The sequence below is a fragment of the Janthinobacterium sp. GW460-12-1-14-LB5 genome (assembly GCF_059423585.1).
Genome location: NZ_JBWKYD010000005.1, coordinates 1 through 57,085, shown reverse-complemented (window position 1 = coordinate 57,085; position 57,085 = coordinate 1). Strand labels below are relative to the sequence as shown.

Here is a 57,085-nt window from a genome sequence, read left to right as displayed (position 1 = left end):
GGGGCAGGCCATTACCTTGCGCGCGCTGCCCAAACCCTGCCAATAACGATAGCCGATAAGGAACCCTTGCCCATGTCCATCCGTCCTCACCAACCGACTCCCCTCGCGCTGGCCATCATGCTGGCCTTTGCCGCTCCCGCCAGCGCCCTGGCGCAACAGGCAGCCACCTTGCCCGCCGTCACCGTCTCGGCCAGCGCGCTGGCCCTGGGCAGCGACGACATGAGCACGCCCGTGACCGTGCTGGAAGGCGAGGCACTGGTGCTGGCAAGGTCAGCGACCCTGGGCGAAACCCTGGCCGGCCAGCCCGGCATCACGTCCAGCCATTTCGGCGCCGGCGCCAGCCGTCCCATCATCCGCGGCATGGATGGTCCGCGCGTGAAAGTGCTGTCCGATGGCGCCGAAGTGCAGGACGCCTCGACCATCAGCCCAGACCATGCCGTCGCGGCCGAACCGATGCTGTCGGAACAGATTGAAGTCTTGCGCGGCCCGTCCGCGCTGGCCTACGGCGGCGGCGCCGTCGGCGGCGTGGTCAACGTGATCGACAAGAAAATCCCCACGCGCGTGCCGGCCAAGGGCTTCGAAGGCAGCGCGGAAGTACGCGCCAATTCGGCTGCGCGCGAAAAGGCGGGCGCCTTTGAAGTGACTGGCGGCTCCGGCAACATCGCCTTCCACGCGGAAGGCGTCAAGCGCGATGCGAAGGAATACAAGGTCGGCAGCGGCTGGGAAGGCGGCTCCAGGGTGGCAGGCAGCTACAACAAGACGGACACGGGCAGCGTGGGCGTGTCGTGGGTGGGTCAGCGCGGCTTCCTGGGCCTGGCTTTCACCAGCCAGCATGCGGAATACGGCTTGCCTGGCCACAACCACGAATTCGAGAGCTGCCACCCGCACGGCACGCATCTGCATTGCGGCGGCCACGAGGGCCACGGCCATGGCGACGAAGAAGAACATGAGCACGAGCATGAACACGAAAGCGTGCCGTACGTGAAACTGAAGAGCGAACGCTGGGACGTGCGCGGCGAATTGCGCGATCCCGTGCCCGGCTTCACCAAGCTGCGCCTGCGCGCTTCATTCACTGATTACAAGCACGATGAAATCGAAGGCACGGAAATCGCCACCACGTTCAAGAACAAGGGTCACGATGCGCGCCTGGAGATGGAACACCATCCCGTCTTCGGCTGGCGCGGCGTGGTCGGCCTGCAAACGTCGAAGCGCGATTTCTCCGCCCTGGGCGAGGAAGCCTACGTGGCGCCGACGGTCACGAAGAAGCACGCGGCCTTCCTGGTGGAAGAATACAAGCTCGACCAATGGCGCTTCGAAGCGGGCTTGCGCCACGAATGGCAAGACATCGCGGTCGACAGCGCCACCTTGCAAGACCGCAGCGCCAAGGGTACGTCGGTCTCGCTGGGCGCCGTGTGGAAATTCGCTCCCCAGTACTCGCTCGGTTCGACCATTTCCCGCACCCACCGCCTGCCCAGCGCCGAGGAACTGTATGCGCACGGCGTGCACATGGCCACGGCCACATATGAACTGGGCAATCAAAACCTGGGCAAGGAAACGTCGAACAATATCGACTTGACCTTGCGCAAATATGCGGGCGCCACGACCTTCTCGGCCAGTGCCTACCGCAACAAGGTCGACAACTACATCTTCGGCTCCACACTGGACAACCACGAAGGCTTCCAGCTGATCCAGTACGCCCAGCGCGACGCCACGTTTACGGGCGTGGAAGGGCAAGTGCGCCAGCAATTGAACCCCATGTTCGGCGCCAGCGTGTTCGGCGACTATGTGCGGGCCAAGCTGGCCGACGGTGGCGCAGCTAACAATAGCAACCTGCCGCGCATCCCGGCCCAGCGTTTTGGCGTGAAGGTCGACGCCAACTGGCAGGCGTGGAGCGGCGTGGCCGAGTTCTACCGCGTGGGCAAGCAAGACAAGGTGGCCGCGTTTGAGACGGCAACCCCGGGCTACAACATGCTGAACCTGTCCGCCAACTACGACACGCGCATCGGCACGACGCCGGCCCAGTTCTACATCAAGGCGAACAACCTGACGAATGAACTGGCGTACAGCCACACCTCGTTCATCAAGAACGCGGCGCCTTTGATGGGGCGCAATGTCACCGTCGGCATGCGCGTGACTTTCTAAACGCTGAACCCAACGGCAAAGACTGGGGTCGTACCCTGCAGGGTACGACCCCGGCTTTTTTCAGGGTTCAGTTTAGCCAGCCTTGATCAAATCTATCCGGTCCGTACAAAACCCATCCACGCCCCAGGCCAGCAGTTCGCTGGCCCGCTCGGGCGTGTTGACGGTGTAGCAGAACAGTCCCAATCCCTCCTTCTTGACTTCCAGCGCCAGCGCACGCGTCAGTTGCTGGTGATCGCAATGGAGCGCCACCACCTCCAGCTGCTTCGCCGTGTTCGCCCAGTCATCCGGTATCTGTTCGACCAGCCAGCCGCGCGCCAGTTCCGGCGCCGCCTGGCGCGCCGCTTGCAGCGCGTCGACGCTGAACGACGAGAGCAAGGGCAATAATTCTCCAGCAGCAATTTCTTTTGCGAAATAATCGCGCGTGGCCCGCGCCACCGCCTCGCCCGTGGCTACGTCGAAGCCGGGTGCCGGCTTGATTTCGATGTTCATCCAGATGCGCTGCGCCTTGCAGTACGCCACCACGGCCTCGAACGCGGGCACGCCCTCGCCCGCGAATTGCGGGCCGAACCAGGCGCCCGCCTCCATGGCGCCCAGCTGCGCGGCTGTGTAATCGCTGATATGCCCGCTGCCGGCCACGGTGCGGCCCAGTTCGGGGTCGTGCACGACGACGGGCACGCCGTCGGACGCCAGCATGACGTCGAATTCCACGGCACGGTAGCCATAGGCGAGGCCGCAGCGCAGGGCGGCCAGGGTGTTTTCAGGCGCCAGGGTGCCGCCGCCGCGGTGCGCCAGGGTGCGTGGATAGGGCCACATGGTGTTCCTTTATCATGATGAGGTTTTCAATGAGGACGTCTTGCCATCATCGCGTGCAAGCGCCACCATGTAAAGGACGCGATCAGGCGATTGGCGCCGTCTCCGCCCGCTTTCGTCGCAACGGCGTTGCGCCCGCATGCAGAGCCGCCCATAATTGCCGCATTGCCAACCCGAACGCCCACCCGAAAGCGGTCCCGCATGCACACTACCGACACCGCCCCCCGCAAGACGGGCTTTCCCTACCGGCGCCTGCTGGGCGATGCCCGTTATGCGCTGCTGCTCAATGTCCTGTGCGCCCTCTTCATCACCTTCGTGCTGAGCGGCGGACAAAGCTTCTGGCTCAACCTGCTTGCATCCATGTGCATAGGCGGCATCGCCTTCCTGCTCATCGACGGCATCCGCCTGGCCTGGTGGGGCGAGGGACGCCGCCCCCCAAGGCTGCCCTTCACTGCCCTCATCATCGTCAGCGCCACCGTGGCACAGGTAGGCGGCACCATGCTGTTCGGCTGGCTGGCCAATATCGACGTTCCCGCGCCCGTCTCCATGTCGTCACGCAATGTCGGCATGACGGTGTTCACCTTGGCGGTAGCGGGAGCGGCCATCCTGTTCTTTGGCAGCCGCGAAAAAATCGCCCGCCTGCAAATGGAGGCGGCCCAGGAAAAAGCCCGCGCCGAATCCGTGGCGCGCCAGGCCATGCAGGCGCAGTTGCAGCTGCTGCAGGCGCAGATCGAACCGCACATGCTGTTCAATACCCTCGCCAACCTGCAGGGCCTGATCAGCTTTGATCCGGACCGCGCCCAACTGCTGCTCGATCAATTGATCCAGTATCTGCGCGCCACCCTGTCTTCCTCGCGCGCCGAGTCCACCACCCTGGAGCAGGAGTTTTCCCTGATGCAAGCCTATCTGGGCCTGATGTCGATACGCATGGGTGCGCGCCTGGGCTACGCGCTGGACTTGCCCGAGGCCTTGCGCCAGATCAAGGTGCCGCCCATGCTGCTGCAGCCGCTGGTGGAAAACGCCATCCAGCACGGCCTGGAACCGAAGATCGAAGGCGGCCACATCCACGTGCGGGCGTCCACCGACGGCGGCATGCTGATCCTGACGGTTGCCGACGATGGCCTGGGCCTCGACCATCCGGGCCAGAGCAAGGGCACGCACCTGGGCGTGGCGAACATCCGCGAACGCCTGCGCGGCATGCATGGCGATGCCGCCAGCCTGGCGCTGGCCGCCAACACGCCGGCAGGCGTCGTCGCCCGCCTGCAATTTCCCATTCACCCCACCACCGCGAGTCCCATGCCATGAGCAACCCCACCCCGCGCGCCCTGATCGCCGAAGACGAACCGATACTCGCCGCCGCCCTCGCGCACGCCTTGCGCCGGCTCTGGCCGGAACTCGACATCGTCGCCACCTGCGCCAACGGCGTGGAAGCCCTGCAGCAAGGCCTGGCGCTGCAGCCCGACATCCTCTTTCTCGACATCAAAATGCCGGGCAAGACGGGCCTGGAAGCGGCCGAGGAGCTGGCGGAACAGTGGCCCGACGGCGTGCCGTTCCCCCATATCGTGTTCGTCACCGCCTACGATGAGTATGCACTGGCCGCCTTCGAGCATGCGGCTGCCGATTACGTCTTAAAACCCGTCAACGATGCGCGCCTGGGCAAGACGGTGGAACGCCTGCAGCAGCGCCTGCGCGACAGCGCTGGCGCCAGCGGGACAGCAACGCCAGCGGCGGCGGCCACGGCGGCGCCGGTGACGGCGAACGGAACAGCGTCCGCCAGCGACGGCAACCTGGCCCGCCTGCTGGCCCAGTTGCAAGCCATGCTGCCACCCGCCCCGCGCCTGCAGATGATACGGGCGGCCGTCGGCAACAGCGTGCGCATGATCGCGCTGGCCGACGTCGTGTATTTCGAGGCGCTGGACAAATACATCAACGTCGTGTGCCAGGATAGCGAAGCGCTGATACGCACGAGCCTGAAGGAATTGCTGCCCCAGCTGGACCCGCAACAGTTCTGGCAAATCCACCGGGGCACCATCGTCAACGCCAGCGCCATCGCCACGGCCGTGCGCGACGAGGCGGGCAAGCTGTCGCTGACCCTGCGCCAGCATCCGGCACAGCTGCGCGTCAGCCCTTTATATGCCCATCTGTTCCGGCAGATGTAGCTAATGCAACTGGTGTTTTAAGTCGGACAGTTCATCGTGCACCTTGAGCACGGCGCTCTTCATTTCCGGCGTTACGCTGGACGCCGTGCCGCACGCCCGCTTGGCGCGGTCGCCCAGCGATTCCATCTGGTCGACGGCTTGCCGGATGCGCGCATCGTCGTGCGTGTCGATGGCTTGCCGCACGGCGCTCTTTTGCTGGTCCAGCTGGTTGATGCAATCCTTCAAGTCCATCGGCATGCCCTGCTGCTTGCCGCACAACTGGGCCGCCTGGCCGATTGCGTGTTCGATGGCGCCAAAGCGCCGTGCCACTTCCTTTGCCTGCATCATGATGTGTCCTCCCATGGTATTGGGAGTTGGATCGCCAGGCTGGCGCAGGGTTCCCCGCCAGCGGCCGCGGCGTTGAAATTTCCGTGTGGCACTTTTTTGTAAGCGCTTGTGACATTCTAGATAATTATCAAATCCTTCAGATACATTGGCGTACCTGAACCACCCTGCCCTCCATGACCTCGCTGCCACCCCTGCCCCGCCGCGCTCCCGGCCTGCTGCTGATCGTCCTGCTGCACGCGGGGCTGGCCTACGTCGTGCTGCAGTCGCGCCCCCGACTTGCCGCTGACGAGCACCTGCCGCAGGGTCCGGCCATTGCCTGGCTGCGCTACACGGCCCCCGCGCCGCCCAAGCCGATAGCCTTGCGCAGCGCAAAACCGGCCGCTGAAAACGTGCCGCGCCGAACCATGCCGGCGTCCGTCAGCCGCCCCTTGCCGCCACCTGCCGCCGAGCCGGCGCCGGCGCCAGCAACGCCGGAAGCGATCACGGCGCCGCCAGCGCCCAGCGCGGCCGACATCCTGGCGCAAGCCAAGCGCGACGTGGGCAAGATCGACAAGGATTTGCGCAAGGAATTCCCGCAGCGGGGAGAACAAAAACTGGAGGACACGGGCTTCAAGCGCATGCAGCAAGGCTTTGCCGAAGCCTACGCAGCCGTGCCGCCGAAATGGTATGAGGCGTCAAAAATCGAGGAAGTGGGCGCGAATGAGGCCAGGGGCAGCCGCACGTATAAAATCACCAGCGCGCTGGGCACCTTGTGCGTGACCACGCGCGCGGGCAAGCAGGGAGAAACGATGATCGGCAACTGCCCCAAATAGCCGGGCTCAGCCCACCGCTTCGCGCGCGCCCAGCGGCTGCAGATGGCGCAGGCGCAAGGCGATCAGCACGCCGCAGCCCAGGCACAGGCCCAGCATGATGATGACGCCCGTCCAGCCGTCGAAACCCCACATCATGCCTGAGGCGGAGCCGATCAGGCTTGATCCCAAATAATAGAACAGCAGATAAAAGGCCGAGGCCAGCGCCTGCGGCGCGCGGGCACGGCGGCTGACCCAGCTGCTGGCGATCGAATGCGAGGCAAAGAAGCCGAAGGTGGCCAGCGCCATGCCGATGACGATCAGCGGCAGCGAGTCGAACAGGGTCAATACAATGCCACTGAGCATCACCGACAGCATGATCCACAGCACGCCCCGGCGTCCCAGCCGGTCCACCAGGCGGCCCGCCCAGACGGAGCTGAAAATGCCGATCAGATACAGAAAGGCCAGCAAGCCGACCGTACTCTGGCGCAAGCCGAACGGCGCGGCCAGCAAACGGTAGCCGATGTAGTTATACAGGCTGACGAAACAGCCCATCAGCACGAACGCCAGGCAGAACAGCCACGGCAAGCCCCGGTCGGAAAAGTGCTGCTTGATCGCATGCGGCAAGGCATTCCAACCCTTGGTACTGGGCACGAAGTTTTTCGACGCGGGCAGGCTGCGCCAGAATTCCGCCGCCGCCAGCACGCCGGCCACGCCCAGCACGCCCAGGGCCCAGCGCCACGACAGGAAATCGCTGAGCATGGACGCCACCAGCCGTCCCGACATGCCGCCAAACGCGCTGCCGGCAATATACAAGCCCATCGACAGCCCCAGCGACGGCCCCTCGATTTCCTCGCCCAGGTAAGCCATGGCCACGGCCGGCATGCCGCCCAGGGCGATGCCCAGCGCGGCGCGAATCGCCAGCAATTGCGCATAATCCTGCGCGAAGGCGGACAAGATCGTCAATATCGCGGCGGAAAACATCGACGCCACCATCAGCGGCTTGCGCCCCACCCGGTCCGACACGGCACTGAGCAGCACCAAGGAGATGGCCAGCAAGCCGCTCGACACGGACAAGGACCAGCTGCTTTGCGCGGGCGTCAGATGAAACTGGTGCGACAGCAGCGGGAACAGGGGCTGTATGCAATACAGCAAGCTGAAGGTGGAAAAGCCGCCGAAGAACAGCGCGCGGTTGCTGCGCTTGAATTCGATGGAACCCTTGGCGATGGCCGTGCGGGCAGCGGGCACGGAACCGGGAGCAGAACCGGGAGCAGAAACCGGAATGGCGGAAGGGGCGGCGGGGGCAAAGGCAAGCGATGAATCAGACATGGCCGTGTTTCGGAAAGGAAGCGAGTCTTCATCTTAGGATTGCCAACTCATATCGTCCAATATATATTCAAGGCCCAACTCATACTTTTAAAATATTACTTATATGGAACTGCGCCACCTGCGTTACTTTGTCGCCGTCGCCGAAGAGCTGCACTTCACGCGCGCGGCCGAGCGCCTGCACATCGGCCAGCCGCCGCTGAGCCAGCAGATCCAGGCGCTGGAAGCGGAACTCGGTGCGCAGTTGTTCGAGCGCAACAAGCGCTCCGTGCGCCTGACGCAGGCAGGCGCACTGTTCCTCGACGATGCGCGGCGCATCCTGGCGCTGTCGGAACAGGCGGCCGTCACGGCGCGCCGGGCCCAGCGGGGCGAAGCGGGCGAATTGCGCATCGGCTTTACGTTTTCCACGCCGTTCACGCCGTATTTCGCCACCGTCATCAACCGCTACCGCCAGCAATTTCCGCACGTCACCCTGACCTTGCACGAGATGGCGACATTGCATCAGCTGGAAGCGATCTCGGGCCGGACGATGGACCTGGGCTTCGTGCGCCCGCCGGAAACGACGTATCCCTCCGATATCAAGCTGACGCAACTGCGCCAGGACCCGCTGTTCCTCGTGCTGCCCGTCGCCCATGCGCTGGCGGCCAAGGACAGCATCGCGATTGCCGACATGGCGGGCGAAGGCTTTGTCATGTATCCCAGGGATGCGGGCACGGGGATTTATCCGCAGATCTTTCGCCTGTGCAAGGCCGCCGGCTTCGTGCCCCAGGTGGCGCAGGAAGCGGGCGAGGCGTCGACCATCATCGGCCTGGTGGCGGCCGGCTGCGGCATTTCCGTGCTGCCCGCCTCGTTCGACCGCATCCGCATGGATGGCGTGTGCTACCGCCCCATCGCCGACCCGCAGGCGACCACCAGCCTGTTACTGGCACAAAGGGAAGAAGAAACGTCGCCGCTGGTGGCGGCATTCGTGAAACTGGCCGAGGAAGCGGCGCTGGAAGGGGGAGCGTAGGCCGGCAGGCGCCGGCCCACGTACTGCATTACGAGTAGTCGGCGTCCAGCTCGGAACCGGCGTAATTCTCCAGGTCCTCGAACAGGCTCTTCATGCTGGCCCGCGTGAGGATTTTATGCACGACGGTGCAGCTGCGCCGGTAGGAAGCGATGCGGTCGAGCAGCACCGGGTGATGCTGCACGGGCACCTTGGCCACCAGGGCGGCCCAGCCTTCCTCGAAGTCGGGCTTGTTCTTGCGCACGGAACGCACGAAGCGCTCGAACTCCTTCTGCCCCGTGCGCGCCACGATGCGCCCGCCGCCTTCGATGGCGAAGATGATGGCCAGAGCGATGACGCCCTCGGCATTCAAGTCGCTGTCGCTGACGGGGCCGTTGTCGTGGTGGCGGCGCAGCCAGCCGGCCAGGCGCACGACGGCTTGCACTTCCTTGCGCTGTTGCAACTGCAGCGCATACTTTTCATAGCCGGCCCAGTTCTGGTTCGGGTCGGCCTGGCAAATATCGATGAACAGCTCGCGCAGCCGGCGCGCAAGGTAGACGGGGTCCTGGTCGTATTCGCCGACGAGGGCGTCTTCCGGCAGCTGCGACAGCTCCTTGATCAGGCGGAAACCCACCTGGAATGCGTGCTCGGCGCCGTGCTCGACGAGGAAATCGAGCGCGGCCTGGTCGCCTTCGTGCGTGACGGCCTGTTCCAGGCCCAGCGACACGCCGCCCACCGTCAGGTACAGCGCCTTCTGGATGCCGTCGGCCGTGCGTTCATTCGTGAACTTCTCGGCCACCATGGCCGTGATGCCCGTCAATTCGTCGGCCAGGTTCAGCGCCGCATCCTCGCGCGGGTCGCCCGGCAACAGCTTGATGGCGCGCACGAGGCGCGGAAGATTCTCTACAACAATTGCTGGCAGCATTAGTAGTTCCCTGCTTTCATTACGAGAAAATGCCCGTGCCCAGGCTGCGGCGCGTGCTGGAACGCGGTGCGCTGCGCGTGCTCGGCACTTGCTTGCGCAGGCGGTACAGCAATTCCTTGGTACTGCGCTGCAACATGGTCGGCTCTTCGTCCGGGTCGTCCGAGTATTCCGCGTCGGCCAGGTCGGCGCTGTGGCGGAAGTCGGGGAACAGTTCGAACAGCGAGCGGTCCCAGCCGTCTTCATTGGCCTGCGCCAGCTCGATGGCCAGCGGCACGATGTCGTTGTCGGACGACGTCACGCCCGTCACGTACGGCCCCTTGATGACGATCTCGCCCGCCACTTCGAGGATTTCCTTCGGCGCCATCGAGAACAAAATGGCGAACGCCGTGGCGCCCCAGTCGGTGGCGGACGCTTCGAGCAGCAGCTCGCGGCGGCGCTCGGCGTCGTCGGTGGAAAACACCACGCCGTGGATGTGCGCGAACAGCGCTTCGGCGATGCGTTCCGGATCGTCCTCGATCTGGTCGTCGCTCCAGGTGGCGGCGATGAAGGCCAGACTGTCGGCCCAGGCCTTCGGCGGCACCAGCAGGGTGGCCAGCGACATCTTGCCGCCGTCGAAGCCGGCCAGGTGCAGGGCCGTCACCTGCGGCGGGATGGCATTGAGCACTTCCACCACGGCAAGATCGCCGTACTGGTCGGCCGCGTCCGCAAACGCCTGCTCGGCGTGCCCCAGCGAACCGGACAACACCAATTCCGTGACTTGCTTCGTCAGCGCGGGAAGGTTGCTTTTTTGTTCATCCTTGTTATCGGCCATGGTCATCTCCATCCTGGTCAAACATCTGGGCGAAATCGTCGGTGGCTTCATCTTCGTCGTGATCGTCGTCGCCGTCGTCATTGGCGGCCAGCTGGTCGAGCGACTGGTCGTCGTCGTCCCACAGGCGCGGATTCTTGTGCAGGAAGGCCGTGATGATGGCCTGGCGCGCCAGGTCGGGGAAGCTCTCCTCGATGGCGGCGTACATCTTCGCCGCTTCCGGCGCGGCGCAGGCAGCCATCGAGAATACGCGGGCCGGGTCGCCGAACTCGTAGTCTTCGCTTTCGGCCAGCAAGCCTTTCGGGTCGCTGAAGGTGATGTGGTCGACCAGCGCGAAGGCCAGCATGTTCACGTCTTCGATGCCGCCGCCGCTGGCGTACTCGCTCACCAGCGCGTCGACCATGCTTTTGTAGTTCTTGCGGTTCGGCGGGTCGCCGAGGATGCCGTCGATCTGGCCTTCCAGCTCGCGCGACTGATACGCGAATTCAGGGTGTACTCTTCTCATGCTGTGCTTTCCAATGTGATGCGCGGCGCTGATAAAAGCGCCGTTGTTGTTGTTTTAAATATCATTCAAGCCGCCCGGTGGCGGCTGCCGGCAGACTCAGTCTGCTGGAAGCGTGGTGCCGTGGAGGCGGAACACGCCGCACCACAGGGCATAGGCTTCCGCTTCCGGATCGATGATGATGCGGTGGTTCACGCTCTGGTCGTATTCGGCGCGCTTGGCCGGGTCGGCCAGGATTTCATACGCCTTGGTGACGCTCTTGAAGCGCGCCTCGGCGCCGGGGGCCTGGTTGCGGTCGGGGTGGAAGCGCATGGCCAGCGAACGGTAGACTTTCTTGATTTCATCGTCGCTGGCATTGGGCGCGACACCGAGGACGTTATACAAATTTTCCATAAATGGCTCCGGGGTCACGTTTTGTTTGCTAATTAAAGGCGAATTATCCTATAGAACGCTCCCCGCGTCGCTGGCGCTATGGCTTTTAACGGCAAATTGACGGCAAATTGGCAGCGAATTGGTCGTATCGAAGCGCTTGCGGTACGGTAAAATGCTTTTTACTGTCACTCTTCCGCATTGATCAATGAGCAACGATAAACCGAATACCGCCGCGCCAGCGCTGGCGCCCAATTTCTTGCGTAACATCATCGAAGCCGACCTGGCTGCCGGCACCCACGTGCGTCCCGGCCTGCCCCAGGTGATCACGCGTTTCCCGCCGGAGCCGAACGGTTACCTGCACGTGGGCCACGCCAAGTCGATCTGCGTCAACTTCGGCCTGGCGCGCGATTACGCCGGCCAGTGCAACCTGCGCTTCGACGACACCAATCCGGCGAAGGAAGAGCAGGAATACGTCGACACCATCATGGACAGCGTGAAATGGCTGGGCTTTGACTGGGAACCGAAGACTGCCGATGGCCACAGCCACCTGCACTACGCGAGCGACTATTTCGACCAGCTGTACGCGATGGCCGAATACCTGATCACGGCCGGTTTTGCCTACGTTGACAGCCAGAGCGCCGAAGACATGGCCGCCAACCGGGGCAATTTCGGCCAGGCCGGCAAGAATTCGCCGTTCCGCGACCGTCCGCGCGACGAATCGCTGGCCCTGTTCCGCGCCATGAAGGCGGGCCAATTCAAGGATGGCGAACACATCCTGCGCGCGAAGATGAGCGAAGATGCCATGAGTTCGCCGAACATGAACTTGCGCGACCCGGCCATCTACCGCATCCGCCACGCGCATCACCACCGCACGGGCGACGCCTGGTGCATCTATCCGATGTACGACTACACGCATCCGATCTCGGACGCGCTGGAAAACATCACGCATTCGATCTGCACGCTGGAATTCCAGGATCACCGCCCGTTCTACGACTGGCTGCTGGAAACCCTGGCCGCCGGCGGCTTCTTCCAGCAACCGGTGCCGCACCAGTTCGAGTTCTCGCGCCTGAACCTGACATACATCGTCACCAGCAAGCGCAAGCTGCGCCAGCTGGTGGAAGAACATATCGTCGACGGCTGGGACGACCCCCGCATGCCGACCCTGGTGGGCATGCGCCGCCGCGGCTACACGCCGGAAGCGATTCAACTGATGTGCGAACGCACGGGCGTGACGAAATCGGACGGCTGGATCGACTACAGCGTGCTCGAAGGCTGCCTGCGCGAAGACCTCGATCCGAAGGCGCCGCGCACGGTGGCCGTGCTGCGCCCCTTGAAATTGATCATCGACAACTTCCCGGAAAACGAGAGCGTGGAATGCACGGCGCCCGTGCATCCGCACTTCCCGGAGCGGGGCTTGCGCACCTTCCCCATCTCGCGCGAGCTGTGGATCGAGGAAGACGACTTCATGGAAGTGCCGAATAAAGGCTATTTCCGCCTGTATCCGCCGATCGACGACAAGCCGGGCAGCAAGGTTCGCCTGCGCTACGGCTACGTGATCGAGTGCACGGGCTTTGACAAGGATGAAAACGGCAAGGTCATCGCCGTGCATTGCAACTATTTCCCGGACAGCAAGTCGGGCACGGAAGGCAGCGCCAACTACAAGGTCAAGGGCAATATGCACTGGATCAGCGCGCCGACGGCCATTCCTGCCGAAGTGCGCCTGTACGACCGCCTGTTTACGGACCCGCAGCCGGACGCGGGCGGCAAGGACTTCAAGCTGGCCCTGAACCCGCTGGCCAAGGAAGTGGTGCAGGCGTGGCTGGAACCGGGCGCGGAACTGGCCCAGCCGGAACAGCGCTTCCAGTTCGAGCGCCACGGCTACTTCGCGGCCGACCGCGTCGACAGCCAGCCCGGCAAGCCCGTCTTCAACCGCATCGTCACCCTGAAAGACAGCTGGCAGCCGGCCAAGTAAGGCGCCAGTTTGCTCACAAAAAAAACCGCTGCGGCGGTTTTTTTTCGTCTCAGCACAATACTTCACCAGAGAAATATTGCCTGTTGACTATAATCACGATAATTTTGTATATTAGGCAGCTATTGAGCAATTTGCAATGTCGATGGTGCTTGTACAACGCAGCCTGGCCACCGCCACCGAGGCGGCACCCGATTCCTCCTCTTGATGCGGATGGCGATGTCCTCTACTGCTGGTGAACAACAGTTATCGCTGGAAAAAAGGCCGCAGTGGCTGATTGGCTTCGTGCTGTCCTTGATGGTCGGCCTGCTGTTCTACATCGCCGCCTCGCTGTCGATCGAAAACGATGCCAGCGAGCTATTCAACAATCTGGCGCGCAATACCCAGAAAAACATCGAATCGCGCGGCAAGTCATATGCCAATTTGCTGCGCGGAACGGTCAGCCTGTTCCACGCCAATGAACACGTGAGCCGCGAGCAATTCCACCGCTACGTGGCAAACCTCGCCTTGCATCAGAACTACCCGGGCGTGATGAATCTCAATTACAGCCGGGAACTCGACGATTCGCAGCGCGCCACCTTCGAAACGGCCATGCAGCGCGACTATCCGCCCGGGCGCGACGGCTATCCGGCGTTTGCCATCCATCCGCCCGGCCCGCGCCCCCGTTATTCCGCGCTGGTCTACATCGAGCCGATTGCCAGCGCTGCGGAAAAGTATGGCTATGACATCGCTGCGCGGCCCATGATCGCCGAAGCGCTGGAACAGTCGCGCGATACCGGGCAGATCTGCAATTCCGGCGTGCCCGTGCCGATGGAAGGCCGGCCGCAGCTGACGGGCATGGCCATGCGCCTGCCCGTGTACCGCTTCGGCATGCCGACCGATACGCTGGAGCAAAGGCGCGCGGCCTACCAGGGTTCCGTCGGCATCGGCTACGACCTGGTGGCGATGATGCGCAGCGCGCTGGCCGACATGCCGGTACGCAATGTCCGCCTGACCCTGTTCGATATCGGCCAGCAGGCGCTTGAACAGCCGGACTTGCCGCACGACATGCGCCCCATCTTCGACAGCTCGGCGGCAGGCATGCATGCGCCATGGTGGCAGCCAGGCAACTCGGGCCGCTATCTGAGCAGCACGATGTTGATCGAGCACAATGGCCGCGTGTGGCAAGCGCTGTTCAGCGTGCGCAAGAGCGACCTGTATACGCGCTTCGACGCCTTCCTGCCGTGGCTGGCCCTGCTGACCGGTTTTGCCAGCGCCATGCTGCTGTACATGCTGTTTCAGACCCTGGCCTCGTCGCGCCGGCGCGCCATCCAGATGGCGACGGGCATGACGGAGGAATTGCGCGCCAGCCAGATCCGATTGCAACTGTCGCACCAGAAACTGCGCCGCCTGGCAGCCCATGCCGACCAGATCAAGGAAGAGGAACGCAAGCGCATCGCGCGCGAAATCCACGACGACCTGGGACAGAACCTGCTGGTCTTGCGCATCGACGCCGACATGCTGGCCTCGCGCACGCAGCGCCGCCACCCGCGCCTGAACGCCCGCGCCCGCTCAACCCTGGAGCAGATCGACGCCACGATTAAAAGCGTGCGGCAGATCATCAACGACTTGCGTCCCACCGTGCTGGACCTGGGCGTGAATGCGGCCGTCGAATGGCAGGTGGCGCAATTTCGCCTGCGCACGGGCATCGCCTGCGAAGTGAGCGAAAGCCATGACGATATCTATTTGAGCGACCAGTGCGCCACGGCCCTGTTCCGCATCCTGCAAGAGTCGCTCAGCAATATTTCCCAGCATGCGAATGCCAGCCGCGTGCAAGTCAAGCTGGAAAAGTGCCGCGACACCGTATCGATGAGCGTCAGCGACAACGGCGTGGGCGCGGCCATCGACGGACGCAACAAGCAGGGCTCATTTGGCCTGGTCGGCATCGAAGAGCGCATCAAGTTGCTGGGCGGCACTTTCTACATCGAAAGCAGCCCCGGCGCCGGCATGAGCGTGCATGTCAGCGTGCCGCTGGGCGCGGACGCCACGGCATTTCCCTACCAGGAAGACAGCCGGGCCAGCGCCTGACAGGCGCGCTCCGCTTGAAACAAGCTCAGCTTGCTTATTTCGTAATTAGATGCAATATTGATGTAGGACAACTCAGCGCGCCTGCCCGCCATGGGTCAGGCATTCCTCGACGACTTGCCAGGAGTACACACCCACCTTTGTTTCACCGTATTTCCCACAACACTCTTTACCACAAGGACATTCATGGATACGAACGACAGTTTCAAGACAATTGCCGATTTGAATTTGGACGCGATCAAGGTCAAGCTGATGCACCGGGAGTCAGGCGAAGGATGGAGCCTGGAGAAGGCGAATGCGGTGGAATTCGAATACCGGCGTTTCTTGATCCTGATGAAACAGTTTCCGGAAGAAGAAACGGCGCCGCTGATGGACGTCGATACCTTCTGGCACTACCACATCCTCGATACCCTGAAATATGCGGCGGACTGCGAACAGGTGTTCGGCTACTTCCTGCATCACTTCCCGTACATCGGCCTGCGCGGCGAAGACGACGAAGCGGCGCACCAGCGCGTGGGCGAGCGCATGAAGCAGCTGTATGAGCAAACGTTCGGGGAAGATTATATCCGCGCAGAAACGGCGTATTCGGGGCGCGCCGTACAGGCGGCGTATTCGGGACGGGCCGTGCAAGCCGCGTATTCAGGGCGTGCGGTACAGGCGACCGCATACTCGGGCCGGGCCGGGCAGACGGCGTTTTCCGGTGCGGCGGTGCAGGCGACGGCGTTTTCCGGTGCGGCGGTGCAGGCGACGGCATATTCGGGCCGCGCGACGGGCGCTGCCAGCACGGCATTTTCCGGCGCGCCCGCCACCTTGGCAGCAGCGGTGCTCAAGTCGTCTTCGACCAGCCTGGAAATGGGGCGTTTCTATGTCGATCGTCCGGTGTTGAACCGCGACCCGCAATAGCAAAACGGAAAACAGATGTGGCTGCCGCACGCGGCAAGCCTGACTTACCCAGACGGCACCTCTCAGTTTGCCGTCTGTCAGGCGCTCTTAGGCAGCCATCAACTCGCGCAGTTCACGAATGCTGAAATCGCTGATTTCATGCATGCGGATGAGGATCGTGGCGCCGATCGGCAAGGTGTTGTGACGAATCTTGCTGATGACAGGCGGCGCCACTTCCAGCGCTCGCGACAGGGCGGCATCGTTTTTCAGTTGCAGCTTGTCGATGATCGCATCGAGGACGCGATTCGGGTTGTAGGTAGGCAAAGAGGTAATTTGTTTGAGAGACATGGTCGAAAATCCGTACTTGTTGTATTAAGGCAAAAAGAAACAGAATGTCTCTTCTGCAATAATTCAGGGTAAACACACTAAAAAGCGCCATCACTTATGCGGCTTTTCTGCCGCAAACAATATAATACACGCTATTGTTGATTTTTGCGTAACTTAAAGCAAAATTGTGATAATTGAAGAGAATTGACGCACTTGGAATGTGCTAGAGGATAACTCAAATCGGGGAAGTTTGCTGCAAGTCATCAATTTTTACAATGAGGAACACCGCTGCGCATCAGCCAGGCAATCGCCATGAGCGTGCCCAGGCGTGCCATTTCCGCAGATAAATGCCAACCCTGCACGGCCACGCCTGCCGGGGTGGCAAGCAGGCAAGTACCCGGCAAGACATCCACGCGGCACCAGGCCAGCTGGCGGCGAATTTCATCGGGCGGCGGCGGCGGCTGCCGCGCATGTTCGCGCCGGCGCATGTAGGCGCGCACCTGTTCCTTGCTGGGGTGATTCGTAACTCGCATGACCCGCTCCTGCTGACGAAAAACAGCGTCGCGCTGCGTAGAGCCCGTCACAAATAGCCCAAACGCGTGACGACATTGCTCACCATATCGCCAGCGTGCCATGACACGTTTGCGCTGCATCAAACGGCAAGGCCACGGCGTTGCGCCGCAGCCCGTGTTGCCTACGGCCTGGCGGCCGTCCTTATTTCTTTTGCTGGCGCACGCGCTGTTGCTGTTTTTCCTGCGTCTGCTGGCGGTTCTGCTTGCGCTCGAACAGGGTGACCGCGTCTTTCTTGGCTTGCTCCAAGGTACGCATTTCTTCATGCGCATCGTGCGGGACAAAAAATTCGGCGTCCTGCGCCGCCACGACCAGCTTGATGGCGGCGTCGTCGTCGAGGTCGTACAGTTCCGTGAGGACGGTGGTGACCTCGTCCAGGTATTCTTCGTAAGTGAGGGTGCTCATGCGGTATTCCTTAAGTGAATGGCGCACCGCCGGAACGGCGCGCCGCGCGCCGGCCCAGGAAAAGTGCGCAGATAACCGGTCATTTTACCCGATGCCGGCCCCGCCGGCTGCCATCGCCCGCAAGGCATCGGCCACGCGCGCATAGCGCAGGCGCACGCCCAGCTCGCGTTTCATGCGCGTATTGTGCAGGCGGCGCGATTCGGACATGAACGACAGCAGCATCGGCGTGACCGCTTGCCGCAGCTCGGCACGGGGCAGGCGCGGCGGGCGCGGCAGCTTGAAGGCATCGGCCACGGCATCGAAATAGTCCGCCATTTTGAGTTCGCTGTCATCGCTGGCGTGATACACGCGTCCCGGCTTGCCGCGCCACAAGGCCCGTTCGATGATGCGCGCCAGGTCATCGGCGTGGATATGGTTGGTGTACACGTCGTCGCTTGCCGCCAGGGCCGGCGTGCCCTCACGCAAGCGCTTCAGGGGCAGGCGGTCGTCCGCATAAATGCCCGGCACGCGCAGGATGGCCACCTTGGCGCCGCGGCGCGCGCCCCAGGCCCGCAAGACCTGTTCCGCGTCCACGCGCCGCTTCGCGCGCGCATTCGCCGGCGCCACGGGCCGCGTTTCATCGACCCAGGCGCCGCCGCCATCGCCATACACGCCGCTGGTGCTCACGTACACCATGCGGGCATGCTCGGGTAAAATGGCGGCCAGATTGCGCGTGCGCTGGTCAAGCAAGCCCGACGACAGGGGCGGCGCCAGGTGCACGACCAGCGGCGCCAGTCCCGCCAGCCGTTTCAGGCTGGCGCGCTCGTCGAGGTTGGCCACGATAGGCACGGCGCCTGCCGCCCGCAGCTGCGCGCAGCGCGCCGGCTGGCTGGTGACGGCAAAGACGCGAAAGCGCGCGCGCAGCAGGGGCAGCAGCCGCATGCCGACGTCGCCGCAACCCAGGATCAGCAGGCGCGGCAAGCCCACAGGCTTGCGCAAAGAGTGCGTTAACATATTTTTCATCTCAAGGATTGTATGACTTTTCAAATTACTGTTCAGCCCAGCGGCCACCAATTCAGCTGTGAAGCGGACGAAACCGTCCTGTCGGCAGCGATACGCGCCGGCGTCGGCTTGCCATACAGCTGCAAGAGCGGCGCCTGCAGCTCGTGCAAGGGCAAGATCGTGTCCGGCAATGTACAGCATAAGCCATACCAGGCCCGCTCCCTGACGGAAGACGAAGCGGCGGCCGGCTACTCGCTGCTGTGCTGCGCCGTGCCGCAGGGCGACCTGGTGGTGCAGGCGCGCGAAGTGGCGGGCAGCAGCGACTACCCGATCAAGAAAATGCCGTCGCGCGTGACCACCATCGAAAAAGTCGCGCCCGACGTCGTCGTGCTGACCCTGCAGCTGCCGGCCAGCGAGCGCCTCAACTACCGCGCCGGACAGTATATCGAAATCATGCTGCGCGACAACAAACGCCGCAGCTACAGCATGGCCAGCGCACCCGTCGAAGGCGGCCCCGTGAGCCTGCACGTCCGCCACATGCCGGGCGGCCTGTTCACCGACCAGGTGTTCGGCACGATGAAGGAGCGCGACATCCTGCGCTTCGAAGGCCCGATGGGCACCTTCTTCCTGCGCGAAGATTCCGACAAGCCCGTCGTGCTGCTGGCCTCGGGCACGGGCTTTGCCCCGCTGAAAGCCATCGTCGAGCACATGATCAACGAGCAATCCCCGCGCCCGATCACCCTGTACTGGGGCGGCCGCCGTCCGCACGACCTGTACATGGATGCGCTGTGCCGCCAGTGGGCGGCCGACTTGCCGCAGTTCACCTATGTGCCCGTCGTGTCGGAAGCCTTGCCGGAAGACGGCTGGAGCGGCCGCACGGGCTTCGTGCACCAGGCCGTGATGGCGGACCTGCCCGACATGTCCGCGTATCAGGTGTATGCCTGCGGCGCACCGATCGTCGTCGAATCGGCCAACCGCGATTTCGTGCAATTGTGTCAACTTCCAGCCGACGAGTTCTACGCCGACGCTTTCACCACGGAAGCCGACCTGGCCAAGTAAGCATCCAGACAGCGGGGGGCTGCTGGCGCGGCATCCGCTGCCGCCACCCGCCCCACCCCGCTGTTTCCTGGAAATTTCATGTCTCTCGCCATCCTGCGTCACCGCAACTTCGCCTGTTACCTTTCCGCCCGCGTGCTGGGCACCGTGGCCGTGCAGATGCAAAGCGTGGCCATCGGCTGGCAGGTGTACCAGATCACGGGCAGCCTGTTCGACCTGGGCCTGATCGGCCTGGCGCAATTCGCGCCCTTCCTCGTCTTGATTTTGCCGGCCGGCCACGTGGCCGACCGCTACAACCGCCGCAACATCATCGCCTGGTGCCTGACGGCACAGCTCGCTTGCGCGCTGGCCCTGCTGGCGTTTACGTTAAGCAATATTTCCATCGTCTGGCCCGTGTTTGCCGTGCTGGTGCTGTTCGGCAGCGCGCGCGCCTTCATGATGCCGGCCACGCAAGCCGTGCTGGTGAACATGGTGCCGACGCAACACTTCAGCCGCGCCCTCGCGCTCAGCTCGTCGAGCTCGCACGTGGCCATCATCCTGGGCCCGACTTTGGGCGGCTTGCTGTATTACTTCGGCCCCAAGGTGGTGTATCTGGTCTCGTCGGCCTTGCTGGTCGTGTCCGTCCTGCTGATGCGCGCCACCACGCCCGCGCCGCAAGTGGTCAAGCGCGAACCCGTCAGCTGGCACAGCCTGCTCGAAGGCTTGCGCTTCGTCTGGTCGAAACCCATCGTGCTGGGCGCCATTTCGCTCGACCTGTTCGCCGTGCTGTTCGGCGGCGCCACGGCCCTGCTGCCGGCGCTCGCGCATGACGTGCTGCATATCGGCCCCAGCGGCCTGGGCTTGCTGCGCACGGCCCCGGGCGCCGGCGCGGCCCTGTGCTCGATCGCGCTGGCCATGTTTCCCATCACGCGCCGCGTGGGCGCCTGGATGTTCGGCGGCGTGGCCGTCTTCGGCCTGGGCACCCTGGTGCTGGGCAGCACCAGCTATTTCCCGCTGGCACTGGTTGCGCTGTTCCTGATGGGCGCCGGCGACATGGTCAGCGTCTACATCCGCCACCTGCTGGTGCAGTTCGAGACGCCGGACGAGATCCGCGGCCGGGTCAGCGCCGTGAATGCCGTCTTCATCGGCGCCTCGAACGAACTGGGCGAATTCGAATCGGGCCTGACGGCCGGCTGGTTCGGCCTCGTGCGCGCCGTGCTGTTTGGCGGCGCCGCCACCCTGGCCGTGACGGGCGTGTGGGCCGTGCTGTTCCCCGTGCTGTCGCGCATGGACCGCTTCCCCCACCACGAGAAGGAAGCGGCCGCCAGGACGGCCACCGCGGCAAGCCCATAAGGATTAAGATGCGCTACTGCCACTGACTAACTTGCACCATGAAAATCACGCTTCCCTTGCACGGCTTCATCCGCAGCCGCCCCCACCTGAGCATGGCCACGGCCATCGGCGTGGCGGCCGGCCTGCTGCTGCCCCCATCCTGGCAACAGATGACGCGTTTGCTGACGGCGTGGAACGTGGCCGTCTGGTTCTACTTGGCGACGATGGCCTGGATGATGATGCGCGCCAACCACCACAAGGTCAAAGCCATGGCGGCGCGCCAGGATGAGCGGGCGGCAACCGTCCTGTCGGCCCTGTCCGTCGCATCCGTGATGAGCCTGGTGGCCATCGTCTCGCAGCTGTCCTCGATGAAAGACATGGCGCCGGACGAGCGCGCGCTGCATTACGGCTTGACGATCCTGACACTGGTCGGCTCCTGGTTCCTCGTCGGCACCCTGTTCTGCTTTCATTACGCCCACCTGTACTACCAGGCCGACCCCGCGCTGCGCCCCCTGAAGTTTCCCGATGACGAGCAAAACCCCGATTACTGGGATTTCCTGTATTTCGCCTTCACCATCGCCGTAGCCGTGCAAACGTCGGACGTGTGCGTGCAGACAAGGCCGATGCGGCAAATCGTGCTGGGGCAATCCGTGCTGAGCTTCTTCTTCAACCTGGTCGTGCTGGGGCTGTCGATCAATATCGCTGCCGGGCTCATTAATGGCTAAAAAATAATTTCGTAGCGGAAACTTGACCTGGCTGAAGGGTTAAGCTCATCTTAATCGTGCGCACCCTCTTGAAATACCGGAAAGAGGAGTAAGATAAGTTCCATGCACGAGGTCATGTGCATGAGGCAGCAACCAGGCCGCAGCACGCCTGAGATGGGTTTTTTTTGAATTGACAGGAGTAAGCATATGCAAATCAATATTCATACCGACAGCACCATCGCCAACACCGCTGGACTGAACGAACATGTGCAATCCGTACTTGAAAGCGCACTGAGCCGCTTCCGCGACAACCTGACCCGCATCGAAGTCCACATCAGCGACACGAATGGCCCGAAAGGCGGCGCCGACGATATCCGCTGCGTCATGGAAGCACGCGTTGCAGGCTATCAACCGATCGCCGTGACCGAACAGAACGCCACCGTGCATCAATCCGTGGCCGGCGCCACCGACAAGCTGAAACGCGCCATCGATAGCGCCCTGGGCCGCCTGCAAGACAGCAAGCGCCATGCGACCGGCAAGAATGCCGTGATCGATACGGCCGAAGCGGAAGAAACCGCCGAGTAATCCCCCACCCGCAGGATTTCCAGAGACTGAGGCAGCCGTTCAAGGCTGCCTTTGCACATCCGGCCCCACCTTTCGCGTGCGGCAACATCCATAATAAAACCGCAAGCATTTCAGCTTATTAACACGGCAATGAAATAATTGTCGTATTTCTCACAGTAAGTGACATCAAGCAAGCCTTTGCCGTTACAGCCAAGGCTGCTTTACGCTATCATGAAGCTACCGGCCTTCTGCTCGCGCGCCGGCTTTTTGAAAGTGTGATTGTGGAACAGATCGGCAACTTCAGCGCTTCAGGCTGCAACATCGGCGATTTACAGCTATTTCGCGATGGGGCGGATAGCCAGACGGCCGCCATGCTGGCGCCCTGCCCCGTGGTGCGCCTCGAAGCGGGTGAAGCCATTGCCGACACGCAAGGTGCCAGCCTGTACATCGTCCTGCGCGGCTCGCTGGCCGTGGCCGCCGACACCCACACGGGCATGGATGACGGCACCGTCAGCAAGGTCTTGCCCGGCGAAAGCGTGGGGGAACAGTCGGTGCTCGATGAAGCGAGCAACCTGGCCGCCATTTCCGCCCTGGAAGAAACCGATTTGCTGGTAATCGACGCGGCCATCGTCTGGGAATTGATCGAGCAATCGAACGGCCTGGCGCGCAACCTGCTGCGGCTGCTGTCCTTCCGCATCCGCGCCGCCAACGCCCTGCTGCGCCGCCGGCAGAAACTGGGCGAATTCTACCGCCAGCTGTCGATGGTCGACAGCCTGACGGGCTTGTACAACCGCGCCTGGCTCACTGATTTACTGCCGAACATGATCGTCACGGCCCACGCCAGCGGCTCGCCGCTGTCGCTGGTGATGATAGACCTCGACCATTTCAAGCGCTTCAACGACACCCACGGCCACCAGGCGGGCGACCAGGCGCTGCGCATCGCCGCGCAAGTGCTGGGCGCGGCCCTGCGGCCCACGGATTTTGCCGTGCGCTATGGTGGCGAGGAAATGATGGTGATCTTGCCCGATACCAACGAACACGTGGCCTTGCGCGTGGCCGAGCGCCTGTGCGAGCGCATGCAGCTCGCCGTCATCTTCGCCGACATGCGCAGCGCGCTGCCGCACATCACGGGTTCCTTCGGCGTGGCCAGCCTGGCGACCGGACAGGACGACGAAGCGCTGATCGCCGCGGCCGACGCGGCGCTGTATCGCGCCAAAGCATCGGGCCGCAACCGGGTCATGCTGTAGCTCAGGCAGCCTTGCTGTCGGCCGGCTTGGCGGCATCATCCTTCTTGCTGCTGTGGGCGGCGATGAAATCCGCGTAGCCCTTCTGCACCAGCTCATACGTCTTGTCGATATTGCCGGCGATATCGCCGTTCAGCACTTTCAAGCCGCCCAGGATGTCGCGCGCTTCCTTGAAGCCTTTTTCCATGCCGCCGCTGATGGTGTCCATGAACTTGGTCAGGGCCGTATCGTCGTCCATGCCGGGGTTCTGCTTCTTGTAGGCGTCGAAAAAACCCGTCGACAGCGAGACGATGCGGCTCGCCGTCGCTTCGGCGCTGTTGTCCTGCGAGGCGGCGTTCTGGATCGCGTCCTCGCCGTACTGGCCCTTCAGCGCTTCATTGATGTTGGTGATGGCTGTCTTGTACAGCAGCGCCAGCGGCTCGTTTTCCGAACCGATGGACACGTTCAGCGACGCCTGCATGATGGAAGCGTTCAATTGCAGCTTGGTGCGGTCATTGACGCTCATTTCAGCGTTGACGCCATCCTTTTGCTGGACTTTATCGTCCTTTCCGGCAACACCCGTACTGACGGAAGTCACGGAAGGGGTGGAATTGCCGCTTGCGGCGATGGGAATTGACACGATAGACCTCCTTGAACGGACAATGTATGCCACCATGCGGGAAACGCGATGATGACCATCCTCTCGTGTAGTATCGGCAGGTTTTCAGAAAACTGAAGCGGCGGCTTGTTTTTAGCGGCCCGGATAACCCATTCAGCAACATTAAGTTACGACCATCAATGACTAACCAGACCTTTCTTTGGCACGACTACGAAACCTTTGGCGCCCAGCCGCGCCGCGACCGCCCGGCCCAGTTCGCCGCCATCCGCACGGATGCGGATCTCAACGAGATCGGCGAGCCGATCATGTTGTATTGCCAGCCTGCCAATGATTTCCTGCCCGACCCGCAATCGTGCCTGATCACGGGCATCACGCCGCAGCAGTGTTTGCAGCTGGGCGTGCCCGAGCACCAGTTCGCCGCCACCATCGAAGCGGCCTTTTCGGAGCCGGGCACCATCGGCGTGGGCTACAACACCATCCGTTTCGACGATGAAGTCACGCGTTTCCTGTTCTGGCGCAATCTGATCGACCCGTATGCGCGCGAATGGAAGAACCATTGCGGCCGCTGGGACATCCTCGACGTCGTGCGCATGACGCACGCGCTGCGCCCGGAAGGCATTCAATGGCCGAAGCGCGACGATGGCCAGACCAGTTTTAAACTGGAACACTTGAGCAAGGCCAATGGCCTCGTCCACGAAGCGGCGCATGATGCGCTATCGGACGTGCGCGCCACCATCGCCCTGGCGCGCCTGATCAAGCAGAAGCAGCCGAAACTGTTCGAATTCTGCCTGGCCCTGCACAAGAAGGACCGGGTCGCCAGCGAAATGGGCATGCACCTGGCCGCCGGCGAGCGCCAGCCCTTCCTGCACGTGTCCGGCATGTTCCCGGCCGAACGCGGTTGCCTGGGCGTCGTCTGGCCGCTGGCCACGCACCCGAGCAACAAAAACGAGATCCTCGTCTGGGATTGCGCCTACGACCCGCGCGAACTGTTCGAACTGGACGCCGACACCATCCGCACGCGTTTATTCACGCGCAAGGAAGCCATGCCGGAAGGCATGACGCGCCTGCCCGTGAAAAGCGTGCATTTGAACAAGTCGCCCATGCTGGTGGGCAATTTAAAGACCCTGTCGCCCGCCATGGCCGCGCAATGGGGCATCGATCTGGACGCGGCGAAGGTCAACGCGCAATTCGCCGCCGCGGCGCCGAACATGGATGCCATCTGGGCCGAAGTCTTCCAGCGCCCGGGCGCCAATACGGCCCTGGACGTGGATGAGGATTTGTACAACGGTTTCGTCAGCAACGACGACCGCCGCCTGCTCGAATCCTTGCGCCGCGACACGCCGGCCAAGCTGGCCACGGCCCGCCCCTCGTTTGCCGACGAACGCTTGCAGGAATTGCTGTTCCGCTACCGCGCCCGCAATTTCCCGCAAACCCTGAGCGAAGCGGAAAGCCTGCGCTGGGAACAGCACCGCGCCGCCCGATTGTTCGACGGCGACGGCGGCGCCCGCACCATCGAAATGCTGTTTACGGAAATCGACGTGCTGTCGGAATCGGTCGATGAGCGGGGGGAAGAGATTCTTGGCGAACTCTACGATTATGCGGAGATCGTCGCCCCGCAAAGAGACTGAATGCAAAATGCCGGGCTAGCCCGGCATTTTGTATGCATGCAACTTAAACCGAACGGTGCTGATTGATCGCATCGCGCGTTTCAATCGCCACGCGGCGCGCCGCGTCGGCCCAGTCTTCGCCGTCCTGCGGCTTGGCGTAGATGATGGCGCGCGAGGAGCTGATCATCATGCCCATGCCGTTCGCCGTCTGGCCTGCGCCGACGGTGGCGGCGATGTCTCCGCCCTGGGCGCCGATGCCGGGCACCAGCAGCGGCATGTCGCCGACGATGGCGCGCACTTGCGCCAGTTCTTCAGGGAACGTGGCGCCGACGACGAGCGCGCACTGGCCATTCTTGTTCCATTTCTCGGCCACCAGTCGCGCCACGCGCTGGTACAGCGGTTCGCCGTCCGTATTCAGGAATTGCAGGTCCGAACCGCCCGGATTCGAGGTGCGGCACAGGATGATCACGCCGCGGTCTTTCCACGCCAGGTAGGGATCAAGCGAATCCTCGCCCATGTACGGGTTCACGGTGACGGCGTCGGCGCCGTAGCGCTCGAACGCTTCGCGCGCGTATTGCGTGGCCGTGGCGCCGATGTCGCCCCGTTTTGCGTCGAGGATCAGCGGAATGTGCGGATAATTCTCGCGCACGTAGCGGCAGATGTCTTCCAGCTGCTTTTCCGCGCCCAGCGCGGCAAAATACGCGATCTGCGGCTTGAAGGCGCAGGCCAGGTCGGCCGTGGCGTCGATGATGCGCGTGCAAAAGGTGGTGATTCCATCAGGCAAGTCGCGCAGGTCCGCCGGCAGTTTCGCCAGGTCGGGGTCGAGGCCCACGCACAGCAGGGAATTATTGGCCGTCCACGCGGCGGATAATTTATTGATGAAATTCACGGCACACCTTCTCTATATTCAGTTGCAAACCCCGTATTGTAACGCGGCCAGACACGGCCACCCGCGCTTATTAAACCGACATGGCGGGCCGTTTCAGGTATATTTGCCTCACCTCCCTTACTCAGCACGGAACCCATCATGCAAATCACCAATCAATTCACCAAATGGCTGCGCCTGGCGCTGAGCGTCACCGTCCTGGCCGGCATCCTGACGGGCTGCGGCTACAACGACTTCCAGAGCAAGGACGAAGCCACCAAGGCGGCCTGGGGCGAAGTGGTCAACCAGTACCAGCGCCGCGCCGACCTGATCCCCAACCTGGTCAATACCGTCAAGGGCTATGCCACGCACGAGCGCGAAACGCTGGAAGCGGTGACCAAGGCGCGCGCCGCGGCCACCAGTTTCCAGATCACGCCCGAAGTGCTGAACGACCCGGCCGCGTTCGAGAAATTCCAGCAGGTGCAGGGCCAGCTGTCGTCGGCCCTGTCGCGCCTGATGGTGGTGTCCGAGAAATATCCTGACCTGAAAGCCGATACCAGCTTCCGCGACCTGCAGTCGCAACTGGAAGGCACGGAAAACCGCATCACCGTGGCGCGCCAGCGTTACATTGCCGCCGTGCAGGATTACAACGTGCATGCGCGCAGCTTCCCGAACAACCTGACGGCGATGGTCTTCGGCTACAAGGTCAAGCCGTCGTTCACGGTGGAAAATGAAAAAGCCATCTCGACCGCGCCGACCGTCAACTTCGGCAAATAAGATGAACGCCTGGTCTTATCTGGCCGCGCTGGCGACGGCCCTGCTGCTGTGGGCGATGCCGCCGGCCGGCGCGCAGGGCTTGCAGCCCGTGCCGCCGCTGGCCGCGCGCGTGACGGACAACGCCGGCATGCTCGATGACAAGCAAAAAGCGGCGCTGGAAGGCGTGCTGGCCGACTACGAAGCCAAGACGGGCAGCCAGATCGCCGTGCTGCTGGTCAAGAGCACGGAACCGGAAGCCATCGAGCAATACAGCATCCGCGTGACGGATGCCTGGAAGCTGGGCCGCAAGGGCGTCGATGACGGCGTGCTGCTGATGGTGGCGAAAGACAATCCCTCGTCCTTGCGCCGCCTGCGCATCGAAGCGGGCCGCGGCGTGCAGGGCGTGCTGACGGATGCGCAATCGAAACGCATCCTGCAAGACGTGATCGCTCCGCATTTCAAGCAGAACGACTATTACGGCGGCCTGGTGGCCGGCGTGGGGGCGATTGCCACCTTGCTGAACCAGGAGCAATTCCCCGCCCCGGCGCAAAAACAGGCGCCGGCGACCGTGGAAGCGGGCGGCCTGACCTTCTGGCTGCCGCTGCTGTTCTTCGGCTTTCTTGTGCTCGTGACCGTGTTCCGCTCGCGTGGCGGCCCAAACCGGCTGCAGCGCGGCAGCAACTGGTCCAGCGGCGCCACCGGCGTCGTGCTGGGCAGCATTTTGAGCCAGGCGCTGAACAACCGCGGTGGCGGTGGCGGCTTCGGCGGCGGCGGTGGTTTTGGCGGAGGCGGTGGCGGCGGTGGCTTCGGTGGCGGCGGCGGCGGTTTTGACGGCGGCGGCGCCTCGGGAGATTGGTAATGACGAAACAACTGACATTCGGACAACGCTGCGGACGCGCCTTGAAACATTTGCGGGGCACGCCAGCGACGGCACGCCAGGCGTTTCCGGAACGCACCCTGAAAGCCATCGAAACGGCCATCGCCGACGGTGAAGCGATGCACCGGGCGGAAGTGCGCCTGATCGTCGAAGCGGCCCTGACGCCGGGCATGGCTTACCAGGGCGTGAGTAACCGCGAGCGGGCGCGCGAACTGTTCGCCCAGTATGGCGTGTGGGATACGGAAGACAACGTTGGCGTGCTGATCTATATCAACCTGGCCGAGCACCAGGTCGATATCGTGGCCGACCGCAACGTGGGCCGCCGCATCACGCAGGAACAGTGGCAAGCCGTATGCCGCGCCATGACGGGCGGTTTCAAGGATGGCAATTACCACGACAGCACGCTCGATGCCTTGCAGCAGTTGAATGCCATGCTGCAAAGCCACTTCCCTGCCGATGGGACGCGCGGCAACCAGTTGCCGAACGAACCCATCCTCCTCTGAATCCTTCCCGCCGAGGCGATTACATGAAACTGCTCAATAAAACCGCCATCGTCACGGGCGCCACGCAAGGCATCGGCCTGGCTTGCGCCAGCCGCCTGATCGCCGAAGGGGCGCAGGTGATGCTGGTCGACATCAAGGAAGAAGGCGCGCAGGCAGCGGCCGCCCTCGGGCCGCAGGCGCGCTTCTTTTGCGCCGACGTCAGCCAGAAGGCGGACGTCGATGCGATGCTGAAGGAAACGCTGGCGCAGTTCGGCCACATCGATATCCTCGTCAACAATGCGGGCGTCACGCACGCGGCCGATTTCCTCGACGTCTGCGAAGACGATTTCGACCGGGTCATGCGCATCAACCTGAAATCGATGTTCCTGTGCGGCCAGGCCGTGGCGCGCGAGATGGTCAAGCGCAACAGCGGCTGCATCATCAATATGTCCAGCGTGAATGCGGAGCTGGCCATTCCGAACCAGGTGCCGTACGTGGTGTCGAAGGGCGCCATCAACCAGCTGACCAAGGTCATGGCCCTGAACCTGGCCCCGCACGGCGTGCGCGTGAACGGCATCGGGCCGGGCACCATCCTGACGGAACTGGCCAGGCAGGCGGTGCTGTCGAGCCCGCAGGCGCGCCACACGATTTTGTCGCGCACGCCGCTGGGCCGCTGCGGCGAACCGGAAGAAGTGGCCGGCATCGCCGCCTTCCTGGCCAGCGACGACGCCAGCTATATGACGGGCCAGACCATCTATGTCGATGGCGGACGCATGGCGCTCAACTACACGGTGGCCGTGAAAGAGTGAAACCGGCGAGTTATATCAAAAAAGAATAATGCATATCTAAAAAGATCATTAGACACATATCGTGCGACGCAGCATAATGCACCCGTCTCCACTATTCTCCTCCAAGAAAATAGTTTTAAGCCCGCTTTCACCAGCGGGCTTTTTTTTTGCTGTCGCGACTGAAACATGGCTATTCTTGCCATGCCGCCCGAATTTTTCCATCAATCTGCCGGTTTCCTCAAAAATGTTGCGGCGTGTCATAGGCCCGTCATGTTCGCCCCCTATACTTGCTTCATCTGCTGTACAGGCAACCGATATGCCTGACTACAGACAGGTGTGCCGCAATGGCACACCACTCCCCTTTCATGACCGTGGCGGGCGCCGGCAAGGCGCGCGACATGGTAAGTACCGAGCAACTCTCAACTCTTGACCCATTTCATTTGGGTTTTTGGCCCGCGCCCCCGCGGGCCTTTTTTTTTGCCTGACCGGCAAGCTCTTGCGCAAGAACACGGTGGCCCGCCATGCGCATGATATTGTGAGTACCTTTCCATTTATCCTGACGCATCATGTCCGCCCCCTTGCCCGAACTCTGTTTTTCCGACCGTTACGAACGCCTGCGCTACCGCACGGCCCTGGTGTTGTATGTCCTGGTGATTTTGATCGGCGACATTCCCGGCGTGCGCGCCGACGTGGGCCAATATGCGTCGGGCGGCGTGCTGCATTCCTTCGGCTACGGCGTGCTGGCCCTGATCCTGTTCAGCGGCACGTCCGGCGGCATGGCGCGCCGCGCAGTGCTGGCCGTGCTGATGGTGGCGGCCATGGGCGCGCTGGACGAATTCATCCAGAGCTTCCTGCCTTACCGCCATGGCGCCGTCAGCGACTGGGTGGTCGATATCACGGCCGCCGCGGCGGTCTGCCTGCCGCTGTATTTCCTCTGGCCGAAAATGGTCGCCGCCGCCCTGGCTCAGGGCGCGCCGCTGCCCAAAGGCTGAACCGGCACCGTCCGTCAGGCGCGGTCCGCCTCGCTATCCTGCAATGCCAGCCGCAACTGCCCCTGGCTGCGCGCGCCCAGGCGCCGCATCAGGGCGCGCGCCTCGCGCCGGCTGCCGGCGCCCATGGCGCGTGCCGCATCGCGCTGCATGTCCAGCAACTGTTCCGAGCGCGCCAGCCGCACCAGTCCATGCAAGGCCTGGGCCAGTACATGGCGCGCACGGGCATCGTGCGCGGTGCCGGCGACGGCCAGCACCAACTCATCGATCAGTTTTACGGTAGGGCCAGATGACATTTTTTCTCCCGATTCAACAGTGAGGAAACGTGCAGCCGCACGAAGTGGTAATTGCCAGCATCTTTTATACCAAGCACGGCAATTAGACGCTTGATCTAGCTCAATCACCAATGACGGGCGCCGAACATCCCGGCGACGCCATGCTCTTACATGCAGCAATCGCTGCTATCCGCCTCACCGCGGGTGCCGATCCTGAGTGTTCGACCATGAGGAGACCAAGATGAGATCGAAAAAAACCCTGCTGCTGACCGGCCTGACATGCGCCTTGCTGGCGGCCTGCCATTCCACGGACAATGCCAGCCTGGCGCGCAGCAACAGCGGCGAAACCTATGCCGCACCGGCCGGCACGACGCCGCAAAGCAGCATGCCGGCCAGCAGCACAGCCAGTACCGCCACCGATACCGGCATGAGCAGCGATATGGCGGGCCAGTCCAGCATGAACATCAGCTCGGCCACGGTGCAATCGATAGAAACCGTGCCGCGCGGCATGGATCAAGGCAGTGCCGACATGCAGGCGGGCGCCTCGGGCACGGCCGGCAGCACCTCGGGGGCGGCGGGCACCATGCTGTACCGCGTCACCTTGCGCCTGGACGACGGCACGACGCGCACCTTTATGCAAAATACCCAGCCCGCCTTCCAGATCGGCGACCGGGTCAGCGTGCAAAAAGGCGTGATGCAGCGCTATTGATGCAGCCGGTGCTGGCCGACACTTGCCGCTGCCTGCCGACGTTTTCCGCCCCTGGCCGCATCAAGGCGCATCAGGCCAGCGCCAGGGTCAGCGGCCGGCTGCGGCCTTGCACCATGGCCGAAGGCCAGGCCGGGTCGTGCGTCAGGTTGTGCAATTGGTTGCCGTCGAGCAAAAACGTGTCTTCCACCGTGCTGCCGGGCAGGCTGGGGTGGAATGCCAGGGCCATGCCCCGCTTGAGGATGATTTCCGTATGCGCGCCAGCTGCCACTTCGGGCGCCAGGTAGCCATGGATACCACCCTGCCGGCTGGTGCGCACCGTATCGGGCTGGCCCGCATAGGCGTAGGCGCTGTCGAGCGCGTGGTACACCATGCTCAGGGCACGACCCGTTTCGCAAGCGTCGAGCGCCACGGCTTCCAGCGCCAGCATGGCGGCATCGGCATCGCCCACGGCCACGCCATCGGCGCGACGCTGCGGCGGGCCAAAGCGCCGTTGACGGCTGAGGCTGGCGCACAGGCCGAAACGCCGCGCGCACAGGGCCAGCACGGCTTGCGTGCCCAGCACCACCTGGGCCGGCGGCGCGCGCCGATAACGGTGTTGGCGTTCCTCGCCGCTGACCAGCACGTGCACGGCCTGCAAGCCGCGCAGCCACAGCGCACGCACGCAGGCGGCAGCCAGCTCCAGTTCGCTCCAGTCGGGGCGGGCCTGGCGCAGCGCATCCGCGGCCGCGCTGGCGGCCAGCTGTCCCACCTGCCGGTAGCGCTGCTGCTCCGATTCCAGCAGCACCAGCCGCTCTTCGCGCAGGGCCACGGGCAGGCTGCGTTCGTGCAAGCCTGGCCGGTCGGACAAAACAGGCAAGCCGCCGGCCGCATGCTGCACGAAATGCTCGCGCAATTCATACAGCTGCGGCTGCATCCACGGCGACACCTGCCACGTCCATGGCCCGCGCACCTCTTCCTCGCGCATGCGCATGGCTTCGGCTTCGTCCGTCAGGATGTAGGCGGCGGCGCGCGTCACCAGCACTTCCGCGCAGCCGCACTCGGCAGTATGACGATGGCTGTTCGACGCGCCCGCCGTGGCCCACGCAAACCAGTCCACGCCACGCAGGCGCACGGCGCCGGCATGCTGGTCTTCCAGCCAGCCCCGCATCTGCGCCAGCTTGTGCGCCACTTCCAGTTCCAGCGGCCAGTTCATGACCGCTCCTCGTGCGGGATGCGGCACGCCACCGCCCCGCCTGCCCTGCCTGGCGCCAGCCGGGCGTCCTGTTGTGCATGCATAGCTGCTCCCTTCCTACATGGAAACGTAAGACCAGCACGCGCATAAAAAGTTCGGCGCCTGGCCTCGTCTCAGGCTTGCAGTCTATGACTTCCCGCTATTTTTGCAAGCGACTATTTCGCCAGTTCAATCAGCACGGCCGTGTACATCTGCAAGTTCAGCAGCAACTGTTTTTCCGTGATGAACTCGTGCTCGGAATGCCCCGTGTACACGGTGTGCGGCATGGTGGGGCCGAAGCTGACGGCGTTCGGGAACAACCGCGAATTGGTGCCGCCGCCGATGGCCACCGGCTGCGGCTTGGCGATCCCCGTGTAATGTTCGAAAACGGATAGCAAGGTGGGAATCTGCGGCGCGTCCGTCTGCAGCCACGGCTCGCCGATCTGCACCTGCAGCGCGGCCGGTACCTGGCGCCGCGCCTTCCAGCCGTCGAAGGCGGCCGTCACCTGCTGCTGCAGCACGGCTGCCGTCTTGCCTTGCGGACGGCGCAAATTGATATTGAGTTCCAGTTCCCCGCCTTGCTGCTTGAGCACGGTAGGCGCCACCGTCATCGGCCCCATGAAACCGTCGCGGTAGGCGATCTGGCCGAAGCGTTCGCCGTAAATACCGGTGCCCACCAGTTCATTCAGGAACGACAGCATGTCGGCCGCCTGCGTGCCCTGCCACGGCTGCACGGCCAGGGCGTCGGCCAGCATGCTGATGGCGTTGACGCCGTCTTCCGGCTTCGACGAGTGGGCCGACACGCCCAGCGCCGTCACGCTCAAGGTGCCGCCATCGCGCGCATACGTGTAGCGCACGCCCTGTTGCCGCTGCGCGCGGGCGCGGATGGCCGCTTCCAGCGCGGCCGGCGCGCGTTCGATGACGGCGGTGGCGTCTTCCGGGATCTGGCTGCCGAAAAAGCCGCCCGTCAGGCTCTTCAGCACGGGGCCGCCCTCGGCCGGCAGTGCCGTGCGCGGCGGCAAGGTCAGCTTGATGGAGCCGTAGCCTTTCTCGGCCGTCACCACCGGATATTCCGCATCGATGGTGATGTTCACCTGCGGCGGCGTGTGGGTTTTCAGGAATTGTTTCAGCGGTTCCCAGTCCGATTCCTCGGCCATGTACACGTACAGCTCGATGCGCTTGCTCAACGGCACTTGCTTGTCCTGGATGGCTTTCATCGCATACAGGGCCGTGGCGATGGGGCCCTTGTCGTCTTCCGTGCCCCGTCCCAGCAATTTTCCCGGTTCGCTGGTACGGTCCAGCTCGAATGGCGAGCGGGCCCACTTGGCGGGATTGACGGGCTGCACGTCGCCGTGCGTGATCACGCCCACCCGCTCGCTGCCCTTGCCCATGCCAATGATCACCACGTGGCCGTGATCGTGGAAATCGAATCCCAGGCGCTGCGCCTCGGCCGCCAGGTAGCGTTTAAAACCCGCGTGCTGGGGATTGTCGGCAAACGGCACGGCCGGGTCGGCCACCGTGTTGAAACTGACCATCTGCGCCAGGCTGGCGATCAGCGGTTCGGGATAGGTGGCCAGCGCGTAGCGGGCCGTCTCCTGCGCCTGCGGGCTGACGGGAGCGGCGTGAACGGAGGGCTGCAGCAGCAGGCCAAGCAGGGACAACAGCAGGGGTTTCTTGAACATGGCGGGGCGCGTGAAATGGGGAGGCCCACTCTAGCATCGCCCGCACCGATTTCCAATCGCTACGAGTTTTTTACCGATCAGTACGCAAATTCCCGATTCGCATTATCATGTGCACAGCCTGTCTTCCCCGCCACGCCGTCATGGGTGACCCTGCCGGCGGCAGGGGATAGACAAATCGTCCATTGTGATTTTCCACCACGTCCCGATATCGCTACCATGATTCCATTTTCCATACTCGACCTGGCGCCCATCGCCGAAGGCAGCAACGCCAGCCAGTCGTTCAAGAACACGCTCGACCTGGCGCAGCACGGCGAACGCTGGGGCTTTAACCGCTACTGGCTGGCCGAACACCACGGCATGCCCGGCATCGCCAGCGCCGCCACGGCCGTCGTCATCGCCCATGTGGCGGCCGGCACGACAACCATCCGCGTGGGCGCGGGCGGCGTGATGCTGCCGAACCACTCGCCGCTCGTCATCGCGGAACAGTTCGGCACACTGGAAGCGCTGCACCCGGGCCGCATCGACCTGGGCCTGGGCCGCGCGCCCGGCTCCGACCAGACGACGGCGCGCGCGCTGCGCCGCGACCTGCAGTCCAACGCCGAACAGTTCCCGCAAGACGTGCTGGAATTGATCGACTACATGTCCGACGAGCCGCGCCAGCGCGTGCTGGCCGTGCCCGGCAAGGGCGCGAAAGTACCCGTGTGGATACTCGGTTCCAGCCTGTTCGGCGCCCAGCTGGCCGCCCACCTGGGCTTGCCGTACGCATTCGCCTCGCACTTCGCGCCGCAGATGATGATGCAAGCCGTGGCCTATTACCGCGAACACTTCAAGCCGTCCAAACAATTGGCGCAACCGTACGTGATGCTGGGCTTTAATGTGTTCGCCGCCGACACGGATGCCGAAGCGCACCTGCGCGCCACGTCGATGCAGCAAGCGTTCGTCAACCTGCGCACTGGCCGCCCGTCGCGTCTGCAGCCGCCCGTGCCCGGCTACCTGGAGCAGCTGGGCCCGCAGGAACGCGCCATGCTCGATTCCGTGCTGTCGTGCACGGCCATCGGCGCACCGGACACGGTGAAGGCAAAGATGGCTTCCTTCATCGCCGAAACGGGCGCCGACGAGCTGATGATCACCTCGCAAATCTTCGAGCACCAGCACCGGCTGCGTTCGTATGAAATCACGGCGCAAGTGCATGCGGAGCTGGCGCGCGCGCAGTAACTTCACTGTCTCCCCCGGTATTTCCCCAAATACCCTTTTCCCGGCCGTCGGCAACGATCGCCGGGATTTTTTTGCTCACGCCCAGTAGCAAAATCGGCCGCGCCCGGCAAGAACTACGCCACCCCGCTATCATGCTCATCCAAAAGCATCATTCCAAGAAAGTTGTATCGCATGAAATCCGCACCATCGTCCGTCGACGCCAGCACCCTGCTGAGCTCCACCCGCATCCTGTTGTTCGCCCTGTCCGCCGGCGTGCTCGTCGCCAGCCTGTATTACGTGCAGCCGCTCACGTCCATGCTGGCCGCCTCGTTTGGCGTCAGCGTGCCGCAAGCCGGCTACCTGGTCACGGCCACGCAGATCGGCTATGTGCTGGGCATCGTCTTCCTGGTGCCCCTCAGCGACGTGCTGAACCGCCGCCAGTTGCTGACCTGGATGCTGGTCGCCAAGATCGGTGCCCTGCTGCTGGCCGCTACCAGCCAGAATATTATCGTCTTTGCCATCGCCAGCGTCTTGATGGGGATCACGGCCAGCGCATTGATGGTCGTCACGGCCATGGTGGCGTCGTATGCGCCCGATCACAGCCGGGGCCGCATGGTGGGCACCGTCATGACGGGCTTGTTGTTGGGCATCTTGCTGGCGCGTACCGTCTCCGGCACCGTGTCGCAGATCAGCGGCGGCTGGCGCACCGTCTACGTGCTGGCTGCCATCGTCGTGGCCGCCCTGCTCGTCATGCTGCGCCGCATCCTGCCGAACGAGGCACCACGGGGCACGCTGCAATACGGCAAGCTGATGGCCTCGCTGGCCGACATCATCCGCCAGGAACCCTTGCTGCGCCAGCGCGCCCTGTTCTCGGGCCTGGGCCTGGGCACCTTCAGCGTGTTCTGGACGGGCCTGACCTTCTTGCTCAGCGGCGCGCCGTATCACTACTCGGAAATGCAGATCGGCCTGTTCGGCCTGGCGGGCGCCACGGGCGCCTTTGCCGCGAATACGGCCGGCCGCATGGCCGACCGCGGCTATGCGCGCCAGGCCACCTGGCTGCTGGCCGTCGCCTCGATCGCGGGCTGGGCCCTGATCGGCTTCGGCGCCCATTCGCTGGTGCTGCTGTTGATCGGCATCGTCCTGCTGGACATGGGCGTGATGGGCCTGCAAGTGACGCACCAGTCCATCATCTATAAACTGGCGCCGCATGCGCGGGCGCGCGTGACCACCGTGTTCATCGCGGGCGGCTTCATCGGCGCGTCGGCAGGCTCGGCCCTGGCCAGCGCCAGCTTTGCCGCCGGCGGCTGGCCCGCCCTGTGCATGGTGGGCGGCGCCATGCCGCTGTTGCTGCTGTTGGTGTGGAGCAAGTACCGGCACACGCAACGCAGGCTGGAACGGGCAAGCTCAACCTGACCAGCGCAAAAAAAACCGCTCGACAGAGCGGTTTTTTTACGTCCTTACTTCGCCTGCTCACGCGCCTTGCCAAACGCATCGCCCGCCTTCCAGGCCGGCATCTTCGCCGCATTTGCCACCATCTGCCCCAGGTTCAAGGTAAATTGCGCCTGCTGCGTCATGCCGGACAAATCCCAGCTGGCATCGTACTCATCGGTCACCTGATGGTAGCGGGGACCGTAGGCGGCCGCCTTGGCTTTCGACGCGGCCACGTCCTTGATGTAGTCGCGTCCGCCATTGATGGAAAACGCGGGCACGCCCGCCTTGGCAAAACTGAAATGGTCGCTGCGGAAATAACCGCCGGCCAGGTCGGGACGGGCTGGGGCGATATGCATGCCCATGGCTTTGGCCGTTGCCGCCGCCATCGCCCCCAGCTCCGTGCGCTCGCTGCCCTGCGCGCCGATGTCATGCGTGGCGCCCACGAAATTCAGGCTGTCCAGGTTCAGCGCGGCGGCCGTCTTGTCCAAAGGCCACAGCGGATCGGCCGCATAAGCGGCGCTGCCCAGCAAGCCTTGTTCCTCGGCCGCCACCCACAGGAAGATCTGCGTGCGCTTCGCCGGCTTTTTCACGGCTTCCTGCGCCATGGCCAACAAGCCGGCCGTGCCCGAGGCATTGTCGACGGCGCCGTTGTAAATCGTGTCTCCAGCGTCACCTTGCTTGCCCAGGTGGTCCCAGTGGCCGCTGTAGATGACGGCTTCATCTTTCAATGCCGGGTCGGTGCCCGGCACCGTGCCGGCGATATTGAACTGCTCTACCTTGCGCACGATGGACTTCATCTCGCCCGACAGTTTGGCATTCAAGGCGACGGCCTGGAAATCCTTGTTTTCCGCCTTGGCGCGCAAGGCGTCCAGGTCTTGCCCGCCGGCCGCGAACAGGCGGCGCGCCGCGTCTTCCGCGATCCAGCCCTGCAGCGGCGTGCCGGCCGTGCGGTCGGCCAACTGGAAGCGCTCGCTGCCGCTCCAGCTGTTCTGCACGACGCTCCAGTCGTACGAGGCCGACGGTTTCGTGTGGATCAGCAACACGCCAGCGGCACCCTGGCGTTTGGCTTCCTCGAATTTATACGTCCAGCGGCCGTAATAGGTCAGCGCCTTGCTGGCAAAGCGGTTCGGATCAAGCGCGGTCGGCTGCGGGTCGTTGACCATCATGACGACGATCTTGTTTTTGACATCGGCGCCCTTGAAATCGTTCCAGCCCTCTTCCGGCGCCGTGATGCCGTAGCCGACGAAGACGAGCGGCGCGTCAAATGTGCGCGCGGCAACGGAGTCGCCCGTGGCCCACACCCAGTCCGGGCCGAATGCCAGCGGCACGGCCTTGCCGCCCGCCAACGCCTGCAGGCTGCTCACGGCCGGCAGCGACTTCACGCCGGCGATCTGCACGCTCTGGCGGTAGCTGTTGCCGCGCACGGGTTTCAGGCCAGCCATCTGCGCCTGGGTTTCCAGGTAAGCCACCGTCAGGTCGGCACCGCGCTGGCCCGTGCCCCGGCCTTCCAATAAATCGTTGGACAGGAAGGCCAGGTGGGCGCGCAGGGGCGCTTCCTGCACCACGGGCAAACTGGTAGCGGCTTGGGCGGAAAACGCCAGCGCCGTCAAGGCGAGGGAAGAAAACAGCTTCTGCATAAGATCCTTTGGGTAAGAGGAGACATTCAGTCCGGCGGATGGCCGGGCCGGCGATTGTATGCCATGGGGAAAGATGCATCAAAATGCGGACGAAAAAAATCCCCGCGGCAAGGCGGGGATGTCATCGAGGCGTAATTTACACCAGCAAGGCGGCCGCCAGGGATTCGATCTCTTCAGCCGATTCCTCGAGGATGGTGTGCAAGGTGCTGCCGCCGATGCCGAAATCGATCTTCGCGGCCGCCTGGCGCCGCTCGGCGCTTTCCGGCGGGTGCAGGGGCGAACCGACGGGCGACAGATCGTTGGCCAGCACCAGGGTCGCGCCCAGGGTGCGGGGCGGGAACGGGCTGCCGCCGTGCCACATGCCTTCCACTGCTTGCAAGACCATGTCGGGCACTTGCAACTGGCGCAGCACGCCGCGGCCGATCAGTTTTTCGCCGTATTCGATCCAGTCTTCGGTATTGTCGTCGAGCAAGCCCGGATATTCCTCGGCGCGCGACAACAGATAAAAGCCGCCCACTTCGTGCACGATGGCGGCGAACATGGCCGTTTCCACGTCCACATGCGTGACTTTCCGGGCGATCACCTGGCTCAGCGCGGCCACATGGGCCGTGTGCTCCCACAGTCTGGCCGCCTTGGCGCGCAATTGCGGGTCCGTGATCTGGCTGCCCAGCTGGCGCACGATAACGGACGCCACCATCGACTTTAATGTGGCAAAGCCCAGGCGCGAAACGGCTGCGCGCACATTGGCGATTTCATTGCCGGAACGGTTGTAGGCGGCCGAGTTGGCCAAGGCCACGACCCTGGCCGACAGCAGCGGCTCGGCCATGACCATGCGGGCGGCCGCTTCGATATGGCAATCGGGGTCGTCCAGCGCTTCCTGCAGCTTCAAGGTGGCCTTGACGTTGGCGGGGAACGTCAGTTCGCCCTTGCTCGCTTGCAGCGCGATAATCTTGAATACTTCCAGTCTGTCCATGGGTCTGTCTCCGGTACGGGCCTATGCAGGCTCTGCTGTGTGGATGGGCCGGGAATGCGCATGTATCCCCGGCCCTGCTCCCGTTTCCGGCAATATTACAGCAAGTTCAAACGCAAACCTATTACTTTCCGGAAACTTTTCCTGCCACGCCTTCGACAAAATAATCCATCTTCGTCAGCGCCACATCGTCCAGCACGCCTTTGTCCAGGCGCACCTTGCCATCGTTATCCTTGATCGGCGCGCTGAAAGGATTGAGCTTACCAGCAACCAAGTCTTTCTCGCGCGCCAATACAAACTGTTTCACGTCAGCGGGCACGGCCGTGTTGATGCCTTCCAGCTTGACCATGCCATCCTTGATGCCGCCCCAGGTGCTGCTGGACTTCCACGTACCGTCCAGCACGGCCTGCGCCTGCTTCGTGTAATAGTCGCCCCAGTGATGGGTGACGGCGGCCAGCTGCGCCTTCGGCCCGTACTTTTTCATGTCCGAGTGGTAGGCGATCGCATACTTGCCCTTCTCTTCCGCCGCCTGCACCACGGCGGTCGAGTCCGTGTGGTGGGTGACCACATCGGCGCCCTGGCCGATCAGGGTGATGGCCGCGTCGCGTTCCTTGCCCGGGTCGAACCAGCTATTCACCCACACCACTTTCACTTCCGCCTTCGGGTCGACGCTGCGCATGCCGCGCGTGAAGGCGTTGACTCCCTGCAACACTTCCGGGATGGGAAACGCCGCCACGTAACCGGCCACGTGGGTCTTGCTCATCTTGCCTGCCAGCACGCCAGCCAGGTAGCGGCCTTCATAAAAACGCGCATTCGTGTTGGCCACGTTGACGGCCGTCTTGTAGCCGGTCAAGTGAATGAACTTCACATTAGGAAATTGTTTCGCCACTTTCAAGGTGGGATTCATGTAACCGAACGAGGTCGTGATGACCAGCTTGCTGCCCGTTTGCGCCAGGTCGCGGATCACGCGCTCCGCATCGGCGCTCTCCGGCACGTTTTCCACAAACTTGGTGCTGATCTTGTTGCCCAGCGCCTTTTCCATTTCCTTGCGCGCCTGATCATGCTGGGTAGTCCAGCCCGCGTCGCCGATGGGGCTGATATACACGAAACCGACGTTCAACGGAGCGGTGGCCGGTGCGGCGGCCATGACGGGCATCAAAATGGCACTGCAAACGGCGGCGCATACTAGTTTCTTGGACATGGTTTTCCTTGTGGTGAGTGATTAATTTCCGGGACTGAAATTTTTCCCCAGCGAAGCGGGCATGTTGAGCTTGATGTAATTGGCATTGCTGGAAATGAGCACGAGCACGACGATGGCCGCCACATACGGCAGCATCGACAGCAGTTGCGACGCGATGGGCACGCCCAGCGCCTGCGCGTGGAAGGTCAGGATCGTGATGCCGCCGAACAGGTAGGCGCCGCCCACCACGCGCGCCGGGCGCCAGGTGGCAAACGTGGTCAGCGCCAGCGCGATCCAGCCGCGCCCGGCCACCATGCCCTCCACCCACAGCGGTGTGTACACGAGCGATAAAAACGCGCCGGCCAGGCCGCAGCAGGCGCCGCCGAACAGCACGGCCGCCAGGCGGATGCGGCGCACGGGGTAGCCGAGCGCATGCGCGGAAGACGGCGACTCGCCCACGGCGCGCAGCACGAGTCCCGCCCGCGTGCGGTACAAGAACCAGGCGATGGCCACGCACAGCAAGAGCGACAGATACACCATCGGATGCTGGCGGAACAGGGCCGGCCCCAGCACGGGAATGTCTTCCAATAAAGGGATGCCGAAGCGGCCGTTGTGCAAGCTGTTGCCCACGTACTTCAAGCCGATGTACGTGGACGCGCCTGCGCCGAACAGCGATAAAGCCAGGCCCGTCGCGTACTGGTTCGTGCCCAGCCACACGGTCAGCCAGGCAAAGAAGCCGGACAGCACCATGCTGGCGCCTGCCCCCGCCAGAAAGCCCAAGGTGGGGCTGCCCGTATTGACGGCCACGGCAAAGCCCGTGATGGCCGACACCAGCATCATGCCTTCCGCGCCCAGGTTCACCACGCCCGCCTTTTCATTCACCAATAAACCGAGGGCGGCCAGCATCAGCGGCGTGCCCGCATTGATGCTGGCGGCGATCAAGGGCGCGATGGTGAGCAGCAAGTTATCCATGTTTCCTCCAGCGCAGTTTGTATTGGATCAACACGTCGCAAGCGAGCAAGGCAAACAGCAGGATGCCCTGGAACACGCCCGTGATGGCGCTGGGCAAGCCCAGGCGCGATTGCGCCAGTTCGCCGCCGATATAAAACAGGGCCATGACGAAACTGGAGAAAATCACGCCCACGGGATGCAACCGCCCCACGAAGGCGACGATGATGGCGGCAAAGCCGTAGCCGGGCGACACCGTGGGCGTGAGCTGCCCCATCGGTCCCAGCACTTCGCACGCGCCCGCCAGGCCCGACAGGGCGCCGCAGATCAGCAGCGACGACCACAAGGTCTTGCGCGAGGAAAAGCCCGCATAGCGGGCGGCGGCCGGCGCCATGCCGCCCACGCGCAGGCGGAAGCCGGCAATGCTTCTGGATAAATACAGCCAGCCGCCCAGCGAGGCCAGCAAGGCAAACACGATGCCCACGTGCAAGCGCGTATCGCTGATCACCATCGGCAACAGCAAGCCGTCGGACAGCAGTTTCGATTGCGGAAAATTGAATCCTTCCGGGTCGCGCAGCACGCCGTACACGAGATAGCTGAGCAGCAATTGCGCGATGTAGACCAGCATCAGCGAGACGAGGATTTCGCTGGCGTTGTAGCGGTCGCGCAGCCACGCCACCAGGCCCGCCCACGCCATGCCGCCCGCCATGCCGGCCAGCAGGGACACGCCGATGATGGCCGCGCCACCGATTCCGTCATCGAGGTACAGGGCCGCCGCGCCGCCGCAGATGGCGCCCAGGGTCAGCTGCCCTTCCGCGCCGATGTTATAGATGTTGGCGCGAAAGCAGATGGCCAGGCCGACGGCGATCAAGAGCAGGGGCGCCACCTTGAGACCCAGCTCGGACCAGCCATGCGCGTCGCGCAAGGGTTCGACGAAGAACACGGCCAGGCCCGCCAGCGGATCGTGTCCCAGCGCAACAAACAGCAGCGCGCCGCACAGCACGGTCAGCAGCACGGCCAGCACGGGCGACAGCCACGACATCAGCCGCGACGGTGTGGGCCGGGCTTCCAGGCGCAAGGCGAACTTAGCCATGGGCGACCTCCTGCGGCCACAGCCCGCTCATCCATTGCCCCACGAGATCGACGCTGGCCTCGCCCACCTCGAGCGAAGGTGAAATTTTTCCTTTTGCCATCACCAGCAGGCGGTCGCTGATTTCGAACAATTCATCGAGTTCCTCCGACACGATGAGCAGCGCGCAGCCCGCGTCGCGCAGCGCCAGCAGTTCGGCGCGGATTTGCGCGGCTGCGCCCACGTCCACGCCCCAGGTCGGCTGCGCCACCACCAGCACCGTGGGCTCGCGCATGACTTCGCGTCCGACTATGTATTTCTGCAAGTTGCCTCCAGACAAGCTGCGCGCCAGCGCCTGCGGCCCGCCCGCCTTCACCTGGAAGCGGGCGATGATGGCGGCCGCCCGCTGCGCGATCACGCCACGGCGCACGAAGCCGTGGCGGATGGTGGCGGGTGTCTGCAAGCTCAACAACACGTTGTCGGCCAGCCCCATGTCGGGCACGGCACCGCGTCCCAGCCGCTCTTCCGGCACGAAGCCGAAGCCCAGCGCGCGCCGGCGGCCCGGTGGCAAGCGCCCGGCAGGCGTGCCGTTCAGCACGATGCTGGCCGGAGCCGCGCGCATGTCCTCGCCCGACAGGGCCGCCAGCAATTCCTGCTGGCCATTGCCGGACACGCCAGCGATGCCGACAATTTCTCCCGCGCGCACGTCGAAATTGATATCGATCAATTGCGTGGCGAACGGATGGCTCTTCGGCAAATCCAGATTGCGCACGCTCAACATGGCCGCGCCGGGCGTGCGCGCCACACGGGTGACGGCGGGCGGCTCGGCGCCGATCATCATGCGCGACAGGCTGGCTGCCGACTCTTGCGACGGGTCGCACACGCCCGCATTCTTGCCGGCGCGCACCACCGTGCACGTGTGGCACAGGGCGCGGATTTCGTCGAGCTTGTGGCTGATGTACAGGATGCTGCAGCCTTCGGCCGCCAGCTGGCGCAAAGTCATAAACAGTTTTTCCACGGCGCCCGGCGTCAGCACGGACGTCGGTTCATCGAGGATCAACAGTTGCGGCTTGGCCAGCAGGGCGCGCACGATTTCCACGCGCTGGCATTCGCCTACAGAAAGCGTGTGCACGTGGCGCTGCGGCTCCAGGTCCAGGCCGTACTGGCGCGCCGTGTCTTCGATGCGCTGCGCCAGCTCCGCCATGTTGGTGCCGGCGGGCAAACCGAGGGCGATGTTTTCCGTGACCGTCAAGGTATCGAACAGGGAAAAGTGCTGGAACACCATGGCGATGCCCAGCGCGCGCGCGGCCGACGGGTTGGCGATCGCGACCTCGCGGCCGTTCCACACGATGCGCCCGCCATCGGGCTGCACGGCGCCATAGATGATTTTCATCAAGGTCGATTTGCCGGCACCGTTTTCGCCGAGCACGGCGTGGATCTGCCCCGGCGCGACGGTGAGACAGATGCCGTCATTGGCCACCACGGCCGGATAGCGCTTGCTGATATCGAGTAATTCCAGACGTGCCGTCATTGTTTTTTTCGTGCCTCGCTGCGGGGGGAGCCGGCATAGCCGCCGGTGCAAAAAATCAAGCTGTTGTCTCTATCGTATCGGCATCCGCGGCGCTTGGGGGCGGGCGTGGCGGCGCGCTTTTCTATTTCCGCAAAAAAACAACACCTGTATACAATTTTGAAAAAAATTATCAGCTTTACAGCGGCCGCCTTGCCCCGCAAGGGCGAGAAGGTGCGATGATTATATGCAAGAACTGATAGTAAGTATGCAGATAAGACATATCGCCCGACGCGGCGCTTCTCGCATCATGGATTGAACGGCGCGCGATGCCCCATCGCAGCGCTTCATGCGGGCTACGCCCCCTGCTATTTCATTTCCCGTTTTCCAACACCGCCATCAGGAGCCGAAAGTGCCAAAAACCATACCGTGTCTGTTGCTCTGCCTTACTACCACCCTGGGCATGGGCGCGACCGCCCAGGCTGCCGAATGGAGCGATACCGCGCTGAGCTGGCGCGCCGGCAATGACTACCGCGAGCCGTTCAACCCGGACGACATCAAGAAAAACATCTTTGCCATCACGCACGCCAGCGGCTACAAATACGGCAGCAACTTCGTCAACCTGGATTTCCTGATCTCCGACAGCAAGGACCCCGGCGCGCTCGGCAAGACGTCCGGCGCGCAAGAGGCCTACCTGGTCTACCGCAACACCATCGACATCGGCAAGGTGCGCGGCAGCGACATCAAGTTCGGCCCCGTGCGCGGCGTTGGTGTCACTCTGGGCTTCGACGTCAACACGAAGAATGACGTGGGCTACAACTCGCGCAAGCGCATGCTGGTGGCCGGCCCCACGCTGATGTGGGACGTGCCCGGCTTCTTCAACACCAGCCTGCTGTTGCTACGCGAAAGCAACGCCCCCAGCGGCGCCTTCCCGCCCATCTCGCAAGTGACGGGCCGCTACACATTTAAAACGCACGCCATGCTGACGGGCGCCTGGGCCATCCCGCTGTCGCCGCTGTTCTCGTTCGAAGGTTTCTTTAACCTCATCGACTCGAAAGGCAAGGATGAAGTGGGGCGCGACACGGCCGTGGAAACGAATATCGACATGCAAGTGATGTACGACGTGGGCGCGGCCCTGGGCAGCGCCAAGAACACCTTCCGCGTGGGCCTGGAATACCAGTACTGGAAGAACAAGTTCGGCAACTCGCCCGCCACCACGGGCAACGTGGGCCAGACGGCCAGGACACCGATGATACGCGCGGAGTACCATTTCTAAGAATCATTGTCACGCATCAACACCCACCTTCGCGCCTGATGCCAGCATGAAGCTTTCCAGCTGGCGGAGAGCGCGAACGTGGAACAACTGCTGCCGTATTACGAGCGTGAGCTGGGCCTGTTCCGCCAGTACACGCGCGCGTTTTCCAGCCGCTATCCGAAGGCGGCCGGGCGCCTGCTGATCGCCGGCGAGACGTGCGAAGACCCGCACATCGAGCGGCTGATCCAGTCCGTCGCCCTGCTCACGGCCAGGGTCGCCAAGCGCCTCGACGACGCCTATCCGCAATTCACCCATTCCCTGCTTGAAACTTTGTACCCGCACTACCTGCGGCCGTTTCCTTCATGCTCCATCGTGCGCATCGCGGCAGACGAAGCGCACGCTGGCGGCCAGCTGGCCCAGGTCGCGCATGTTCCACGCGGCACGGTGCTGCGCTCGCAGCCGGTGCAGGGCGTGGCCTGCAAATTCACCAGCACATACGACGTAACCCTGGCACCGCTGGCTATTTCTCGCCTGCATTTCTCGCCGCTCATCGACGCGCCGCCCGGCCTGCGCCTGCCCGACGGCGCCAGCGCCTTGCTCAGCATTCAATTCACCAGCAGCAGCGACAACTACCATCTCGATCAAACAGGTTTTGCCAGCCTGCGCCTGTTTGCCGATGGCGAAGCGTCCGTGCGCGCGGCGCTGCTCGACGCCCTGTTCCTGCGCGGCGCGGGCGCGTACGTGGCGCTGGACGAGCACAGTCCGTGGCTGGCCGTCGACGGCACCTTGCTTGCCCCGGCCGGCTATGCGGACGACGACGCGCTGATCCCCTTTTCCGCCCGTTCGCACCCGGCCCTGCGCCTGCTGACCGAGTACTTCGCGTTTCCCGAAAAATTTCATTTCATCGATATCGACTGGTCCCTGCTAGCCGCCCTGCTGCCGAAACAGTGCCGCCAGTTCACCATGCACCTGCCGCTCAAGGGCGTGCGCAGCGACAGCCACGAGGCGCGCCTGCTCTCCGGCGCCAGCCGCGACAACCTGCTGCTGGGCTGCACGCCCGTCGTCAACCTGTTTGCCAAGTCGGGCGTGCCGATCCGCCTCACGCACACGGAACCCGACTACGCGCTGGTGGCCGATGCCACGCATGCGTTTGCCTACGACATCCACAGCATCGAGACCGTCACCGTGGTGCGCAAGGACGAAGCCGGCGAGCGCCTGAGCACCTTCTTGCCGCTGTATGCCTCGCTGCAGGGTTCTCAGACAGAGCATGGACAATACTGGCTGGCGCGCCGCGACGAAGCCGTGGCCGCCATCAGCCCCGGCCATGAAATGCGGCTGAGCCTGATCGACCCGCAGTTTTCACCAGACAGCGCGGCCTGCGCCACCGTCTCGACGCAGCTGCTGTGCAGCAACCGCGACTTGCCCACCCACCTGCACTACGGCTTGCCCGGCGGCGACTTGCTGGCTGAAGACGTGCCCGACGGCATCCCCGCGCGCTTCCTGCGCAAGCCCACGCCCAGCCTGCGTTTCCTGGCGGACAATGGCGCCCACTGGCGCCTGATTGCGCACCTGTCGCTCAATTACTCGGGCCTGACGCAAGCGGGCCTGGGCGAATTCCAGAAAATGCTCAGTCTGTACGACCTGCCCCGTTCGCCCACCACGCAACGGCTGATCCAGGGCATCGTCACGCTCGAACACGGCAGCACGCGCGCGTGGATGCCAACGCTACCGTTTCCCACCCTGATGCCCGGCATCGGCATCCGCCTGGGCATCGACGAGCAAGCGTTTGTCGGCAGCAGCGTGTACATCTTCGCGCAGGTGCTGCAGCGCTATTTCGCCCTGAACAGCCAGCTCAACTGCTTTAGCCAACTGACGCTGCTATCCCGGCGCAGCGGCGAGGAAATCCTTCGATGCCCAGAACGCAGCGCCGACGCCACGCCAGCGTGATCCAGCAATTGCTCGACGCGCCGCAGCGCTTCGAGTGCTTCCAGGCGCTGCGCCTGCTGCTGGCGTGGCTGGCCGAACACGGCATCGATGAGCACACGGCGCTGGCAAAGCGCGTGCGCTTCGACAACAGCGTCTCGCTGCGCTTTCCCGCCAGCCAGGTCGAAGCGCTGACCACAGATGGCATCGCCGATGCGGATGCCTTGCTGCAGGCGCTGCTGTCGGGTCAGTTACCCCATATCCACCTCACGCCCACCTTCATGGGCCTGCTGGGCTGCCAGGGCAGCTTGCCCAGCCACTATTCGGAGCGCATCGTCGGGCATCAATACAGCGAACGCGACACCAGTGCACGCGCGTTTCTCGACCTGTTTTCCAGCCGCGCCGTGGCCCTGTTTTATCAGGCCTGGCAAAAATACCGCATCGAACAGGCCGGCCACAGCGGGGACTTCCTGTCGCGCCTGCTGGACCTGGCCGCATGCCAGCCGGGCCAGGGTCAGGACGAGGCGGCGGCCGGCCTGTACAGCGGCTTGCTCCAGCAATGCAACATCTCGTCCATCGTCATGGCGCGCATCCTCGCCGACCACTTCGGCGTGCCCTGCCATATCGACGAGGCGACGGGCGCCATGGACGTGCTGGCGCCGCGCGAACAAACGGCGCTGGGCATGGCCAATGCCGTGCTGGGCCAGCGCGCCACCGTCGGCGAGCGCTGCCGCCGCCCCGACCTGGCCGTGCGCCTGCGCCTCGGCCCGCTCACGGCAGAGCAGCACGCCAGCTTCCTGCCGCGCGCCCCTGGCAGCGAGGCGCTGCGGCACATGCTGATGCTGTTCGGCCAGCCGCTCGTGCGCTACGACATCGTGCTGGTGCTGCGCGCCAGCGATGTGCGGGGAATGGCGCTGACGGCCACCGGGCAAGCTGGCCTCGGCCGCAACAGTTTCCTCGGCGATGCGGCAACGCCGCGCCACCGCGATGACATGCACTACGCAATGCAATTGATGCCCTCATTCAACGATTGAACCTTGCTGCCGCGCAAAACGCTTGTGTTCGCTATTGCTACAGTCAGCCAACGATCCCTACCGTGAAGCGATGCACGATGAGCCAGTTCCCCGATACGACGGCGGCATGCACGGCAATAACGGGTGACATGCAGGGCCAGCGCTTGCTGCGCCTGCACTTTCCGCATGGCGACGGCCCCGCCGGCATCCAGTTCCTGGCCAACAGCCTGGCCGCCAGCGAAAGCCTGTCGCGCGATTTTTCCTATGTGGTGGAAGTATTGTCCGACGACGCCGCCATTGCGCTCGACAAGGTGATGGGCAAGATGGCAACCGTCGAACTGGTGCGCGAAGACGGTACCTTGCGCTACTTCAACGGCTATGTATTCGAATTCCGCTTCCTGCGCACGGACGGCGGCTTCGCCTTTTATGAAATGGTACTGGAGCCATGGCTGGCGCATCTGCACTTGCGGCAAAACAATGTTGCCTTCCACGGCTTGACGGTGGCGGCGCTGACGGACAAGGTCTTCGATACCTATCTGATGCGCGACTACAAGCTGGCCGCCAGCGGCCTGGACCCCGCCATCACCTACACGTGCCAGCACAACGAGAGCGACCATAACCTGCTGCACCGCCACTGGGAGCAGCTGGGCTGGCACTACCGCTACGAACACCGCCTTGACGGCCACACCTTGTGGCTGGACGACGACAGCACCACCGGCAAGCCCATCGATGGAGAATCGAACGCCATGCCCTTCCAGCACCAGGCCGGTTCCCTGGAGGACGACGGTGTGCATCAATGGAGTACGGTACGGCGCATGGCGCCTAGCCAGATGACGGTCGCCAGCTTCAATTTCAAGAATCCGCGTAGCGCCCGCGCCAGCCGCCACTCGCTGAACCGGCAAGGCGCCGTGCCGTCGCTGGAAGTATATGAAAACACGGGCAGCTACGGTTTCAAGAACCTCGACGATGGCGAGCAGCTGGCCCAGCGCCGCATGGAAGAGGTTGATGCCCAGGGCCAGCTGTTCGAGGCGCAAGGCAACGACCGCACGGCGCAGCCAGGACGCTGGTTCACGCTGAACGGGCATTTCGACAGCGCAGCCAGCGAATACCTGATCCTGTCCGTGCACCACTACGCCAGCAACAACTATCAGCAGGGACACGGCGCCACCTCGCACTACAGCAACACATTTACGTGCATCGCCCGCGACATCCCCTGGCGCCCCGGCCGCAATTTTCATAGCCGCGAACCGAAGATCTACGGCGTGCAGACGGCCACCGTGGTCGGGCCGCCCGGCGAGGAAATCCATACGGACGGTTACGGGCGGGTGAAAGTGCAATTCCACTGGGACCGCCTGGGCACCTTCGACGACAAGAGTTCGCCGTGGATACGCGTAATATCGAACTGGGCCGGCCCGAATTTCGGCCACATCAGCCTGCCCCGGGTGGGCATGGAAGTAGCCGTCCAGTTTCTCGACGGCAACGTCGCCATGCCCATCATCATCGGCTGCATCTACAACGCGCGCAATATGCCGCCATGGGACTTGCCAGCGAACAAGACACAAAGCGGCATGCTGAGCCGCTCGTCAAAAAAGGGTTCCGCCGCGCACGCCAACGCCCTGCGTTTCGAAGACCGCAAGGATGCGGAAGAGCTGTGGCTGCATGCGGAAAAAGACCAGCGCATCGAAGTCGAGCACGACGAATCGCACTGGGTCGGCAACGACCGGCGCAAAACCGTCGACCGCGATGAAACCGTGCACGTCAAGCGCGACCGCACGGAAACGGTGGACCACGATGAAGACATCACCGTGCACAACAACCGCCGTGAGCGCGTAGACCACGACGAACACATCGACATCGGCGACAACCGCCGCGAACACGTGGGCGGCAACGAGCAGGTGCAGATCGACGGCCACCGTTCGGAACGGGTGACCCTGGCCAAGGATGAAACGATCGGCCTGGCCAAGATACTGACCATCGGCGCAGCCTACCAGACCACCGTCATCGGCGCCATGAACACCACCGTGGTGCTGGCGCAGGCCGAGCAAGTCGGCCTGACGAAAAGCGTCATCGTCGGCGCCGACAGCACGCTCACGGCCACCGATTCGCACACGATGACGGTGGGCACGTCCAGCATCACCATCACGCCGGGGCGCATTGAACTGGTTGCCGATGAAATCATCATCCGCGGCAGATCGAAGGTGCAGATCCACGGCGACGACATCGACAACAACCCGGGCTGACGATGAACGACGCCGGCACAGCCCATTTCAATATCCCCAACCTGCTCTTCGACAACCGCACGCCGCACGCGGCCAGCCAGTTCGACATGGTCGACCAGTTTGGCGAGGCCTTTCATGTGGTGGTGGCGCGCATGGGCTACACCTTGGGTCCCTGCGGCGCGGACGGCCTGGCCAGCCTGCTGCCCATGGCGCGCCAGTCGCCGCTGGCCACCGAAGACCGGCATCTGGATGGCGACACGCAGGCGGGCACGGTGCAGGAAAGCGACTTCGCGCCCTACAAGCCGCGCTGCGACGTGATCGTCAATGGCGTGGCGCACGCGCCGCGCGGACAGGCGATGCCGCAATTTCTCGTCAATTTGAAAGTGCAGTCAAAAAAGAAAACCCTGATCGACAAGACCCTGCAAGTAAGTGGTGAGCGCGCCTTCCGCAAGAAAGCCATCCTCACGCGCCTGGCCCAAGGCTGCGCCCGCATTGCCACGGCGGGCTTGCTGCGGCCCAATCCGTGGCACTTGTCCACGCCTGAACCGTTCCTGCAATTGCCGCTGCACTACGCCTACGCCTATGGCGGGCAATGCCGCATCGAGGCCGACGACTGCAACGCGGCGAAGCACGATTCCTGCCAGGCCAATCCGCTGGGGCTCGGTTTTGCGCGGCACTGGTATCTGGACGGAAAACATATCGATGAGGTGCCCGCACCGCGCATCACGCAGCCGTCGCTGCCGTGCACGGCCGCCCAGTTCTGGCAAGGCGCGGGCGGCAAGGAGCTGCCCGCGCCGGCGGGGCTGGCCGCTATCGGCCGAGGCTGGCTGCCGCGCCGCGCGCTGGCCGGACACATCGTGGAAAAAGACACATGGGGTGCCGATGAAGTCCCCTTGTTACAGCAAGACTTCGATTTCGCGTACTGGAACAGCACGCCTCCCGACCAGCAATGTCCGTACCTGGCGGGACTGGAACAATTTACGCTGACCAACCTGTGCCGCCACGACCATCCGTCGGCTCGCATCGACCCGCGCGGCAACACCGTGCTGCGCTTCGCCCTGCCCCAACAAGTGATGTGCCTGCTGCTGGCGGACAAGAACAACCAGTTGCTCGTCTGGCGCCTGGCCATCGATACGGTGCTGATCGACCCTGAGGCGGCCAGCGTGGAGCTGGTGTGGCGCGCCATCGTGCCAGCCGACGCGGGCCAGGTCGCGTCGCGCCTGCTGCACATGATGGAGCCGGCGCAGATCGCGCGCATAGCACTGCTGGAACAGGCCCAGGAAACACTGGGCAAGGCGGCCAAGCAAGGTAAAAACAATGACGAATGAAACCGTCACCAAAGCCTCGCGCTTCTATTGCGTCAGCCTCAGCCCCGACATTTGCAAGACGCCCGTCGGCTCCAGCACGCCCCCTATTCCCTACAACATCATCGGTGAATTTGCGGAAGCACAAAACGCCTCGCCCAACGTCAAGTCGCACAGCGAGCCCGTCATCCTGCACCAGCGCAGCACCATTCCCACCGTCAAGGGCGATGCGGCAGGCAAGGCGGGCGGCGTCAAGAGCGGCACCGTCGGCAAGCAGGTCGACACCAAGGTCGCCAGCCCCATCCACCGCGCCAACGGCGCCAGCCTGGTGCAGATGGGGCGCGAAGTATGGATGAATTCGCGCAATACCGTGGGCAAGATTTATGAGCGGGGCGCGGAGGCGGCCAAGCCCGTGCTCAAGGAACTGAAGGCGGCGATACGGGAAGCGGCACAAGACTACAAGGATCATGGCTCCAAGAAAATGCATGGCGCCGCCGAAGATATAGTGGACGCGGGCGGCGCCGTCCTGACAGGCAGCGCCGTCTTGGGCGTAGCTGGCGTTGGCGTGGCGGCAACGGGAGTGGGCGCCCCCGTTGCCGCCGCGATGGAAGCGGGGGCGGCAGCAGGCACCGTTGCCGGCACGGCGACCGTTGCCAGTGGAACGGCAGTGGAAGCCTCTGCCACGGTGCTCGACCAGGCGGCCGATTACATATTGACAGGCAAGACACCAGATCTACTGAGCACCGCTGCGGACATCGGCATGAATGTCGCCGGCAACGTATTGCAAACGGCGCTCTTCAGCAAGATTCCCGGCGGGAAAATACTGAGCAAGTTTCTCGGCAAGAAAACGGCGCCGACCATCAACAAGGTCAAGGACAAGCTGGTCGGCAAGAAACCGGACAAGCCGCCCCCAAAACTCGACAAACCTCCCCCGAAAAACGGCGGCGACGACGGCAAGAGCCGTGGCAAGAAGGAACCGAAATCGGAAGCCCCGTCCGACTGCTGTCCGAAAGATAGCGGCCCCGCGAAAAAACCCGTCAAGGGCCGAAAGCCCGTGCATTTCGGCACGGGCCAGGAAATCCTGTACCAGACGGATTTCGCGCTCGAGCGCAGCATCCCCATCGCCTGGACGCGCTGCTACCGCTCCGGCGCCGAATGCGAAGACTGGGGCTTGCTGGGCGCGCGCTGGTCCACGCCCTACACCACCAGCCTGTCGCTGTGCGAAGCCGGCATCGTGTTTCACGACGACAGCGGCCGCGCCCTGCGCCTGCCCCACCTGGAAGCGGGCCAGCAGCACGACAGCCGCAAGGAAGGTTTTACGCTCACGCGCGACGGCGCCGACACCTTTACCGTGCTGTGGCGCGACGGCAGCGTCGACCGCTACGCGCGCGCTGAAGGCGGCTGGCTGCCGCACGGCTACGACGGCGTCAACGCCATGCTGGCCCCGTCGGCGCCGATTGCCGCGCAGCGTTTTGCGCTCGTGCGCAGCGAAGGGCGCGATGGACGCGGCGTCAGCATCGACCGCTTCATGGATGCCAAGCCGGGCGAAGTGCTGCTGCGCCTGCGCAGCGACGATGGCAGCGTGCTCGAAGCCATGCGCGGGGAGACGGAAAAGGCCATCCACATCGGGAGTATCGACGAGGTATTACCCGACGGCAGCCGGCTCTGCCATGTCCGCTACGCCTATGCCGTTGAGACGGTCGGTAGCCAGCCGCCCTTCGCGCCCCGCTACAACCTGGCCAGCCAGTCGAATGCGCTCGGCGACACGCGCCGCTACAGCTATCGCCACCACCTGCTCACGTCGTGCAGCAGCTACACAGGTTTTACGTACGAACTGGAATGGATCAGCCTGGACGCGCTGCGCGCCCGCTGGCGCGGCTCGCCATTGAGCGAACAGGAACTGGCGCAGCACCATCCCGTCACCGTGGCCAACAGCTACCAGGCGCGCGCCATCGCCACGCGCGCCCGGGATGGCAGCGAGCATACGCGCATCGATTACGTGGACAACGACACGAGCCGCGTCACGGAAAACGGCGGCGTCCTCGAATACACATTCGACGCTAACTGGCTGGTCACCGAAGTGCGCCGCGTGATCGACGGCAAGGCCGCCTCGCTGGGCCGGCGCGAATGGGACCGCGATGGCATGCTGCTGGCCGATATAGCCGCCAACGGCGCCGCCACGCGCTACGCCTACGATGCCGCCGGCAACCTGACCCGCAGCACCGATGCCAAGGGCAACAGCAGCAGCATCGGCTACGACGGCCAGAACCAGCCCGTCGCCTTCACGGATGCGCTGGGCAATACCACGCGCCGCGAGTACGATGCGGCAGGCCGTCCCGTCAGCATCACCGATGCGCTGGGCCACGTCACGCGCTACCGCTACGACCAGCGCGGCCAGCTGGTGGAACTGATCGACGCCAGGGGCGGCAGCAAGCATTTTCAGTACAGCCGCCAGGGCTGGCTCACCGCCTACACGGATTGCTCCGGCCATACCAGCGAATATGCCTACGATGCGCTGGGTCGGCTGGAAGCGACGTGCGATGCGCTGGGCCATGCCACGCGCTACGAGTATGACGCGCTGGGCCGGCTGATCCGCCTCACGGCGCCCGATCAAACCCGTGAACAGTACGCCTACGATGCGGACGGCAATCTGGTCTTGCACGAGGATGGCGCCGGCCAGCAGACGCGCTACCGCTACAACGGCCAGGGCTTGCCCGTGGAACGCACGGACGCCATCGGCCAGACGGTGCAGTACCGCTACGATGCCGCGCTGCAACTGACGGAATTGATCAACGCCAAGGGCGAAAGCTACCGGCTCGCGTATCACGCGGAAGGCTGGCTGGTGTCGGAAACAGGCTTCGACGGCAAGCGCACGCAATACAGCTATGACCAGTCCGGCAACCTGACCGCCACCGAGTGCGGCAGCCAGCGCACGCAGCTGCTGCGCGACGCGCTCGGTTTGTTATCCGTCAAGACCACGGCGGACGGCGTGGTGCGCTACGCCTACGATGCGCTGGGGCGGTTGACAGCCGTATCCGCGCCGCAAGCGGAACAGCGCTTTGTCCACGATGCGCTGGGCCAGCTGACCGAAGAGCGCAGCGCATATTTCCTGCAATCCCTGCCCGACGTCGGCAGGCTGCCCAACGCCCCGCGCGCGCCGGACGCCAGCTTTGTCATGACGCACTCTTATGACGAACTGGGCAACCGTATCCAGACGGTTTTGCCGAACGGCCGCCGCATCGATACCCTGCGCTACGGTTCCGGCCACTGGCATGGCGTGCTGTGGCAAGGCCAGACCGTAGTCGATGTCGAGCGCGACAAATTGCACCGCGAAAAACAGCGCACCCTGGGCAACAGCGGCCTGCTCGCCACGCGCCAGTACGATCCGCAATCGCGGCTCACGCAACTGACCCTCGCACGCGACGCCGACGCACCCGCCCCCGTGCGCGAACGCCGCTTCGAATACGATGCGCAGGGCAACCTGACCACCATCTTTCAAACGGGCGCCACCGCTGCCGGACCGCTCGGCAACCTCAGCTATACCTACGATCCCGTCGGCCAGCTGCTTGCCGCCGTGCAACCGGGCCTGGCGGAACGGTTCGCCTTCGACCCCGCAGGCAATCTGGTCGACAAGGCTCCTGCACCCGGCAACGTCCTGAACAACTACGGCGATACCGACTACGCTTACGACGAGCAAGGCAACGCCACTGGCAAGCGCTTCCATCCGCCGGGCAGGGACTCGACCTGGAGCGAGCTGGAGCTGCAATACGACGCCGAAAACCGCCTCAGCCACGCCACCAGGACGGAACACCAGTCGCGCCACCGCGCCCACTACTTTTATGACGCCTTCAGCCGCCGCATCGCCAAGCGGGTAGAAGAAGCACGCTGGAGCAAGCAACAAGACATCAGCAAAGACCAGCCTGCCCGCACGAGCGCCACCACCACCCTCTTCGTCTGGGACGGCGACACGCTGGCGCAGGAACTTGGGCAGGAAGAGACGGTCACATACGTTTACGAGCCGGACAGCTTCGTGCCGCTGGCCAGGATCGCTTCGCCAGCCTGCCGCCAGGCAAGCGCCGTACACCTGCCGCGTGTGGCGCAATGGGATTTACCGGCCACCCGGGACGACGCCGACCTGCAGGCGGCGATTGCGCAAGAACAAGCGGACACCGAAGCGCTGCATGTCTCCGCATGGCAACACATCCAAGCGGCAGCCGACGGCGCGGCAGCACACGACCGCATCACCCATTACCACTGCGACCACCTGGGCACGCCGCGCGAACTGACGGATGCGCAAGGGAACGTGGTCTGGAGCGGGCGTTACAAAGCATGGGGGCGCTTGCTGCACGTCGAGGGAGAAATCAAGCAGCCGCTGCGGTTTCAGGGGCAGTATGAGGATGGGGAAACGGGGCTGTTTTACAATCGTAATCGGTATTATGAACCGAATTGTGGGCGTTATGTCAGCCAAGACCCGATCGGCCTTTCCGGCGGACTGAATGGTTATGCGTACGCACAAAACCCCATCCACTGGAACGACCCGCTAGGGCTGGCAAAATGCAGAGTCATCATCAGTGCCGCGGACGAAATAAGAAATTTGCCCGCATTGCACAACATGCTCCCCAGCAAGATCAGAAATATTTTACGGAACAGAGGATACACGATGGTAGGTTCCAGAAATAATGCAACAGAATCAAATACAGCAGGACAAGTCTGGACAAAAAATCTGCCGGACGGATATACAGCATCAGTGCGAATTGATCCAGCGGAAAGTCGCTCACCACCACTAGGACGTGCTGATGAAGTACCGCACGCCCATAAAGAAATTGTCCCTACGTCCAGCGTATCAAACGGAAATTATGGGCCTCCAAGGCTCTCCGGATCACTCTTATGCGACGATACTGGAAACATCGCGATGCAGGGTGATTTTAAAGGAATGCATATTGAGATAAAAAAAGGGAAATTGAAATGATGAAAAACACCTCAATAAAAAATACAGCATCAAACTCAGAAAACATGGACAACCTAGATGTTAAAAACATACTAAAAATACTTAAACAAAAGGAAACCGAAAATAAATTAACCAAAGAACAAATTGAAATTATAAAAAAAATTGGAAATTCCGAAAAAGACAAAGAAATTGTCTGGAGTTTGCTTTTTGAAATAGACCCAATAGAAAAAATACTCAATATTGCAAAACAAGAAACGCAAAAAATTTATACCTTTGCAGGACATCAAATTATCTCAAATGAACTACGTCATGCGATAGCATATGTATTACTAAAGTCAAATAATGAAGATTTTAAGAAAATGATTCACAACCTGACGTCAAGCAAATCTAACGCACTGAAATTAATAGCATCAGAATACTATCTATAC

The 57,085-nt window shown here is 63.3% G+C and carries 51 protein-coding genes and 1 pseudogene; 29 read left to right on the top strand and 23 right to left on the bottom strand.

The window, feature by feature from the left end:
* The first annotated feature begins 72 nt into the window (after positions 1 to 72).
* The gene (locus tag AC07X6_RS06175; protein WP_494790403.1) at positions 73 to 2,142 is read left to right on the top strand and encodes a TonB-dependent receptor domain-containing protein; all 2,070 of its coding nucleotides are present in this window, start codon (positions 73 to 75) and stop codon (positions 2,140 to 2,142) included.
* Positions 2,143 to 2,214: 72 nt separating this feature from the next.
* On the opposite strand, the gene ugpQ is transcribed toward AC07X6_RS06175, so the two are convergent.
* Complete coding sequence (ugpQ, locus tag AC07X6_RS06170; RefSeq protein WP_494790402.1) at positions 2,215 to 2,955, bottom strand: glycerophosphodiester phosphodiesterase; 741 nt, start codon at positions 2,953 to 2,955, stop codon at positions 2,215 to 2,217.
* Positions 2,956 to 3,153: 198 nt separating this feature from the next.
* Between ugpQ and AC07X6_RS06165 the strand changes: the two genes are divergently transcribed.
* Both AC07X6_RS06165 and AC07X6_RS06160 read left to right on the top strand, forming a co-directional pair.
* Complete coding sequence (locus AC07X6_RS06165; protein WP_494790401.1) at positions 3,154 to 4,257, top strand: sensor histidine kinase; 1,104 nt, start codon at positions 3,154 to 3,156, stop codon at positions 4,255 to 4,257.
* The gene (locus AC07X6_RS06160; RefSeq protein WP_494790400.1) at positions 4,254 to 5,111 is read left to right on the top strand and encodes a LytR/AlgR family response regulator transcription factor; all 858 of its coding nucleotides are present in this window, start codon (positions 4,254 to 4,256) and stop codon (positions 5,109 to 5,111) included. The genes AC07X6_RS06165 and AC07X6_RS06160 overlap by 4 nt, the downstream gene beginning before the upstream one ends.
* Here the strand turns inward: AC07X6_RS06160 and AC07X6_RS06155 are convergent, their stop codons facing one another.
* The gene (locus AC07X6_RS06155; protein ID WP_230538621.1) at positions 5,112 to 5,438 is read right to left on the bottom strand and encodes a hypothetical protein; all 327 of its coding nucleotides are present in this window, start codon (positions 5,436 to 5,438) and stop codon (positions 5,112 to 5,114) included.
* Between the two features lie 173 nt (positions 5,439 to 5,611).
* On the opposite strand from AC07X6_RS06155, the gene AC07X6_RS06150 reads away from it, so the two are divergent.
* Positions 5,612 to 6,250 (top strand): hypothetical protein, encoded by a 639-nt coding sequence (locus AC07X6_RS06150; protein WP_494790399.1) that lies wholly within the window; start codon positions 5,612 to 5,614, stop codon positions 6,248 to 6,250.
* A gap of 6 nt (positions 6,251 to 6,256) precedes the next feature.
* On the opposite strand, the gene AC07X6_RS06145 is transcribed toward AC07X6_RS06150, so the two are convergent.
* Positions 6,257 to 7,555, bottom strand: a complete 1,299-nt coding sequence (locus tag AC07X6_RS06145; RefSeq protein ID WP_494790398.1) for an MFS transporter — start codon at positions 7,553 to 7,555, stop codon at positions 6,257 to 6,259.
* A 103-nt stretch (positions 7,556 to 7,658) separates the two neighbouring features.
* On the opposite strand from AC07X6_RS06145, the gene AC07X6_RS06140 reads away from it, so the two are divergent.
* Positions 7,659 to 8,561, top strand: coding sequence for a LysR family transcriptional regulator (locus AC07X6_RS06140; protein WP_494790397.1), 903 nt, complete (start codon positions 7,659 to 7,661; stop codon positions 8,559 to 8,561).
* 28 nt (positions 8,562 to 8,589) lie between these two features.
* On the opposite strand, the gene AC07X6_RS06135 is transcribed toward AC07X6_RS06140, so the two are convergent.
* The 4 genes from AC07X6_RS06135 to AC07X6_RS06120 all read right to left on the bottom strand — a co-directional run bounded on the left by AC07X6_RS06135 (position 8,590) and on the right by AC07X6_RS06120 (position 11,165).
* Positions 8,590 to 9,462 carry a hypothetical protein gene (locus AC07X6_RS06135; RefSeq protein ID WP_215405133.1) on the bottom strand — a complete coding sequence of 291 codons (873 nt, stop codon included), beginning with the start codon at positions 9,460 to 9,462 and terminating at the stop codon, positions 8,590 to 8,592.
* 19 nt (positions 9,463 to 9,481) lie between these two features.
* Positions 9,482 to 10,273: a hypothetical protein gene (locus AC07X6_RS06130; protein WP_494790396.1), complete on the bottom strand. Its 792-nt coding sequence runs from the start codon at positions 10,271 to 10,273 to the stop codon at positions 9,482 to 9,484.
* Positions 10,263 to 10,775, bottom strand: coding sequence for a hypothetical protein (locus tag AC07X6_RS06125; protein ID WP_101484147.1), 513 nt, complete (start codon positions 10,773 to 10,775; stop codon positions 10,263 to 10,265). Before AC07X6_RS06125 ends, AC07X6_RS06130 begins: the two co-directional genes overlap by 11 nt.
* A 96-nt stretch (positions 10,776 to 10,871) precedes the next feature.
* Positions 10,872 to 11,165: a DnaJ domain-containing protein gene (locus tag AC07X6_RS06120; RefSeq protein WP_436518606.1), complete on the bottom strand. Its 294-nt coding sequence runs from the start codon at positions 11,163 to 11,165 to the stop codon at positions 10,872 to 10,874.
* 184 nt (positions 11,166 to 11,349) lie between these two features.
* On the opposite strand from AC07X6_RS06120, the gene AC07X6_RS06115 reads away from it, so the two are divergent.
* From AC07X6_RS06115 to AC07X6_RS06105, 3 genes are all read left to right on the top strand, one after another.
* A complete protein-coding gene (locus tag AC07X6_RS06115) occupies positions 11,350 to 13,116 on the top strand; it encodes a glutamine--tRNA ligase/YqeY domain fusion protein (RefSeq protein ID WP_494790395.1) in 1,767 nt (588 codons plus the stop codon).
* A gap of 216 nt (positions 13,117 to 13,332) precedes the next feature.
* Complete coding sequence (locus AC07X6_RS06110) at positions 13,333 to 15,180, top strand: CHASE domain-containing protein (protein ID WP_494790394.1); 1,848 nt, start codon at positions 13,333 to 13,335, stop codon at positions 15,178 to 15,180.
* A gap of 183 nt (positions 15,181 to 15,363) precedes the next feature.
* The gene (locus tag AC07X6_RS06105; RefSeq protein ID WP_494790393.1) at positions 15,364 to 16,080 is read left to right on the top strand and encodes a glycine-rich domain-containing protein; all 717 of its coding nucleotides are present in this window, start codon (positions 15,364 to 15,366) and stop codon (positions 16,078 to 16,080) included.
* 87 nt (positions 16,081 to 16,167) lie between these two features.
* Here AC07X6_RS06105 and AC07X6_RS06100 read toward each other — a convergent pair whose 3' ends face one another.
* The 5 genes and pseudogenes from AC07X6_RS06100 to AC07X6_RS06080 all read right to left on the bottom strand — a co-directional run bounded on the left by AC07X6_RS06100 (position 16,168) and on the right by AC07X6_RS06080 (position 18,363).
* Positions 16,168 to 16,383 (bottom strand): hypothetical protein, encoded by a 216-nt coding sequence (locus AC07X6_RS06100; protein WP_010395434.1) that lies wholly within the window; start codon positions 16,381 to 16,383, stop codon positions 16,168 to 16,170.
* Positions 16,310 to 16,498: pseudogene (locus AC07X6_RS06095) on the bottom strand (hypothetical protein); the annotation flags it as partial. The gene AC07X6_RS06100 and the pseudogene AC07X6_RS06095, both read right to left, overlap by 74 nt.
* 151 nt (positions 16,499 to 16,649) lie before the next feature.
* Positions 16,650 to 16,919 carry a hypothetical protein gene (locus AC07X6_RS06090; protein ID WP_494790392.1) on the bottom strand — a complete coding sequence of 90 codons (270 nt, stop codon included), beginning with the start codon at positions 16,917 to 16,919 and terminating at the stop codon, positions 16,650 to 16,652.
* 181 nt (positions 16,920 to 17,100) lie between these two features.
* Complete coding sequence (locus AC07X6_RS06085) at positions 17,101 to 17,361, bottom strand: hypothetical protein (protein ID WP_230538631.1); 261 nt, start codon at positions 17,359 to 17,361, stop codon at positions 17,101 to 17,103.
* An 84-nt stretch (positions 17,362 to 17,445) separates the two neighbouring features.
* A complete protein-coding gene (locus AC07X6_RS06080; RefSeq protein WP_494790391.1) occupies positions 17,446 to 18,363 on the bottom strand; it encodes an SDR family oxidoreductase in 918 nt (305 codons plus the stop codon).
* A 12-nt stretch (positions 18,364 to 18,375) separates the two neighbouring features.
* Between AC07X6_RS06080 and AC07X6_RS06075 the strand changes: the two genes are divergently transcribed.
* The 5 genes from AC07X6_RS06075 (at position 18,376) to AC07X6_RS06055 (ending at position 23,224) form a co-directional block, all read left to right on the top strand.
* Positions 18,376 to 19,401 (top strand): CDP-6-deoxy-delta-3,4-glucoseen reductase, encoded by a 1,026-nt coding sequence (locus AC07X6_RS06075; RefSeq protein ID WP_494790390.1) that lies wholly within the window; start codon positions 18,376 to 18,378, stop codon positions 19,399 to 19,401.
* Positions 19,402 to 19,479: 78 nt separating this feature from the next.
* Positions 19,480 to 20,730, top strand: coding sequence for an MFS transporter (locus AC07X6_RS06070; protein ID WP_494790389.1), 1,251 nt, complete (start codon positions 19,480 to 19,482; stop codon positions 20,728 to 20,730).
* Between the two features lie 38 nt (positions 20,731 to 20,768).
* The gene (locus tag AC07X6_RS06065; protein WP_494790388.1) at positions 20,769 to 21,434 is read left to right on the top strand and encodes a DUF1345 domain-containing protein; all 666 of its coding nucleotides are present in this window, start codon (positions 20,769 to 20,771) and stop codon (positions 21,432 to 21,434) included.
* A gap of 186 nt (positions 21,435 to 21,620) precedes the next feature.
* Entirely contained in the window at positions 21,621 to 21,998 is a 378-nt protein-coding gene (locus tag AC07X6_RS06060) for an HPF/RaiA family ribosome-associated protein (RefSeq protein WP_070221366.1), read from the top strand.
* 260 nt (positions 21,999 to 22,258) lie between these two features.
* On the top strand, positions 22,259 to 23,224 hold the full coding sequence (locus AC07X6_RS06055) for a GGDEF domain-containing protein (RefSeq protein ID WP_474295143.1): 966 nt from the start codon (positions 22,259 to 22,261) through the stop codon (positions 23,222 to 23,224).
* 1 nt (position 23,225) lies between these two features.
* Here the strand turns inward: AC07X6_RS06055 and AC07X6_RS06050 are convergent, their stop codons facing one another.
* A complete protein-coding gene (locus AC07X6_RS06050) occupies positions 23,226 to 23,840 on the bottom strand; it encodes a DUF5610 domain-containing protein (protein WP_230538637.1) in 615 nt (204 codons plus the stop codon).
* A 158-nt stretch (positions 23,841 to 23,998) separates the two neighbouring features.
* On the opposite strand from AC07X6_RS06050, the gene sbcB reads away from it, so the two are divergent.
* Complete coding sequence (sbcB, locus tag AC07X6_RS06045) at positions 23,999 to 25,447, top strand: exodeoxyribonuclease I (protein ID WP_494790387.1); 1,449 nt, start codon at positions 23,999 to 24,001, stop codon at positions 25,445 to 25,447.
* 43 nt (positions 25,448 to 25,490) lie between these two features.
* On the opposite strand, the gene pyrF is transcribed toward sbcB, so the two are convergent.
* Positions 25,491 to 26,315 carry an orotidine-5'-phosphate decarboxylase gene (pyrF, locus tag AC07X6_RS06040; RefSeq protein WP_230538639.1) on the bottom strand — a complete coding sequence of 275 codons (825 nt, stop codon included), beginning with the start codon at positions 26,313 to 26,315 and terminating at the stop codon, positions 25,491 to 25,493.
* 138 nt (positions 26,316 to 26,453) lie between these two features.
* Between pyrF and AC07X6_RS06035 the strand changes: the two genes are divergently transcribed.
* From AC07X6_RS06035 to AC07X6_RS06015, 5 genes are all read left to right on the top strand, one after another.
* Positions 26,454 to 27,068, top strand: a complete 615-nt coding sequence (locus tag AC07X6_RS06035) for a LemA family protein (protein WP_070313665.1) — start codon at positions 26,454 to 26,456, stop codon at positions 27,066 to 27,068.
* Between the two features lies 1 nt (position 27,069).
* A complete protein-coding gene (locus tag AC07X6_RS06030; RefSeq protein WP_494790386.1) occupies positions 27,070 to 27,906 on the top strand; it encodes a TPM domain-containing protein in 837 nt (278 codons plus the stop codon).
* The gene (locus tag AC07X6_RS06025; RefSeq protein WP_494790385.1) at positions 27,906 to 28,427 is read left to right on the top strand and encodes a TPM domain-containing protein; all 522 of its coding nucleotides are present in this window, start codon (positions 27,906 to 27,908) and stop codon (positions 28,425 to 28,427) included. Before AC07X6_RS06030 ends, AC07X6_RS06025 begins: the two co-directional genes overlap by 1 nt.
* Positions 28,428 to 28,450: 23 nt before the next feature.
* Positions 28,451 to 29,215, top strand: coding sequence for an SDR family NAD(P)-dependent oxidoreductase (locus tag AC07X6_RS06020; RefSeq protein ID WP_494790384.1), 765 nt, complete (start codon positions 28,451 to 28,453; stop codon positions 29,213 to 29,215).
* A 545-nt stretch (positions 29,216 to 29,760) separates the two neighbouring features.
* A complete protein-coding gene (locus tag AC07X6_RS06015) occupies positions 29,761 to 30,186 on the top strand; it encodes a VanZ family protein (RefSeq protein WP_474295138.1) in 426 nt (141 codons plus the stop codon).
* Between the two features lie 14 nt (positions 30,187 to 30,200).
* Here the strand turns inward: AC07X6_RS06015 and AC07X6_RS06010 are convergent, their stop codons facing one another.
* Positions 30,201 to 30,479 (bottom strand): hypothetical protein, encoded by a 279-nt coding sequence (locus AC07X6_RS06010; protein WP_230538644.1) that lies wholly within the window; start codon positions 30,477 to 30,479, stop codon positions 30,201 to 30,203.
* Between the two features lie 220 nt (positions 30,480 to 30,699).
* Between AC07X6_RS06010 and AC07X6_RS06005 the strand changes: the two genes are divergently transcribed.
* Positions 30,700 to 31,167, top strand: a complete 468-nt coding sequence (locus tag AC07X6_RS06005; protein WP_494790383.1) for a hypothetical protein — start codon at positions 30,700 to 30,702, stop codon at positions 31,165 to 31,167.
* A 70-nt stretch (positions 31,168 to 31,237) separates the two neighbouring features.
* Here AC07X6_RS06005 and AC07X6_RS06000 read toward each other — a convergent pair whose 3' ends face one another.
* Together AC07X6_RS06000 and AC07X6_RS05995 are read right to left on the bottom strand one after the other, a co-directional pair.
* Positions 31,238 to 32,359, bottom strand: coding sequence for a M24 family metallopeptidase (locus tag AC07X6_RS06000; protein WP_494790382.1), 1,122 nt, complete (start codon positions 32,357 to 32,359; stop codon positions 31,238 to 31,240).
* Between the two features lie 194 nt (positions 32,360 to 32,553).
* The gene (locus tag AC07X6_RS05995; protein ID WP_494790381.1) at positions 32,554 to 34,059 is read right to left on the bottom strand and encodes a dipeptidase; all 1,506 of its coding nucleotides are present in this window, start codon (positions 34,057 to 34,059) and stop codon (positions 32,554 to 32,556) included.
* 216 nt (positions 34,060 to 34,275) lie between these two features.
* Between AC07X6_RS05995 and AC07X6_RS05990 the strand changes: the two genes are divergently transcribed.
* Together AC07X6_RS05990 and AC07X6_RS05985 are read left to right on the top strand one after the other, a co-directional pair.
* On the top strand, positions 34,276 to 35,274 hold the full coding sequence (locus AC07X6_RS05990) for an LLM class flavin-dependent oxidoreductase (protein ID WP_494790380.1): 999 nt from the start codon (positions 34,276 to 34,278) through the stop codon (positions 35,272 to 35,274).
* Positions 35,275 to 35,445: 171 nt separating this feature from the next.
* A complete protein-coding gene (locus AC07X6_RS05985) occupies positions 35,446 to 36,666 on the top strand; it encodes an MFS transporter (protein WP_494790379.1) in 1,221 nt (406 codons plus the stop codon).
* 44 nt (positions 36,667 to 36,710) lie between these two features.
* Here the strand turns inward: AC07X6_RS05985 and AC07X6_RS05980 are convergent, their stop codons facing one another.
* The 6 genes from AC07X6_RS05980 to AC07X6_RS05955 all read right to left on the bottom strand — a co-directional run bounded on the left by AC07X6_RS05980 (position 36,711) and on the right by AC07X6_RS05955 (position 44,019).
* Positions 36,711 to 38,321 (bottom strand): M28 family peptidase, encoded by a 1,611-nt coding sequence (locus AC07X6_RS05980; RefSeq protein WP_494790378.1) that lies wholly within the window; start codon positions 38,319 to 38,321, stop codon positions 36,711 to 36,713.
* Positions 38,322 to 38,457: 136 nt separating this feature from the next.
* On the bottom strand, positions 38,458 to 39,294 hold the full coding sequence (locus AC07X6_RS05975; RefSeq protein WP_230538651.1) for an HDOD domain-containing protein: 837 nt from the start codon (positions 39,292 to 39,294) through the stop codon (positions 38,458 to 38,460).
* Positions 39,295 to 39,415: 121 nt separating this feature from the next.
* Positions 39,416 to 40,492: a BMP family ABC transporter substrate-binding protein gene (locus AC07X6_RS05970; protein ID WP_494790377.1), complete on the bottom strand. Its 1,077-nt coding sequence runs from the start codon at positions 40,490 to 40,492 to the stop codon at positions 39,416 to 39,418.
* A 21-nt stretch (positions 40,493 to 40,513) separates the two neighbouring features.
* Positions 40,514 to 41,443, bottom strand: a complete 930-nt coding sequence (locus tag AC07X6_RS05965) for an ABC transporter permease (RefSeq protein ID WP_230538653.1) — start codon at positions 41,441 to 41,443, stop codon at positions 40,514 to 40,516.
* Complete coding sequence (locus AC07X6_RS05960) at positions 41,436 to 42,512, bottom strand: ABC transporter permease (RefSeq protein ID WP_230538654.1); 1,077 nt, start codon at positions 42,510 to 42,512, stop codon at positions 41,436 to 41,438. Before AC07X6_RS05960 ends, AC07X6_RS05965 begins: the two co-directional genes overlap by 8 nt.
* Positions 42,505 to 44,019, bottom strand: coding sequence for an ABC transporter ATP-binding protein (locus AC07X6_RS05955; RefSeq protein WP_494790376.1), 1,515 nt, complete (start codon positions 44,017 to 44,019; stop codon positions 42,505 to 42,507). Before AC07X6_RS05955 ends, AC07X6_RS05960 begins: the two co-directional genes overlap by 8 nt.
* Before the next feature lie 439 nt (positions 44,020 to 44,458).
* Between AC07X6_RS05955 and AC07X6_RS05950 the strand changes: the two genes are divergently transcribed.
* From AC07X6_RS05950 to AC07X6_RS05920, 7 genes are all read left to right on the top strand, one after another.
* Complete coding sequence (locus AC07X6_RS05950) at positions 44,459 to 45,271, top strand: outer envelope protein (RefSeq protein ID WP_230538824.1); 813 nt, start codon at positions 44,459 to 44,461, stop codon at positions 45,269 to 45,271.
* A 78-nt stretch (positions 45,272 to 45,349) separates the two neighbouring features.
* A complete protein-coding gene (gene tssF / locus AC07X6_RS05945; RefSeq protein WP_494790375.1) occupies positions 45,350 to 47,197 on the top strand; it encodes a type VI secretion system baseplate subunit TssF in 1,848 nt (615 codons plus the stop codon).
* The gene (gene tssG / locus AC07X6_RS05940) at positions 47,161 to 48,207 is read left to right on the top strand and encodes a type VI secretion system baseplate subunit TssG (protein WP_494790374.1); all 1,047 of its coding nucleotides are present in this window, start codon (positions 47,161 to 47,163) and stop codon (positions 48,205 to 48,207) included. The genes tssF and tssG overlap by 37 nt, the downstream gene beginning before the upstream one ends.
* Positions 48,208 to 48,284: 77 nt before the next feature.
* Positions 48,285 to 50,426, top strand: a complete 2,142-nt coding sequence (locus AC07X6_RS05935; RefSeq protein ID WP_494790373.1) for a type VI secretion system Vgr family protein — start codon at positions 48,285 to 48,287, stop codon at positions 50,424 to 50,426.
* Positions 50,427 to 50,428: 2 nt separating this feature from the next.
* Positions 50,429 to 51,733 (top strand): DUF2169 family type VI secretion system accessory protein, encoded by a 1,305-nt coding sequence (locus tag AC07X6_RS05930; RefSeq protein ID WP_494790372.1) that lies wholly within the window; start codon positions 50,429 to 50,431, stop codon positions 51,731 to 51,733.
* Positions 51,723 to 56,678, top strand: a complete 4,956-nt coding sequence (locus AC07X6_RS05925; protein ID WP_494790371.1) for an RHS repeat-associated core domain-containing protein — start codon at positions 51,723 to 51,725, stop codon at positions 56,676 to 56,678. Before AC07X6_RS05930 ends, AC07X6_RS05925 begins: the two co-directional genes overlap by 11 nt.
* Positions 56,675 to 57,085: hypothetical protein (locus AC07X6_RS05920; protein WP_494790370.1), on the top strand; the 411-nt coding region annotated here is incomplete at its 3' end. The genes AC07X6_RS05925 and AC07X6_RS05920, both read left to right, overlap by 4 nt.

Coding starts and splice junctions, on each gene's coding strand:
- AC07X6_RS06175 (WP_494790403.1), top strand. CDS start 73: ATGTCCATCCGTCCTCACCAACCGACTCCCCTCGCGCTGGCCATCATG.
- ugpQ (WP_494790402.1), bottom strand. CDS start 2,955: ATGTGGCCCTATCCACGCACCCTGGCGCACCGCGGCGGCGGCACCCTG.
- AC07X6_RS06165 (WP_494790401.1), top strand. CDS start 3,154: ATGCACACTACCGACACCGCCCCCCGCAAGACGGGCTTTCCCTACCGG.
- AC07X6_RS06160 (WP_494790400.1), top strand. CDS start 4,254: ATGAGCAACCCCACCCCGCGCGCCCTGATCGCCGAAGACGAACCGATA.
- AC07X6_RS06155 (WP_230538621.1), bottom strand. CDS start 5,438: ATGATGCAGGCAAAGGAAGTGGCACGGCGCTTTGGCGCCATCGAACAC.
- AC07X6_RS06150 (WP_494790399.1), top strand. CDS start 5,612: ATGACCTCGCTGCCACCCCTGCCCCGCCGCGCTCCCGGCCTGCTGCTG.
- AC07X6_RS06145 (WP_494790398.1), bottom strand. CDS start 7,555: ATGTCTGATTCATCGCTTGCCTTTGCCCCCGCCGCCCCTTCCGCCATT.
- AC07X6_RS06140 (WP_494790397.1), top strand. CDS start 7,659: ATGGAACTGCGCCACCTGCGTTACTTTGTCGCCGTCGCCGAAGAGCTG.
- AC07X6_RS06135 (WP_215405133.1), bottom strand. CDS start 9,462: ATGCTGCCAGCAATTGTTGTAGAGAATCTTCCGCGCCTCGTGCGCGCC.
- AC07X6_RS06130 (WP_494790396.1), bottom strand. CDS start 10,273: ATGGCCGATAACAAGGATGAACAAAAAAGCAACCTTCCCGCGCTGACG.
- AC07X6_RS06125 (WP_101484147.1), bottom strand. CDS start 10,775: ATGAGAAGAGTACACCCTGAATTCGCGTATCAGTCGCGCGAGCTGGAA.
- AC07X6_RS06120 (WP_436518606.1), bottom strand. CDS start 11,165: ATGGAAAATTTGTATAACGTCCTCGGTGTCGCGCCCAATGCCAGCGAC.
- AC07X6_RS06115 (WP_494790395.1), top strand. CDS start 11,350: ATGAGCAACGATAAACCGAATACCGCCGCGCCAGCGCTGGCGCCCAAT.
- AC07X6_RS06110 (WP_494790394.1), top strand. CDS start 13,333: ATGTCCTCTACTGCTGGTGAACAACAGTTATCGCTGGAAAAAAGGCCG.
- AC07X6_RS06105 (WP_494790393.1), top strand. CDS start 15,364: ATGGATACGAACGACAGTTTCAAGACAATTGCCGATTTGAATTTGGAC.
- AC07X6_RS06090 (WP_494790392.1), bottom strand. CDS start 16,919: ATGCGAGTTACGAATCACCCCAGCAAGGAACAGGTGCGCGCCTACATG.
- AC07X6_RS06085 (WP_230538631.1), bottom strand. CDS start 17,361: ATGAGCACCCTCACTTACGAAGAATACCTGGACGAGGTCACCACCGTC.
- AC07X6_RS06080 (WP_494790391.1), bottom strand. CDS start 18,363: ATGAAAAATATGTTAACGCACTCTTTGCGCAAGCCTGTGGGCTTGCCG.
- AC07X6_RS06075 (WP_494790390.1), top strand. CDS start 18,376: ATGACTTTTCAAATTACTGTTCAGCCCAGCGGCCACCAATTCAGCTGT.
- AC07X6_RS06070 (WP_494790389.1), top strand. CDS start 19,480: ATGTCTCTCGCCATCCTGCGTCACCGCAACTTCGCCTGTTACCTTTCC.
- AC07X6_RS06065 (WP_494790388.1), top strand. CDS start 20,769: ATGAAAATCACGCTTCCCTTGCACGGCTTCATCCGCAGCCGCCCCCAC.
- AC07X6_RS06060 (WP_070221366.1), top strand. CDS start 21,621: ATGCAAATCAATATTCATACCGACAGCACCATCGCCAACACCGCTGGA.
- sbcB (WP_494790387.1), top strand. CDS start 23,999: ATGACTAACCAGACCTTTCTTTGGCACGACTACGAAACCTTTGGCGCC.
- AC07X6_RS06035 (WP_070313665.1), top strand. CDS start 26,454: ATGCAAATCACCAATCAATTCACCAAATGGCTGCGCCTGGCGCTGAGC.
- AC07X6_RS06030 (WP_494790386.1), top strand. CDS start 27,070: ATGAACGCCTGGTCTTATCTGGCCGCGCTGGCGACGGCCCTGCTGCTG.
- AC07X6_RS06025 (WP_494790385.1), top strand. CDS start 27,906: ATGACGAAACAACTGACATTCGGACAACGCTGCGGACGCGCCTTGAAA.
- AC07X6_RS06020 (WP_494790384.1), top strand. CDS start 28,451: ATGAAACTGCTCAATAAAACCGCCATCGTCACGGGCGCCACGCAAGGC.
- AC07X6_RS06015 (WP_474295138.1), top strand. CDS start 29,761: ATGTCCGCCCCCTTGCCCGAACTCTGTTTTTCCGACCGTTACGAACGC.
- AC07X6_RS06010 (WP_230538644.1), bottom strand. CDS start 30,479: ATGTCATCTGGCCCTACCGTAAAACTGATCGATGAGTTGGTGCTGGCC.
- AC07X6_RS06005 (WP_494790383.1), top strand. CDS start 30,700: ATGAGATCGAAAAAAACCCTGCTGCTGACCGGCCTGACATGCGCCTTG.
- AC07X6_RS06000 (WP_494790382.1), bottom strand. CDS start 32,359: ATGAACTGGCCGCTGGAACTGGAAGTGGCGCACAAGCTGGCGCAGATG.
- AC07X6_RS05995 (WP_494790381.1), bottom strand. CDS start 34,059: ATGTTCAAGAAACCCCTGCTGTTGTCCCTGCTTGGCCTGCTGCTGCAG.
- AC07X6_RS05990 (WP_494790380.1), top strand. CDS start 34,276: ATGATTCCATTTTCCATACTCGACCTGGCGCCCATCGCCGAAGGCAGC.
- AC07X6_RS05985 (WP_494790379.1), top strand. CDS start 35,446: ATGAAATCCGCACCATCGTCCGTCGACGCCAGCACCCTGCTGAGCTCC.
- AC07X6_RS05980 (WP_494790378.1), bottom strand. CDS start 38,321: ATGCAGAAGCTGTTTTCTTCCCTCGCCTTGACGGCGCTGGCGTTTTCC.
- AC07X6_RS05975 (WP_230538651.1), bottom strand. CDS start 39,294: ATGGACAGACTGGAAGTATTCAAGATTATCGCGCTGCAAGCGAGCAAG.
- AC07X6_RS05970 (WP_494790377.1), bottom strand. CDS start 40,492: ATGTCCAAGAAACTAGTATGCGCCGCCGTTTGCAGTGCCATTTTGATG.
- AC07X6_RS05965 (WP_230538653.1), bottom strand. CDS start 41,443: ATGGATAACTTGCTGCTCACCATCGCGCCCTTGATCGCCGCCAGCATC.
- AC07X6_RS05960 (WP_230538654.1), bottom strand. CDS start 42,512: ATGGCTAAGTTCGCCTTGCGCCTGGAAGCCCGGCCCACACCGTCGCGG.
- AC07X6_RS05955 (WP_494790376.1), bottom strand. CDS start 44,019: ATGACGGCACGTCTGGAATTACTCGATATCAGCAAGCGCTATCCGGCC.
- AC07X6_RS05950 (WP_230538824.1), top strand. CDS start 44,459: ATGGGCGCGACCGCCCAGGCTGCCGAATGGAGCGATACCGCGCTGAGC.
- tssG (WP_494790374.1), top strand. CDS start 47,161: ATGCCCAGAACGCAGCGCCGACGCCACGCCAGCGTGATCCAGCAATTG.
- AC07X6_RS05935 (WP_494790373.1), top strand. CDS start 48,285: ATGAGCCAGTTCCCCGATACGACGGCGGCATGCACGGCAATAACGGGT.
- AC07X6_RS05930 (WP_494790372.1), top strand. CDS start 50,429: ATGAACGACGCCGGCACAGCCCATTTCAATATCCCCAACCTGCTCTTC.
- AC07X6_RS05925 (WP_494790371.1), top strand. CDS start 51,723: ATGACGAATGAAACCGTCACCAAAGCCTCGCGCTTCTATTGCGTCAGC.